Here is a 57,671-nt window from a genome sequence, read left to right as displayed (position 1 = left end):
TAAAGAGGTGCTGTCAGCTAATTTTGGTGTCTCCAAAAAGGAATTTAAGTGTATTCCAAATCACCAAGTGTATATTTTCCAAGATGAAATTCCAGGTTCATTGGAAAGTCAAAAAGTGGACTCACCTTATGGAACGGTTCCCCTAAGTTTTAAACATGAATTAATGGCGCAAGAACCAATCGTTACTTCAGGTGGCACAGTAAGAATCGTCGATTCTACTAATTTTCCCATTTCGAAAACAATAGCTGCGGCATTAGTCGAAATTAAACCTGGAGGGATGAGGGAACTGCATTGGCATCCCACTAATGATGAATGGCAGTATTATTTGACAGGGAAAGGTCGAATGACTGTTTTTGCCGGGAATGGAGCGGCTAGAACCTTTGATTACCGTGCAGGAGATGTGGGGTATGTACCTTTTGCTTTTGGTCATTATATTCAAAACACCGGAAAAGATAGTTTATGGTTTTTAGAAATGTTTAAGAGTAATCGATTTGAAGATGTTTCGTTAAATCAATGGATGGCACTAACTCCGCGTGAACTAGTAGAGGATAATTTGAATGTTGGTCCTGATGTAATAAATGCTCTTCATGAAGAGAAATACCCAGTAGTTAAATATCCACCTTATGTTTACTATCCGAGAAATAATGAATAAACAGGAGGAAGGTAGCATTCTATATAGAGCAAATCCTTTTGTGGTAACGTTTCATCTGACCTTAAATGGATTTGTTCAAGTAATAGAAACAATTATTGAGCTTCTTGTAGCAGAGAAGCTAATTTTTGTTGTTCTGTATGACCAAAAGGTGAGATGGCAATTTTGCAGCCTTTATCCAATCGGTCTTGAATTTCAGGCCATGTAAGATCATTAATTGGTGTAATGTAGTTTTTCATGTATACATTGTATTAAGATTGTATCTTTGATGACAAGGTAATACTTGATATTAATTTTGTTACACATTTGAGAATATATATTCGCATATAGTTGATCGTTTGATAAAATAAAACTAGTATTTATTCATTTGTTTAATAGAGGAGCACATATGATGAAACTGGTATCCTGGAATGTAAATGGCCTGCGTTCCGTTATGAAAAAAGAGGATTTTCAACATTATTTAGGAGAGACAGATCCAGATATTGTTTGTTTGCAGGAAACCAAAATACAAGCAGGACAAGTAGAGCTTGATTTAAAGGGCTATCATACATATTGGAATTATGCGGAGAAAAAAGGATACTCGGGTACTGCTATTTTCACTAAACAAGAACCACTCGCTGTTACCTATGGACTAGACCTAGAAGAGTATGACCAAGAAGGCAGAGTCATCACCGTGGTCTTTGAAGATTTTTATTTGCTCACTGTATATACACCAAACTCCAAACGTGAATTACTTCGGCTGGATTATCGGATGAAGTGGGAAGAAGTATTTTTGGATTACATCAAGCGGTTAGACAAACATAAACCTGTTATATTTTGTGGTGATCTTAATGTAGCCCATCAGGAAATTGATATCAAAAACCCAAAAAACCATCGCAAAAGTGCAGGTTTCTCTGATCAAGAAAGAGAGAAATTCAGTATTTTATTGAGGGAAGGATTTATCGATACCTATCGACACCTCTATCCAGATCAAGAGGGTGCCTATACATGGTGGTCACATTTTTCCAATGCACGAGCAAAAAATAGTGGATGGCGTCTTGATTATTTTGTTGTCTCAGAAAGACTCAAAGATAAGATCAAAGAGGCGAGAATCTGTAATCAAGTCATGGGTTCGGATCACTGTCCGATAGAGTTGGAGATTGGTCTAACAACATCCATAAGTTAAGAAGTCTACATGCTCAGATTTTGTTTAAAAGTCTGAGCTTTTCTATCTTTTAGAGGAGCTTACCATCTATTTAGGTGCCTGAGCTTGTCCAGCAATTGGCAAATCCATGATTAGACAATTCTCATATTTAAAGAGATAATAGAAGAGATAGAATTGACAAAATATTAAAATGGAGTTGTTTTAATGAAAAGAAATCTCGTTTTGTTATCTATGTTTTGTTGTGCGGTTGCGGTGGCCGGATGGGTGCCTCTTGGACAGGTGTTAGGGCTTTAATACAATAGATAACGCTTGATTCTATATGCTTCACGGATCAAATGTTTTTTTATTGCCAGTAACACTTACTCTGGATTTCTGTTCCACTGATCCCTAATGAACATTTTTGGGGGATATGTAAATAACCTCAAATAGTAATGACATTATATCTTGACACGAGACAGAACTGTTCTGTATTATTAGTAGACAGAACAGTTCTGTTCCTATTATACATCAAAGGGGATTCGATAATGAGCAAAGTCTGGTTTATTACAGGAACTTCTACAGGTTTTGGTAGAGAGTTTGTAGAACAATTGCTGGAGACAGAGGACAAAGTTATTGTTACAGCACGTAATGTGGATTCGATTATACATTTTAAAGAAAAATCACCCGATAATGTCCATATTGCTGCTTTAGACGTGAAAAATAAGGAACAGATCAAGCAAGCTGTTGAAGAAGGAGTAAAAGCATTTGGTAAGATTGATATTGTTGTAAATAATGCCGGCTATGGGCTTGGTGGAATGCTCGAAGAATATACCGATGGTGAAATGAGAGAACAGTTTGATGTCAATTTTTTTGGCGTTTTAAATGTTATTCGAGCTACGCTTCCTGTGTTTAAGAAACAGGGGTCTGGGCATTATCTCAACTTTTCTTCCATTTTAGGTGTAATGACTATGCCAACTTTGAGTCTTTACTCTGCTTCTAAGTTTGCGATTGAAGGCATATCGGATGCGATGAGTTTGGAGTTAGCTCATTTTGGTATTAAAACGACAGTTGTTGAACCAGGTGTGTTTGCCACGGACTTTAGTGGTAGATCAATGCAAATTGCACAGAGATTAGAGGAATATGCACCTATACATGAAGCAACACAAAAAAGTTTTAGTGAACTAAAAGCTGGTGATCCAGCTAAGGCAGTAAAAGCAATCATCCAAATGGCAAAGAGTCCTAATCCTCCTGTTCATTTCCCTGTAGGAGCAGATGCTTTTTATGGTATTCGTGAAACACTATCAAACCGGATAAAAGAAATAGAAGAATGGGAGGAACTATCCCTTCATACCAAGTTCGATGGAGAATAACATATTTCGATCCTCTCAAATAGGTAGTTTCCGTTTCGTAGATGGTAAGTTAGGCTTTATTTTTATTTTTGTGGCGAAAACACCTGTGAATTCAATCAAGGGATGAATCGCCAGGTTTTTTGATTTTCTTTTTTGACAAATCCATCCATATTTTGTATATTAGGATTCATTCCAGTCTAGAAAAGAGGTGAGAAATTCATGTATTTCACCATCAAACAACAACTTAAACATCTTTCGAAAGAAGAATATCTGCTTTTGAAAGAATTGTGCCATACTGCTAAAAACCTGTACAACCAAGGTCTATACCAAGTTCGCCAGCATTATTTTCAGGAGAAAAAATATCTGAATTACCAGAAAAACTATCATCTCTTAAAAGGTAGCGAAAATTATGAGCGGTTGAATAGTAATATGGCACAACAAATTCTAAAAGAAGTCGATGGGGTTTGGAAATCCTTTTTTGCATTGATCCGACATGCCAAACAGGGGAAGTATGACTTTCAAGCCATTCAGATGCCACGATATCTACCGAAAGATGGATTTTATCCGTTAGTAGTTGGCTTCATTCGTTTAAACGGAAATCAGTTTGTGCTGCCCTTTTCTCGTTTGGATCAGAAGAAACATCCACCACTGGTGATTCGCATTCCTCCCTTGTTGGCGGACAAAAAAATCAAAGAGATTCGCATTCTTCCCAAACACCGAGCAAGGTTCTTTGAAGTGCATTACACGTATGAAGAGCAAGCAGTTCAAAGGGATACCGATAAAAACCATACACTTGCAATCGATTTGGGAATCAGCAATCTCGCGGCATGTGTCACCTCCGAGGGAAAAAGTTTTCTGATAGATGGAAAACAACTAAAGGCAATCAACCAATGGTATAACAAACGAAATGCCCGTTTGCAGCGAATCAAAGACAAACAGAAGCAGAAAGGATGTTCGAAACAACAAGTTGCTCTGGTTGCCAAACGAAATCGTCGGGTGAACGATTACCTGAACAAGAGCTGTCGTAAGATGATCAACTACTGTTTGAAAAATCGCATTGAGACACTGGTCATCGGATATAACGAGAATCTGCAAAGAGGAAGCAACTTAGGCAAACGGAATAACCAAAATTTCGTGAATATCCCATTTGGACGGATCAAAAAGAAACTGGAATACTTGTGTCAGCGATATGGGATGACATTGGTGCAACAAGAAGAAAGCTACACATCCAAAGCGAGTTTTTGGGATCGAGATGAACTGCCAGTCTACAAGGAATCTGACCCGAAAACGTACACCTTTAGTGGGACACGTGTAAAACGTGGTTTGTATCGTACGTCTTCGGGCAGTTTGCTCAACGCGGATATCCATGGAGCATTAAATATCTTGCGAAAAAGTAACGTTGTAGCCCTTACGGGCTTATACGCTAGAGGCGAAGTGGACACGCCTGTACGAATAAGGATAGCCTAGCTGTCAACCTTCGTAGACGAAGCTTGCGACTTCAGTCGTGAGAGGTTCACGATACAATCATCTACAGAACTGTTCTGTCTCGTAAGAAAAGAATAGGAAACCAATCTTGTTGAGGTGGAAATCATGGTAACAACACGTACTCCGGCACGTCAACGTATTTTAGAAATGGCATCCAATTTATTTTATAAAGAAGGAATTCGTTCCGTTGGTGTAGATAAAATTGTAGAACAGTCAGGTGTTGGGAAGGCGACGCTTTATCGTCACTTTCCAACTAAAGATGATTTAATCGCTGCTTACTTAGTGGAACAAGATCATTTAAATTGGAAACACTTCGATGAAGCGATTGCACAACGAGGAGATTCACCAAGAGACCAGTTGTTAGGGTTAGTTGAAGCAACGATTGATTTTCTAATGGAACCCGGATATAGAGGATGCGCGTTCTTAAATGCACTTGCGGAATTTTCAGAAGAAAATCATCCTGCTCATCAGCTTGCAATTGAGTACAATCGTGCTCTGCGATTAAGAATCTCTCGTTTAAGTGAACAAGCAGGTATAAAAGATGAGGAATTAACCAATCAACTTTTACTGGTGATCAATGGTGCAATGTCATCTGTGCCCGTAATGGGATCGGAGGTTTCCGGTACGCAGTTAAGAAATATTGCTACGGAATTGATTGATAGACATCTGCAAAAAAAGCAGAAATCATAAGTTGCATAAACCTCCTAATCGGGGTTTATGCAATAATTTTTACCCATTACAGAACAGAACTGTTCCGTTCTATTCGGTTAATAAACTATATAAAAAGGTTTAAACGAGCCAAATGTATCAAAAATAAATATGTTTTCAGAGAATTTTAGGTTTTAGGAGGGTGTTGTGTGAACAGAGGGATATATATTTTAACACTTGCAACATTTGTTACAGGTACAGTGGAATTGGTTATCGCAGGGATCTTAGACATGGTTTCAACAGAATTACACGTTTCATTAGGTACAGTAGGTTTGTTGGTCTCTGTGTATTCTCTTGTTATCGCATTTGGGACACCTATTTTTAATGTTTTAACGGCAAAAATAGAGAGAAAAAGGTTATTAGTTGGGTCTATGCTTATTTTTATTCTAGGTAATATCTTTTCAGTCTTTAGTCCAAATTTTGCTGTTCTTATGATTGCTAGAGTGATTATAGCTGTAAGTTGTTCCGTTATCGTTGTAAATGCGCTGACGATAGCCTCAAAAATCGTAAAACCAGAAATAGTTGGACGTGCGATGGGACTAGTTTTTATGGGAATAAGTGCTTCTCTTGTTTTAGGGATACCCTTAGGTACATTTATCGCTGAACAATGGGGTTGGCGCATGACTTTTCTTTTAGTTGCTGCATTGAGTGCTGTCTCGACATTAGGAATACTCAAATTTCTACCCCATATTCCTCCTCAGCCAACTGTCCCAATCCGAGTGCAGTTATCAGCACTGAAGAATGCAAAAATTATTTCTGCTCAGACCATGGTTGCTTTGATGTTGATCGGGCATTTCACTATTTATACTTATTTTAGTCCATTTCTTCAGCGGACAATGGGATTATCTATCGGAATGATTAGTATTATTCTGTTAGTCTTTGGTATCTCAGGGGTTTTAGGAGGTTGGATCGGTGGTTGGTCAACTGATAAGTTCGGTGGTGCGAAAACATTTTTAATTATATTGATATTATTTAGTTTGTCTCTTTTTGTCTTACCGTTTGCTGCTGCTTCGTATTATACATTAATACCAGTTATCGTGATTTGGGGTATTTTAGCTTGGGCCCCAGCTGCACCAATACAAAATTATCTCATCCAGACCTCTCCAGAAACAGCTGACATTCAAATAAGTTTGTTTACTTCTTTTATGCATTTAGGAGTAGCTATCGGCTCTGCTTTCGGTGGATACATTGTAAACCACTATCCTGTAACAATGAATGCATGGGTAGGGGGATTGATGGGCTTGCTTTCATTTTTGATAGGTGTTTATTCAGTAATGTATAAGAAAAATCCAAATATAGAGCGATGAGCTCAATTCGTCGGCCCAGATGGCTCTGACGGCGGAGTTGGACTCCGACTGGCTGGCCGGCAAGATCGCCGAACGGATCGAGAAGGATCTCGACAACCCGGAAGGGATGATCCATTCTCGCTTCAACGAACTCATCGATGGCGTGCTCGCCAGTGCCATGGACGACAAGCACTTCGTCGACGGCATCGTCGCCAGCGCCCACAGGGAGTTCGTCGAGGAGCAGCAGTCCGTCGAGGAGGCGCCCGCGGCGCCCAGCGATCTGCTGGTGTTCCAGCTGACGTTCTTCCGCTGGTTCCCGACGGATTCGTCGGGTCGCTGCATCCGCTGCGGTAACCGCCACTTCCTCTGAGCAAGGGTTCTCCCCGTCCGCGGTTGTGCTGTTACAGTACAACCCGCGGTGCGGGGGAATGTATAATCGTATTCGTTTAAATAAAATTTTTTAGCATGTTTAAAAAACCTCTAGCCTACGGTACTAGAGGTTTTTGTCATTCACTCATGAATTATGCTCCTTTTGAGTTTTTTTCTCCAAAAAACAAAAGTAGTAATGAGATAAAAAATGCAAAAAGCTGATTCCTGATCATCAAAATCAGCTTTATTACCTATACTTTTGGTATCCTTATCTCCAAAACTCCATCATGACAGGATGTTTTTACCCCTTCATGGGATACAAGGCTAGGCAGGGAAATAGAGCGGTGAAAACGTCCTGCATAACGCTCTCGACGAAACATATTTTCTTCTCGGATATCTACCATTTTGTTGATGGAAGCCTGAATCGTTAAGACATTTTTTTCGATCTGAATGTTCACATCTTCTTTGCTTATCAGTCCTGGAATTTCGCAAGTTGCCACTATTTCTTCCTCTGTCTCCTGTATATCCACTTGCATCCTTTCAAATTTCTGTGTGTTTCCAAGAATGGATGGAAAATCAGCAAACAATCGATCAAACTTTTTGCTAAGTTGTCGAAATGGGTCATTAGGCAGCAATGACATACGTTAACCTCCTGGTCTCTTCTGTGTGGGTTTTTGTCTTTTTATATAGAGATATTCCAAAGCAAGAAAAAAGTTCAGGTTTTATTGAATGTGTATGGGTAGAACCTGCAACTCCCTCTATACTTCAACTATATAGGCTCCATTAATGTGTACAAAAAATTTTTGTTAACAATGGAAAAAGAAGCAAAGAATACAATCATAACATTTTAAACAGGATGGAATACAAGATGAGTTTTTTCAAGCGAATGGACCAAGGAACATTAGAAGTTCCGAAAGAAAGAAAAGAAATAAAGAAAGAGAAATTATGGAAAACTTTAGAGGATAATGTAAAACAGATAAAAGAAGAAATGGGGGAAAGTAAGGATATTATTTTCCGTAAAATTCAATTTGGAAAAGAAAGAAGCTTACAGGCTTGTATTGTTTACACAGAAGGACTAGTAGATAAAAAGTCTGTCCAACAACATATATTAGAACCACTTTTATTAGAAATGAAAGGAACTGAGTTAGAAGAGTTAGTGATGCTCAGTGATCAACCTCTTATTTTATTGGAAGAATCTGTATTGACAGCAGGGGATATTCAGGAAGTTTATGATTTTGAAACAGTGTATGCAGATTTGTTAGCTGGATATGCTATTTTTTTACTTGATGGAAGCAGCATTTGTTTAGCGATCGGTTTAAATGAATCAAAAGAACGTGGAGTAACAGAACCCACGACGCAAACGGTTGTTAGAGGTCCTAAGGAAGGATTTTCAGAAACATTAGGAACAAATATTGCTTTAATTCGAAGAAAAATTAAAGATCCAAAATTCAAGTTTGAAAATATGTCTGCTGGTAAAGTAACACAAACCAGTGTAGCAATTATGTATATAAATGGACTAGTGGATGAAAAGTTAGTGCAAGAAGTTCGTACACGCTTAAAAAAAGTGGATCTGGATAGTGTGTTAGAAGGAGGGATGATCGAAGAGTCCATTCAAGATAAGAAATTTACTCCCTTTCCGACTATTTTCAATACAGAACGTCCAGATGTTATTGCAGCAGGATTGCTGGAAGGGAGAATAGCAATATTAGTAGATGGAACACCTTTTGTTCTCTTAGTACCTGCCATATTTGTGCAATTTCTTCAATCACCGGAAGATTACTATCAACGGACAGATATTGGGACAATCGTTCGGATTGTTCGTTATATTGGACTTTTACTGGCACTATTCGGGCCAGCAATTTATATTTCAGTCACTACCTTTCATCAAGAAATGATACCTTATCCTCTTCTCCTCAGCATAGCTGCTCAACATGAAGGAGTACCTCTTCCTACCTTTGCTGAATCTCTTTTGATGCTGTTAATGTTTGAGATTTTAAGAGAGGCAGGAGTAAGGATGCCGAGAGTTGTCGGTCAAACGGTATCCATTGTCGGAGCAGTAGTTATTGGTCAAGCAGCTGTGTCCGCAGGTATTGTTTCGGCAGCTGTTGTTATTGTGATATCTATTACTGCGATAGCAAGTTTTGTACTGCCAGCAAATAATATGGAAATCGCCGTTCGTATCTTACGAGTAGTATTTATGCTCATCGCAGGATTATTTGGATTAGTTGGAGTGATTATTGGAATTGCGGCTCTGGCTATTCATTTGTGCAGCATACGTTCATTTGGAGTACCCTATATGAGCCCATTAGCGCCATTTGTGATGGGGGCTCAAAAAGATGCTTTGGTTCGTCTGCCGCTAACTCCGACAAATAAGGAGAGTGAGAAAGGATGATCCGGATCATTTGGATTGCCCTTCTGATGATAAGTATGATGTGTACAGGATGTTGGGATACTAGAGAAATAGATGATTTAGCACTTATTACGGCAATGGGAATTGACAAGGAGAATGGAGAGTATTTGCTGACGACTCAAGTCGTAAATCCTACTGCTGTTGCATCCCAACAAGGTGGAGGAAGCAACCAGTCTCCTGTTTTTATGTATCGAACGAAAGGAAAGACATTGACGGAAGCACTACATAAGAGAATGACATTAGGTTCTCGAGAAAACTACACTTCTCAAGTGAAAATCCTCGTATTAGGTGAAAATTTAGCAAGAGAAGGAATCAATGAGTTTACAGATTATCTGTCAAGAAGTTCTGATTTAGAACCGACGTTTTATATCGTTATTGCTAAAAAAGCAACAGCAGCACAAATATTGAATACGATGACTCCGGTAGCAAAAAGTCCTTCAGATATGATTTATTCTTCCATTCAAACACTAGTCAGGACAAAAGGAACTGTGCTTGCGACTACTACAGATGATCTATTAGCAAATATCATGAATGAAGGAGAAGAGGCCAAAATAACTGGTATCGAAGTAATAGGAGATAAAGAAGATGGGTCCGATGAAAATACAAAGAAAATAGTTCCTAAAAAATTATTGAAAACCAATACGATCTCGGCTTTCCATAATGATAAATTGGTCGGCTGGCTTTCAGATGATGCTAGCAAAGGGCTGGTGATGATCTTAAATAAAATGAAATCGACAGATATAAATGTTCCATGTCCAAAAAATTCAAAAAGGCGATTAGCGATGGAAGTTATTCACACCAAAACAAAAGTGAAAGGATTGGTAAATAATAATCATCCTAAAATCTTACTAAAAGTAGAATCAGAGTTAAATATAAATGAATCCCAATGTAGAGATCTAGAAGATATAAATACGTTAAATAAGCTTTCAAAACAAGAAATAAAACGAATTATTACCACTGCCATTTTTGCAGCACAAAAAAATATCGAACCGATATTTTAGAATTTGGACATGCTATCCATCGCTCAGATGCAGAATATTGGGCGAAAAATAAAACAAAATGGGATCGTATTTTTGTAGGGCTGCCTGTAAGTATTCAAAGTGAAGTCAACATTACTTTTACTGGAACAACCCAAGGGTCCATGACACAGCGATAAAGGAGTATCGCAAAAGTGGGAGTGATAATGCTCTGTATATTTTTTTTCTATATCGTTTCAAAAGAAGTACCCATTCTGTGGAAAAAAAAGCAAAAAAGGATAGTTGGATTATATCTTTTCCTCATTTTAATCGGATTCGGATTAAGTATATCTCTATCTTTGCATATAACTGTTCCCAATCCATCAAATATTGTTGTCTATACGATGCAACCGCTGAAAGATTATATCTACGATTTATTGGATTAAAAAGGAGTAGATTTGGTGGGAAATAAAATTCAGATAACTCCTCATCAACTTATCACATTTCTGTTGGCTTTTATGGTTGGTGATGAGATTGCGCTTTTACCCCCCATTCAAGCGGCAGATGCAAAGCAAAATGTTTGGTTTGTGGGATTGCTCAGTTTGGTAATCGGGTTGCTTATCCTTTTGTTTATTTACTATCCTGTAAGCAAGTTTTATCCGGAAAAAAACCTTGTGGAATACAGTGAAAAATTATTGGGATCTATGTTTGGAAAACTGTTTACATTCTTTTTTGTTTTATATTCTTTTTACTATGCTTGTCTCACCTTGCGGTATATAGGAGACTTCTCTACTTCGCAAATTTTGCCGAAAACACCAAAAGTAGTTATCTATATTTTATTTGCCATCATTGTTGTGATGGGGCTGCTGGAGGGAATGGAAACGATTGCACGCAGTATTGAAATCTTATATATTCCGTTGTTCGGAGCAATTACCTTGTTAGGTGTAGCATTGATTCCAGTAGTAGAAATCAAAAATCTATTACCGCTTTTCGAGGGGGGATGGAAACCAATTGTACAGGGATCTATTACTTTTGTAAGCTTACCCTTCATTGAATTAATTTTTTTTCTTATGCTGGTACCCTATGTGAAACCGCAGGAAAAAGTAAAAAAATCTTGGCTGCTCGGTGCTTTACTAGGAGGAGCTTGTCTTGTTATGTTTGCAATTATGTGCATAATGACACTAGGAGTAAATATTACTGCCGACCAACTTTATCCTGGATGGAAGATAGCTAGAAAAGTGAGTCTTGGTGAGTATTTCCAAAAAATTGAAGTAGCCATTAATTTGATGTCTTTTTTTTCCATGTATGCACGTATATCATTGTGTTTCTATTGCTCTTTGATTGGGTTGACACATTTGTTCCGTATAAAGGATTCGCGGCCTTTCATTATTCCGTTTGGTATCTTACTGGTCACTTTTACAGCCATTGTATCAACAGATACGATCTATCTTGCTAATTTACATCGATTAAAACCTTTCCTCGATTTCTTTTTGGCATTTTTGCCTATATGTCTTATGCTAGCCATCGGATTTATCCAAATGAAATGGAGAAACCGGAAAAAGGAATTATGAGGTATTGGACGTACTCTGTTTCTGTATAAAAAGGTTGTTGTATAATTGACTTATAATATCGATAAATTAAGCTATTTTCTTAGTAGGTCGTTGAAAACACCGAACTCCTTGATTATTAAGGGTTTCACAACATTGAACTAGTTAATGTGAACGAAATGCAAAGAAGGCGGGTCTTTATGGAACAAAAACAAGAAAGACGTATATTTGTTGCACTTCCATTGCCAGCTTCTCTCCGAGAGCAATTAGGAGAATGGATAAAAGAAACACAAAATGAGTTGTCTTTTCGCAAATGGATACACCCACAAGATATACATATTACGCTTCATTTTTTGGGAAGTACTTCGCAAGAACAATTAGAAGAGACGATACAGGCTCTAAGGACAGTATGTCAGCAGCAGGTTCCTTTTGAGCTTTTTATCGATGGTTTGGGAACTTTCGGTAAGTTGGATCAACCTCGTATTTTTTGGGCGGGTGTCGGGGGGCAATTAGATGAGCTTCGACAATTACAAAAAAGGGTTACAACTGCCTTAGCTCCTATTGGATTTCCTCCAGAAAGTCGTCCTTACAATCCCCATATTACCCTAGCCCGAAAATATACTTCCAGTGATTTTGATCGTAATCAATTAACTTCGTTAAATGTTGGCAATTTCAAATGGATTGCGGATCGAGTTGTACTTTATGAGACGATATTGGGGAAAGAGCCCATGTATCACGAAATAGGTACTTTTTCTTTTGTAGATTGAAGATTTAGGGAACAAGAAGAAAGAAATTAACTTCTTAGGAGTGAGGGGCAAATGAATCAGAGCAGAAGCCCTATCTTTACCCTTCAACTGAAAGGATAAAGTTTAATGTTTATGATGATCGTGATGTTATTACCATTAGCTGTTATTACATCGTTGATCGGTGTTGTATTGTATAAATTTTATATCCAACGAAGAACGATTGAAACAGTCTACACTCCATTTGATTATATAACCGGCCAAACCTCAACGGAATTTCATGAAGAAAAAGAAGAGAAGGAAGAAAATCAAGATAACGGAGATGACAGGGACAAAAGGTTATTGCGTAATTCAAAATAGTGTTTTTACTAAATAAACATTCAGAGAAAAAAGAGCTGAATTTATGTCATCAGCTCTTCTAAACCACTTCCACACTATCATTTACAAATACTTCTTGAAGAAAAGTACTGACCTCCTCTTCATATCGTTTTTTATTTCGCAGGAAGGAATCACCATGTCCAGCTCCTTCCGCGATGTATAAACGTTTCAATCCTCTTTGTTTAGCCTCATATAATTTTTTGCTCATATAGGTAGGGATGTAGTGATCGCGGTTACCATGAATAAAGAAAATAGGGACATCGCTATTGGCAACTGCTGAAATAGGGCGGACGTCTGAAAGTCGGAAACGGGCAAATATTTTCACAAGCAGACCAATCGTATGATAAAAGATAAAAGTAGGAGCTTTATAGATATGTTTTATTTGATATCGGATGAGTTCTGCGAGATCAGAGTAGGGACAGTCTGCTATGATGAATTTGGCGTGTTGGTTAATATGAAGGTATTCGAGAGCTGTTCCGCCGCCTAGGGAGATGCCATGCAGTCCGATGAGAGTATCAGCTCCGATATGCTCTCGAATCCAGTTTACCCAGCTGTCAATGTCATATTTTTCATAGTAACCATAGCTGGTGTGCGTTCCTTCACTCTCTCCATGAGCACGATGATCAATCGCAAGTAAATTAAATCCATGTTTGATATACAGATCAGTAAATTGCATAGACATTGGATATGCCCTTGTATAACCATGTAGTAAAATCATAACTTTTTTAGAAAGTGGGTTTGTTTCAATATAGTAGCTATGAAGCTTTAATCCATCTTTATTTTCAATCACAATTTCTTGTTTGGATAGTTTCTCAAACTGTGTTTTTGTATAAAGTCCCCTTTTTTCCACCACTTTAAAACATTCTTCTGGTGTGAATTTTTTCTTTTGGGTTATGTTTCGATAGCCAAACAGTGAAATACTGTATATCACGATGGAAATCAGTAAAAATATAAAAAATATAGTAGCAAGAACCCACCAGCTGATCATTCTGATGCCTCCTTCATTCGATATTATAAGATTCTAAACAATATTAAAAATGATTTTATACCAATATTAAAATATATTATAACAGACTGTTTCAAGTGTAATTTGGATAAGTTTATAAAAACTTTAAGACTAAATGGAAAGAATTATTAACTTATAATGGAAAGTGGAAAAAGAAAACAGAGGATAAAGGGAAGCAAAAATGCACATCATGAAATTATTATCCTAAAGTAAAGGAAAGTGTATAAGGTGAGATATTTTCATTTGTTTGCAGTATTTCTATTAGCTAGTGTTTCCATGCTAATAGGTTTCTCTAACTCTCCTCCATCCACAAAACGAGTTGCCATTATTATTGATGATTTGGGCAATGGCTTAAAAGGAACAGATAAAATTTTTTCTATAAATGCTCCATTAACGGTAGCAATCATGCCATTACTCCGAACTTCAAAAGAAGATGCGATTCAAGCAAGGAAGGCAGGCTTTGAGGTACTACTGCACTTACCAATGGAGTTTTATCACGGGAAAAAATCTTGGCTTGGTCCAGGTGCAATAACTACTGATATGTCTACCGAAGAAATTAGAAAGCAAGTACGGGCTGATCTCGATAGTGTGCCGTATGCTAAGGGGATCAATAATCATATGGGTTCAAAAGCAACAGCAGATGGGAGGGTTGTCCATGCAGTATTGGAGGTAGTGAAGGAAAGGAATTTGTTTTTTGTGGATAGTGGAACAAGCACAGATTCTAAGATTATTCGGGTAGCAAGGGAAATGGGAGTACCTGTAACCAAACGAAATATTTTCTTAGATAATATCAATAACAGACATGATATTGATCGCCAGTTAAACCATCTGATCAAGAGAACAGTGGAAAAAGGCGATAGTATTGCTATTGGTCATGTTGGGATACAAGGAGACAATACTTCTCGTGCGATAGAGTCTTCACTGTCTGTATTTCAGCGAGCAGGCATTCAAATTGTTCCAGTGTCTTCCCTGTTGTCCATAGAAAAAAATAAATAGAATCGAATAAGAATACGTTGTAAAATTATTCGATGTATTGATATTATAATATCAGTACAGAGGCTAACATCTGATAAAATAAGAAAAAAAGGGAGAAAAATCCAAAATGATCAACTTATTTTTTTAGATATTTAAAGGATAAATGCACATTTGTATACATTTCCCAAAAGATTACAGTTTACAGATGCTTTATCTTTATTTTAAAATAACAAATAGAGCTTTATTATATTTGTGAATGACCATTCATTCAGAAAATTTACGAGTTTAAGACCATTTGGTCTTGACTATATAATCCAGCAGTACTAATTCGAGGAGGATAAGGAATGAGCAAGAAGAAATGGTCTATATTCACTGCCATTATCTTGGTTCTTAGTATGGTATTAGCCGCTTGTGGCGGAGGTGGCGCAGATGATGCTTCCAAAAATACGTTAGTATTGACGGATAAATCGGAACCGCCAAATTTAGATAGTGCTAAATCGACCGACCAAGTATCTTTTCAAATCTTGACGAACTCACTGGAAGGATTAATGAGGCTGGATAAAGATCTAAAACCAGCACCAGGTATTGCTAAAAGTTATGATGTAAGTTCAGATAAACTAACCTATACGTTCCACCTTCGTGATGCAAAATGGAGCGATGGGAAAGCCGTAACAGCAAATGATTTTGAATATGCATGGAAACGTGCGCTAGACCCAAAAACTGCTTCTGAATATGCTTATATTCTCGAACCTGTAAAAAATGCTATGGAGTACAATGCAGGCAAAGCAAAAGCAGAAGATGTAGGGGTAAAAGCACTTGATGCGAAAACGCTTCAAGTTACATTAAAAGCGCCATCACCCTATTTCTTGGAATTAACAGCATTTTCTACCTTCATGCCACAACGTGAAGATATCGTTAAGAAATATGGCGACAAATTTGCTTTAGAAGCAAAGAACATGGTGTATGATGGACCATTTTCTATTGATAAATGGGAACACGGTGTAAGCGTTCACTTAACCAAAAACAGCAATTATTGGGATGCTAAAAATGTAAAATTGGCAAATGCAGAGGTTAAGTTCCTAAAAGAGGAATCCACTCGTGTGAACTTATATAAGACAAATAAAGTCGATTTCACCGAGATTACCAAAGATTTTGCTGATGCATACAAATCCAATCCCGAAAGATTCGTATTAAAGGAATCTTCTGCATGGTATCTTGAATTTAACCAAAGAGAAGGCTTCTTGAAAAACAAAAAACTTCGTCAAGCTATCGAACTAGCAATTGATAAGAAAACATTGACGGATGCAGTATTAAAAACTGGTTCCACTCCAGCTGGGGCTTTAGTACCACCAGATATTCATGCAACTGGAGACAAAAAATTCCGCGATATATCAAAAGAGCAAGTTTCTTATGATCCTAAAAAAGCGAAGCAACTATGGGATGAAGGATTAAAAGAAGAAGGTCTTAAAAATCCTGTGAAACTCGATGTTCTTGGTGATGATACTACAAATGCAAAAGACCAAATGGAATTCATTTCTGATCAATTGGAAAAAAATCTTGGCGTCCAAGTTACTACATCTCCTGTAACGTTTAAAGAGCGTCTCCAACGAGGAAAAGATGGTAACTTCCAATTGCTATTATCTGGTTGGGGTGCAGATTACAACGATGCAATGAGTTACTTAGACATTTTCACGACTGGTCAAAGCTATAACCGTGGAAGATGGAGTAACACAGAATACGATGCTCTCATTAAAAAGTCGAAAAATAATCCAGACTTTGAAGCTCGTATTCAAGATCTAGCTAAGGCTGAAAAGATTTTAATTGATGATCAAGGAATCGCTCCACTCTACTACCGTACTCGATTAAGCCTTCTAAAACCTTACGTAAAAGGTGCAGTTTGGAACACAACATGGGGATTCTTTGACTTAAAAGGCGCATATCTAGACGGCAAGTAAGAATGACCTAATAAGGTATATGTCATTAGGGCATATACCTTATATTTTTGTTTTGGTGGGGAGGAGTGAGGTAACTTGGTAAAATATACATTAAAAAGATTTGGTCTAATGCTTCTTACGCTGTTTATTATTGTAACTGTAACTTTTTTTCTTGTTCGGATGCTTCCGGGGACACCACTAGCAAATGAAGAAAAATTACCACCAGAGATTCGAGATCAAATCTTACAACAATACGGGTTAAAAGACCCATTATATATTCAGTATTTCAAGTTTATGGGACACCTTGTTCAAGGTGATTTAGGCATGTCACTCAGTCAAAGCGGGCGTTCTGTCAATGAATTGTTAAGTGATCGTATAGGCCCTTCAGCGACTATTGGCTTTCAAGGGATTCTCATCGGTATTGTTATCGGTTTGTTATTAGGGATTGCTGCTGCTTTAAAACGCGGGACATGGGTGGATAGCTTAGCGTCTGCTACAGCAGTATTTGGAGTTTCCATACCGAACTTCGTTTTGGCAGGATTGTTATCTTACTGGATAGGGGTTAAGTTTGGTTGGCTGCCCCCTGCTTTATGGGGTGGTTATGAGTATACCATCTTACCTTCGCTAGCTTTGTCTGTTTATGTCATTGCACAAGTATCACGGTATATTCGTACTGAAATGGTAGAAGTACTTGACCAGGATTATATTCGAACAGCGAAAGCAAAAGGCTTGGCTTGGAGAAAAATTATTACGAATCATGCATTGCGCAATGCCATGATTCCTGCTGTTACGGTATTAGGTCCGTTAACTGTTAATATTTTGACTGGATCGCTTGTCGTGGAAAATATTTTTGGGATTCCAGGGATCGGAAATCTCTTTGTAGAATCGATCATGGTCAATGACTATACCACTGTTTTAGGAACAACGATTTTCTATAGTATCTTGTTTTTAGGTGTTACTTTTATTGTTGATGTTTTATATGGGATTATTGACCCACGTATTCGGATTTCAGGTGCTAAGGAGTGATGCAACGATGAATACACCAAAAAAAGTGCAAAAAAGTTGGTTTGAGCCCCTTGCCCCATCCGAAAAAAATAGTGAGGTCTTAGCTCCGCAGACAGGTTATTGGAAGGATGCTTGGAGACGCTTCAAAGCAAATAAGGGTGCTCTTATCGGACTTGTGTTGATCATTCTTTTACTTTTGATTGCATTTATTGGTCCCGTATTTAATGGTTTTGACTATAAGACGCAAAACTTATCCATATCAAATCAAGAGCACCTATCTGGTCATTTTTTAGGGACAGATAGCCTAGGTCGAGATTTATGGCAACGTGTTTGGTATGGTGCAAAAATCTCCTTATTAATCGCCTTTATCGCTGCTTTTTTAGATGTAGTAATCGGGGTGACATTTGGAGGAATTTCGGGTTACTTTGGCGGGCGTGTGGACAACGTGATGCAACGCATATTGGAGATTATGTACTCCATTCCAAATATCGTCGTTATCATCCTTCTCATGATGTACTTGGAACCTGGAATCTTGCCTATCGCCGTTGCTTTAGCTTTTACTGGATGGGTACCGATGGCTCGAGTAGTTAGAGCACAAATTTTAAAATTAAAAACACAAGAGTACGTTTTAGCAGCTCGTACAATGGGGGCAAGTCACTTTCGTATCTTGTTTAAACATTTGATTCCAAATGTGATAGGGCCCATCATTATTGCTGTAACCTTTTCTATTCCATCCGCCATTTTCTTTGAAGCTTTTCTAAGTTTTATTGGACTAGGGCTGCGTCCACCATCGGCTAGTTTAGGGATACTGGTGAGTGATGGGTATCGAACTCTGCAACTGTTCCCTCATCAATTATTCTGGCCAGCTCTTGTTTTATGTATTATTATGCTTTCTTTTAACCTGATCGGAGATGGATTGCGAGATGCACTTGATCCAAAAATGAAAAAGTAAGGAGGGAGCAAGGATGAAACCGATATTGGAAGTGTCTGATCTACATGTCACGTTTCGCTCGGAACATCAAGAGGTAAAAGCGATACGCGGTGTGGACTTTACCGTTCAAGAAGGTGAAGTTGTCGCATTTGTTGGGGAATCCGGTAGTGGGAAAAGTGTTACGTTTCAATCCATTATGCGTCTTCTTCCCCAACCACCTGCTAATATAGATAAAGGTACGATTCTTTATAATGGTCGAGATATAACCAAGTTATCCGAAACGGAGATGCAAAAAATTCGCGGAAAAGAGATCGCGATGATTTTCCAAGATCCGATGACCTCTTTAAATCCTACTATTCGAGTTGGAAAACAAATATCGGAAAGCTTGATGAAACACCAGAAAGTAACTTATAGAGAAGCGAAAGATCGTGCAATAGAATTATTAAAAATGGTTGGAATACCTAGTCCTTCCGAACGTGTAAACCAATTTCCTCATCAGTTCAGTGGTGGGATGCGTCAAAGAGCGATGATTGCAATGGCATTGGCCTGCTCGCCGAAATTATTGATAGCAGATGAACCAACGACTGCCTTGGATGTAACCATTCAGGCGCAAATTATTGATTTGTTAAAAGATCTACAGACTAACACTGGTTCTTCTATTGTCTTTATTACGCACGACTTGGGTGTAGTTGCAGAGATTGCGGATCGTGTTGCTGTCATGTATGCAGGGAAAGTAGTGGAAACAGGAACCTTAGATGAAATTTTTTATAATCCTAGACACCCTTATACATGGGGTTTGCTGGCCTCTATGCCAAGAATAGATCAGGACCGTGAAAATGATCTTGTATCCATTCCTGGTTCTCCACCAAGTCTGGTAAACCCGCCGGTTGGTTGTCCGTTTACTGCTAGGTGTCCGTATGCGATGAAAATATGTCAAGAGCAGATGCCAGAGGCAACAAAATCATCTGATTCTCATCAAGTTGCTTGTTGGTTACAGCATCCAGATGCACCTAAAGTAGAAAATCCAGCTTTGTCAGAAGGGAGGTGAGGAGATTGACTAAACCAATTTTAGAAGTGAAAAATTTAGAGAAACACTTTCAAATAGATCGAAACAAAGTTTTAAAAGCAGTAGACGGTATTTCTTTTGAAGTTTTTCCTGGAGAAACTTTTGGTTTGGTAGGAGAATCTGGCTGTGGTAAATCTACTGCGGGAAGAACAATTATTGATCTCTATAATGCAACAAATGGAGAAGTATTGTTCGAAGGAAAAAATGTTCATAAACTAAAAGGTAAAAATCAAAAGAATTTCCGTCGTGAGATGCAAATGATTTTCCAAGACCCCTATGCAAGTCTAAATCAGCGTAAAACGATTATGGAGATTATCGCAGAAGGTTTAGATATTCATGAGTTAGCAAGTGGGAAAAAGAGAGAACAGATCGTCTATGATCTTCTAGAGACTGTTGGCTTGAATAAAAGCCATGCGAGTCGTTATCCTCACGAATTTAGTGGTGGACAACGTCAGCGGATTGGGATTGCACGAGCAATTGCGATGCAGCCGAAATTTATCATTGCGGATGAACCTATCTCAGCACTAGACGTATCGGTTCAAGCGCAAGTAGTGAACTTAATGCGTAAACTGCAAAAAGAAAATGGATTAACCTATCTCTTCATCGCTCACGATCTTTCGATGGTCAAATATATTAGTGATCGTGTTGGAGTGATGTACTTAGGCAGAATGGCGGAATTAGCAGATAGTGAAAAGCTATATGAGGAACCTCTTCATCCGTATACACAAGGGTTACTATCTACTGCGCCTATTCCAGATCCAGTTCAAGCGAGACAGAGGGAAAAAATCCGTATCAAAGGAGAACTGCCATCTCCTCTAAATCCACCAAGTGGATGTCGCTTTCGGACTCGATGTCCTCATGCGATGGCAGTTTGTGCACAAGTCGATCCGATTTGGCAAGAAGCAAAGCCGAATCATTGGGTAGCGTGTCACTTATATTCCAGTTCAAATTCAAATCCTCAGTAATGAGGATTTTTTTATAGATAAGAGTATGATTTTATCTTATCTATAAAGCGAGACAGAGGCTGACTTTTCTCTTTAGCGACCTGTACACCTGGTGTGCTTATTTCCTTGTCTGAGGTGCATAAGTGCAACTAAGCCTCTGTCTGCGCCTCGAGAGAGCAAGTTTCTTTATCATGCCCCAAAGCTTTCTTTTTTCACAAAAATTGGTATGATAGGTTAGGGTTTGATGGATATGAAGTGGGAAGGCGATCAATGTGCAATTTTTAGTAAATGCCACAGAAAGTGGGAAAATGTTAAAGCAGATATTGCAAAATAGGTTTCATTTTTCTCGTCGAATGTTTCGTCGTCTGCGAGAAGAGCAAAGAGTATGTGTAAACCAAAAGATTGTTTACTATACATCTAGACTGATAGAAGGCGATGTTGTCGAAGTTCGATTGGAAGAAACAAATGATGATTGCTTTATTCTGCCGCAAAAAGTCGATTTCACGGTCGTGTTTGAAGATGATGATATTTTAATTATAGATAAGCCAGCAGGATTAGTCGTTCATCCGACGATGGGATATAAGGATGGTACACTCGCTAATGGAATTGCTTACCATGCTAGAGAACGTGGTGAATCCTATCTTTTTCGCCCTGTAACAAGGTTAGATAAAGATACATCTGGAATCATGGTGATAGCAAAACATGCCCATGCTCACGCTATGTTATCAAAGCAAATGAAGAAAAAACGCTATCAAAGAACGTATGTGGCCATTTGTCATGGTTATATTACTCCATCAAGAGGTACCATAGATTTACCAATCGGCTTGTCCTCTTCCAGTATTATTGAACGAGTGATTGATCGAGAAAATGGAAAAGAAGCCATTACCCATTATGAGACTCTTACACGACTAGAGGATGCAACAATAGTAAAGTTATCATTGGAAACAGGGAGAACTCATCAAATACGTGTTCATCTAGCTTCCATCGGACATCCCATTATTGGAGATACTTTGTATGGGGTAAAAGAAAGACACCAGTGGATTTCGCGACAAGCTTTACATGCCAAGGAAATTGAGATTTTCCATCCAAGTCGATACGAGTGGTTTAGATGGTCCATTCCTGTGGCAGATGATATGCAAAGGTTAACAGAAAAACTAACAGTTAAGCTTTTATAAATAGTAAACAATCTTTATTAAAAAGTTGACATTTCTATTTGTTTTAGAGAGCTTTCTATTCTATAATCTTATTACTGTTTTGTATATAAATAGTTCTTAAGGGGAGTATTATGGACAAAAACCAGCCCATTCTGCCAGATACTGTGAGTGAGATCGAGTTTTTTTTACGGGAAATTAGCGTGATCATGAAGTGGAAAGGACGCGATATTCTCGCAGATTTTCCGATCACCCCTCCACAGTTCTCTGCACTAATATGGCTTTATAAGGATGGGGATATGACAATTGGTGAGCTAAGTCAAAAAATGTATATTGCATGTAGTACGATGACAGATTTGATTGATCGTATGGAGAAAAATAAGTTAGTAACACGTATTCGAGATGAACGAGATCGAAGAGTAGTACGAATTCAAATGCTGGATTACGGGAAAGGCATTATTCAAGAAGTTTTATCTGCAAGACGTGCCTATTTGGGCCGTATACTTGAAAAATTTACTCAAGAAGAAGCACAGCAGACAGAAGATGTTTTGCGGTTGATATATAAACAAATGCTAACTACAGATTAGTAATTTCCCCCTTTGGTCACCAAAGGGGTTGCTTTTTTGTACATTAGTAATATCCTCATGTATAGGTGGTAAACTGGAGGGAGCTAAAAACATTCATGAATAACCACGCAATTGGTGTTTTTGATTCAGGAGTAGGTGGCATAACGGTTGTCAAAGAAATAATGAGACAGCTTCCACACGAGACAATTTATTATTTTGGAGATACCTTACGCTGTCCATATGGAGAACGTAGCAAAGATGAAGTAAAACAGTTTACCTTAGAAGTTATTGATTTTTTGTTAAATTTTCCGTTAAAAGCAATTGTTATCGCTTGTAATACTGCAACAGCGGCAGCTTTAAATGATGTTCGAAAGCATGTATCTATTCCCGTTTTAGGTGTTATTGAACCTGGTGCTAGAGCAGCGATAAAAAGCACCACAAATGGTGAAGTAGGTATAATTGGAACCGTTCGCACAATTGATAGTGGTGCATATGAGCGTACATTAAGACGCATTCATCCCGATATTATTACTCATTCTTTGGCATGTCCCACACTGGTACCTTTGGTAGAGAGCGGATTACATCATTCTTCTGAGGCAGATGATATCGTCGCGAAAGCATTGACTCCGCTTCGCGGATTAAGTATGGATACTTTAATTTTAGGATGTACCCATTATCCACTGCTTGCTTCTTCGGTTCAAAAAGTGATGGGAGATAAGGTGAAGTTGATCAGTTCTGCTGAGGAAACAGCGTCAGAGCTGAGTACGATTTTGCAATATGGTAATATGCTTGCTACAAGACATCAGAAGCACCGCTTCTTTACCACTGGTGACACGAGCAAATTTGCAAGTTTAGCCGGTGCTTGGCTTGATCTAGACATTGAACCAGAGCAAGTATCACTAAGTTATGCAACAAAAGTGGATTGAAGATGAGATAGTCATATAGTTAAGGGAAATTTATAGTAGATTAATGCGCGGTGGTTTGGAAATAAAAGAAGGAGATTCCACTATCTCCTTCTCTTTCAAAATTCCATAATAGTTAACCGTTGGGGGGATCAGCTTCAAAGATACGTCCTGCTGTTTGAGATTGAAGTTCTTTTGTTGTCATCTTTTGATCACCTCCATTCAATAATAAACTATTCTGATAAAAAATAGTCATATATTTATAATGTTTTTCTGGATCTTTGTTTTCGTAAAACTTAGTAAGCTCCAGTGCAATATCTCGTTGCTGTGTTCGGAAGGAGTGTTTTTCTGCTAGTTGAAGTGCTTCTATAAAGTGGTCAATCGCTTCTTTTTGCAAGTTTTGTTTCGATTTGCATCGTGCAAAACCAAACTGGGATTCGCAAAGTTTGAGTAAATCATTTTCTTTTTTGCTAATTTTCATTGCCTTCTGTAGTTCCTCTTCTGCTCGTTCGATGTTTTCTTCTTCTAGATATAGCAATCCCAATTGAAAATGATTGGTAGCTGATAGGAATTTTCGCTGGATTTTTCCTTCCAAGTGGGCAGCAGTTTGGAAGCACTTCATTGCTAGGTTGAATTCTCCTAGATGATTGTAAGAGGTTCCGAGGGTTGTCCAGAGTTCAAAACAGCGGTCATAATTCTCCCCTCGTCTGGCGATTTCGATCCCTTCTGACGCGAAACGTATTGCCTTTTTATACATCTGCTGCTTGTTGTATAGCTTGGCTTGTAGGTCGTACATATTTAACTGGATCTCCGTATCAATTTCATCAAGATGAGACCACATTTCCTCTAAAATCGCCATGGCTTCACTGATTTGATCTAATCTTTCGAGATAGATGGCTTTACTCAATGACAAATGATACTTGAAATGTTTTCTCTCGCCGTCCGGTTTAAATGCGTCTAACCCATTTTCCACACACAGCAAAGCATTGTCAAGATTATTCTGTCGATAGGCAATACGAGCGAGTTCATAGAAGCTTGCGCTTTTGATATTGGTTGATTGGATTTCCGGATAATCTTCAACAATCTGAATGGCTTTTACAAAGTTGATATGGGATTTGGGCCAATTTTGATTTTTGTAATAGTATTTTCCTTTTAAATAACTGGTAACAGCAATATACGGATCATCCATTGGTAGTTTGAGCTTTTTCAATGCTTTATTTGCTTTTGTGTAGTCTCCACAATCCATTTTTGTTTCGATTGCTTTCAAATCCAATTTCAAAATAGCGAGAGTATCAATTTCTTTCTTTTTTTTCTCTTTGAGAAGACGAGGTAAGTCTTTCTTTTTTACTCCTAATTTTTCAAATAAGCGATAGACTTTTCCCTCACTTACATGTTTTCGACCCAATTCAAAGTTACTAATCGTTCCTGCGGAGATTCCTTCTTCTTCTAAGTCCCGTTGATGCAATTTTTTACTCATTCGTAAGGATTTAAAAAGCTCTCTTACCTTTGTGAGATCCAAGTCTTCCATTATCATCTTCCTTTATCCTTAGTATAGAATATTTTTTTAAAAAGAAAAATAGGATAATTCTGTATTTTATGTACCCTTTTAGTAGTGTAGATACTATTTTTAGTTGTGTAATACCATTTTAAGGCATTATGTTTTATGTTTTTGGTTATATTGAACCTAATGTAGAGGATGAATGGTTTAATTTCGCTGATTTGTCAGAAAATTTTAATTTTGTTATGCTCTATGCAGAGGATAAACAACTAGGGGATTACAGCGGATTTCTATCTAAATCAGGGGGAGTACGATGAGAGCCAATCAGGTAAATACACTATTACCATCTCTACCAAGACGGAAAGAAAAAGGGTCGAATTTTTTTCAGATTGTTGTTGCTGGAGGCTTGGAAAAAGTAAAAAGATTTTGGGAGTTTTTAAAATCTTTTACAGGGTATCGATTGTCTCATGATTATCATATGGTGTTTGGGCAATTGAATCAAAAAAAAGATCTGCATGTCGTCATGCAACTGGAAGAGACACCTTATCATTTGTCTCGTTTTCAAAGAAAAGAAAGTATCGTGCGAATTCAAACAACAGATGGAAAGAAAATTGAATTTCCTTTGCTGGATGTTCAGATCGTGGAGATGCTGAACAAAATGGTCTATATACAAGGGAAGTCGTACGATATCTTCGCCAATCCTATTTACGTTAGAAGAAATGAAATAGAAGTGGTTGCTTGCACAGTAGTGGATGGAGGGGAGAACGTCTGAAATGGAATTGAGCGAAGCAATACAAACAGGTAGAGAGTTAGCGGAATATTTCGTTTATTGCTGTGGTGAGGGAGAAGACTACGTTCCACTTATTGAAAGGTTACGGGAAGCTAAAACACGTTCCACTCTCTTGCAAGCGTTTTACATTCTTCTGCATTATGGGGAACAATATCTGAAACAAAAAATGGAGGGAATGAACCAAAAAAGAATGGAAGATCTCTTTCGGTTTTTCCTGACAGGAGATATTGAGAAAGTTAGTCGGTTTCGGTCTACCCTCATTACCAGCATCTCAACTTTTGAGTTAGAAAAGATTCACCGACAAGAGAGATATTTATTAGAGTTACTTAGTTGTTAGATCAAGAATTATTTTAACAAAAAGTCAATGGGAATTATGTCTAATATCTTTTAGGGGAGTGGGATTGTGAGGAAGTTGCCAGAAAGTGAACTTCATCAACTCTATACAGAAAGATTTTACACATACAGAGACTTAGCAAAACACTTTCGTTGTTCAAAAAGAACCATTCGATCGAATATCGAACATTATGGAATACCAAAGTTACCAAAAGGAAACAAACTAGCAAGGTCTTTAAAGATGAGTGATATCAAATTAAGAGCATTACTTTATGAACTCCACTGGATAAAAGGAATGTCTCTAAAAAAGATTGCAATCTATTTAGGAACAAAGGATGAGACTATCTCTGTGACATTCAAAAGATACAATTTGAAATACCGTTCAAACAAGAAAAAGAAACTAAGGTAGGCTCTCAAATGAATTTTGGGAGCCTTTCACAAGGGATACTAAAACGGAATAGAAAAAAATGAAACTATAAAATAAGATATAAATAACAAAAATAGTATAAATAGTAAATAAATATAAACAGTCAATTTTCTATCCATTATCATCGAGAGGAGGTGAGAGATATGTCAAATGCATTAAAACAGGTTATAGAACGTTTAAAATCAGATTTCAGTTTTGCTGAACAATATTTGAATAATCCATCGTTGGCTCTACAAAGCTATCAATTGGAAAGTAATGAATATCAAGCTTTGGTTGCTCGAAACGCAAATGATCTAGAAAGACTGGGAGTTTCTATAAGTGATATTCGTGCAGCAGAATCTGGTGGGCATAGCCAACAATGTTCGACTGATTGCTATCGATAATGCTAAGTCCCCTCAAATCATTGATATTTGAGGGGTAATTTTTTGAGTGAAAGAGGTGTACCAGAATAGAGACTAAGAAATTGGTAGAAGATACTCTACAAAAGTTTTTAGGTGAGTATGTATATGATGAAATGTACAAGGGGAATCTAACTCCTTCAAATTGGCAACATTTCTATGATTTTATTGTCATGTGTTATAAGGTCCCTCAAAGTGATAGACCTACAGTGAGTCAACTATCCACTATTTTCAAAGAAAAAAACATCCCGAATTCAGGTAGTCTTGCTATTCTTTATGCTCATGGGCTTTATATATTAGCACGATCAGAAGGGAGAAATATATTTAAAGGAGGGTTTAATTATTAAGAATTTTAGTGGTATTTACAAAGTGAATTGTAAGTTTGTGAACCGACTTGAAGAATGTCAATTAAAAATAGACGACCAAACAATTTGGGCATTTCCTATATTTGAAAATGCAATACCTATACCAGATCAAGGAATTAAACTGCATATAAGTGCAACTATCAAGAATGCAAATAAAATCGCAAAAAAAGTGATGCCGTTTTTAATGAGTAAAAGGATTCAATTTAAAATTACCAAAGGTTTATTTGAGTTGAACAATTTAAATAGAGGTTTTTATGGATACACACAAATAGGTAAATTCATTACTGTATACCCAACCACAGAAAAACAATTGATGTGGATATCCAAAGAACTTTGTCATTTAACGAGAGGATTTGATGGGCCATTTATACCTTCAGACAAGAAACTACGTGGAATTATTTATTATCGATTTGGTTCATTTAAACGAAGTGAAAAGGGGGATTCTGTTCTTAAAAAGACAACAGGAGAGATTATAAAAGATTCACGACTTCCCGGAGATGCTATTCCTGATTGGATCTCTGATCCTTTCTTTAACACAAGATGTAGATCAACTGAAGTGAATATTCCTTCACAATATATTTTGTTGGAAGTGTTAAAAAAAAGTGGAAAAGGCGGTGTTTATCGGATTTTAGATTTGTCTCATAGACCACCAGTAACTAGAATAATGAAAGAGGCAAAGAAATACGGAAACCTAGAATTTTCAAAGGTTGACGCAAGAGATCGATTACAGTGGGAGTGTACATTATTTTGTAAACTGGAGAAATTTCACATCTCGCCTAAAGTATATAATCGATTTCATCTAGATTCTAGTTCTTTTTCTGTTGTGACAGATATGGGAGATAACACATTAATCAATCTTTTGTCAAAGAAAAGGTTTGAATTGGAAGAAACCATCAATATTGGGATTCAATTATGTCAAGTAACAAAATTATATCATGATCAAGGAATAATTTTACGTGATCTTTCCTTGGATAATATCATCTGGGAAAAGAACAAAATAAAAATCATTGATTTAGAACACGCTTATCACAAAAATAGTCCTCCAGTGACAGCCATTGGAACACCTGGTTTTTCTCTTCCCAGACAAATGGACTCAAGGTATCAGCCTCTCCATCCTGTTCCAAGCCACGATATTTATTCCATTGGGGCAATTATATATACATTACTTTCCCCTGTAAGTTATCTGGAATATTTACGATTTTTCAATTCTGATAAAACCAGAAGTGTAGAAAAAGCGTGGGAAAGATCAGCTCTTTCAATCAATGCCCCTAAAGAATTAAGAATGATTTTAAATAAATGCCTTACAATCAATTTTAAAAAAAGGTATAGGTGTTTGGATACATTCATAACAGATTTAACAAATGTTATGAGCAGGGAAAAAGACTGGAAAATGGAAAATAACTGTTAACCAATTAGAAATGGAGAGTACACGATGAAGTATACTAACTCGTTAGAAAACATAACCTCACAACAATTAGATGGAGGTTTTTTTGTTGGATGGCCCAATCCTCCAGCACCTGATACGCATTTTATGCTATTAAAAAATAGTTATAAATGTATAGTAGCAATAGATGAAACAGCAGAAAGAGTAGTCGGATTTATTAATGCTGTTAGTGATGGTGTCTTATCTGCCTATATCCCCTTTTTGGAAGTTTTGCCGGAGTACCAAGGAAAAGGTATTGGAAAAAAACTTGTAAGACTGATGATAGAAGAGCTAAAGGACTTGTATATGATTGATTTGTTATGTGATGAACATTTGCAATCTTACTATGAAAAGTTAGGATTACTAAAGACTCAAGGTATGTTTATTCGGAATTATGAAAATCAATCAGGAATAAAGCAGATGATGAAAATGAATGAACACACACTAGGCTCTTAACAAAAACAAACAAGTTTTTATGGAAAAAGTTGTCCTAATTTCTTCCCAAGGCTCGTATACATGAGTTAAATAAACAGTCCAATGGGAGGACAATTATGCGAAACAAAGCAAAAGCTATGGTATGTATGTTACTTTTTCCAGCCGCACTAACTGGTTGTTTTTCCGGTCCTAATGCAAAGGCTTCCAAACCGATTGATCCACCACAAGGTGAAGCTCAAGTTGTCCATGCAAAAGTAGAACCAAAGAAAGAGACACAGGGTCATTTGACAGAGTTATATACTCTGAACCAAGATGGCTATATTATGCCATACTCTGTAAAGTTATCGGGAAAATCCCTAGCAAAAAGCTCCCTAGAGAGTCTAATAGAAGGTAATCAAACAGCTGCACTGCTTCCGAAGGGGACAAAGAGTGTACTGCCAAAAGGAACAAGAGTACTCAGTGTGAAGATCAAAAAAGGAGTAGCAACTGCAAATTTCTCCAAAGAATTTAAAAACTATAAGCAAGCAGATGAAACAAAAATTTTAAATGCTATCACTTGGACGCTTACTGGTTTTAGTAACATTAAATCTGTTAATTTGCAGATAGAAGGCAAAAAACTAGCATTGATGCCAAAAGGAAAAACGGTTGCTCAAGGTTTGACTCGTGCAGATGGTATAAACGTAGAAGTGGCTAATGGAGTGGATATAAGTGCAAGTATGCCCGTAACACTTTATTTTTTAAGTCAAGCGGATGATGATTCGATCAGTTATGTTCCAGTTACTCGACTGGTCAATCGCTCTGCCAATATTGGCGAGGCAGTTATAAAGGAATTAGTAAAAGGACCAATGGAAAACAGTCATTTAATAGGTCCGCTAGACACGACTACAACCATCAAAAGTGTCAAAATTGAAGGAAAACAGATTACAGCCAATTTTGGGAAAGAAATTTTACAGTACAATGATCAAACTGCGGCTTCCAAAAGTGCTCTGGATTCCATTGTCTTATCTTTGACACAAAACATAAACGCCAATAAAGTAAAAATTGTTGTCGATGGTAAAACGACAATTGGAGTATTAAATAATCAAGGAAAAAATGTAGATTTACCCGTTTCAAGACCGAAACAAGTTAATCCGAGTGGACTATGAATACTCCCACCATCCTAGGATGTTGAACAAAGTACGATTCACCTCATCAACATAGAGGTGGGTGTACTCTAGTGCAAAGAGGTACAGACTAAGAAGTAGAGGTTTATAAACAAGCCTCTACTTTTTTTGGGATCACTTCAAATGTATAATTGATAGGTCAATTCTAATTTTTGAAGTTTGATATGGTATACTGAGTTATCTAGAAATTGGGGGGAAAGACCTTGCGAACGGACGGAAGAAACTATGACCAATTACGTAGAGTTGAGATTGTTCGAGATTATATAAAACCAGCTGAGGGCTCCGTCCTTATTTCAATAGGGGATACACGAGTTATTTGTACGGCAACCATTGAGGAAAAAGTTCCTCCTTTTCTTCGTAATTCTGGCAAGGGATGGATCACTGCTGAATATTCCATGTTACCTAGAGCAACTGGAGTGAGAACGATCCGTGAATCGAGCAAAGGAAAAGTAACAGGCAGAACGATGGAAATCCAAAGGCTCATTGGTAGAGCTCTACGTTCCGTTGTTGATCTTAAGGCTTTAGGAGAAAGAACCATCTGGATTGACTGTGACGTAATTCAAGCAGATGGTGGTACGAGAACTACATCTATTACTGGTGCGTTTGTTGCGATGGTAGATGCTTTGATTCCGCTCTATCAAAAACAGGTTTTTAAACGTTTCCCAGTAAAAGATTTTCTTGCTGCTACAAGTGTCGGAGTAGTAGGAGATAAAATATGTTTAGATCTCTGTTATGTGGAAGATTCTACAGCTGTAGTAGATATGAATGTGATTATGACTGGAAAAGGTAGATATGTGGAGATCCAAGGTACAGGAGAAGAAAATCCATTTAGCCCAGAACAGTTACAAGAAATGCTTACATTAGCCAAAAAGGGCACAGGTGAATTGACTGTTATCCAAAAACAGCTTTTAGGGAATCATGGAGAATTTATCGGTGGGAAAAATGGATAAACGAAAATGGCCGTTTTCATCCATTATTATTGCTACAGCAAACAAACATAAACAAAAACAATTTGTGGATCTATTTGCACCATTAGGATTAAAGGTGAAAGGATTAAACGATTTACAAGATGTCCCTGAAATCGTAGAAGACCAGCCTACTTTTGAAGGGAATGCCGCTAAGAAAGCAGAAATTATTTCCAAGTGGTTGGATGGTCCAGTTATTTCGGATGATTCAGGTGTTGTTGTTCCAGACCTGGACGGGGAACCCGGCGTTTATTCCGCTCGGTATGCAGGGGAAAATGCGACAGACGAAGCAAATAATCAAAAACTTTTAAGTGAAATCCAAAGAAGAGATATAAATAAACCCCATGCTTTTTATGTATGTGTAATGGCTGTAGCTATTCCCAATCACCCAACACAGTTATTTCGTGGCGAATGTCATGGAAACATCATTACAACTCCTCAAGGTGAAAATGGTTTTGGCTATGATCCAATTTTTTATTTACCAGAAGAGAAGAGAACGATGGGACAATTATCAAGTGAACGGAAATATATGATAAGTCATCGGGCCAGAGCTACTGCAAAGTTGGTAGAATGGCTTCAAAAAACATATTTATTTTTGACTTAGGGCAATGCGTGAGAAAGGTGTGGAATGGATGAAGGTACTTGTAACAAGTGATTCGCATGGAAAAGCAACGTTGCTCGCACATATTGTGAAACGAGTTCAAGCAGATTACGTGATTCACTGTGGTGATTTTTGCACGGAAAAGAAGCAGCTACCTTCCGTTTCAATGACAGTGGTGAGAGGGAACTGTGATTTTGAAGAAGTTCCTAATGAGGAAGCAGTGACTCTAGCAGGTTATCATTTCTTTGTCACACACGGTCATCGCCACCAAGTCAAATCCGGTCTCTTACCCCTTTCGTTACTTGCGCAGGAAAGAAGAGCAGACATCATATGTTTTGGTCATTCTCATTTTCCGTTATGTGAACAAGAAGGAAATACTTTATTTATCAATCCTGGTAGTATCATCAGCCCGCGGGGATATAGTGTGCCGACCTATGCGATTGTTAACTTGGCTGAAGATCGACATGTTCAAGTAAGTTATTTTCAACCGAATGGAAGAGAAGTCCAAAATCTTGGCGGTTCGTTCGTCTTATAGTGCGAACCGTCATTTTTTTGTTGACAAATAAGATAATATGATTTATCATGATTCATGTTATGTCTCCGTAGCTCAGCTGGATAGAGCAACAGCCTTCAATTAGGAGCCTCTATAAGAAAACAAAAACTTGTAGAGTGGATGACACTATATCGGTGAAACCTTAACAGATAATGCTGATGGCAATACCGAGGAAACTTACGATCTCTGTGATGCTGTAAGAGATTAAGGAGTTTTGAAGGCTCAAGTATTCTACTTGAGGGTAAAAGCTCCAAAGGATAATCAACTGTTAAATGTTAAATTTGCGGCTGATTATCGTGAGGTTCCGTAGAGACTATACGTGTCACACCTGAAATGGTGAAGATATAGTCCAGACCACAAACAATGGATTGGTGACGAAAGTCATAGTGGTATGCTAAGCTGTGGGTCGGGGGTTCGAATCCCTCTGGGGACGCCAAATTGGTTTGAAAAAACCCAACACGTAAAAGTGTTGGGTTTTTATGAATTGTATTTTCTATAGTAGTGGCTCAAGGTAATCAGCGGCCAAACATAAGGATAACTGTGGTAATACACATAAAATTGACCTGCTAAACCACTGCCAGCGGGGTACTTCCAAGCGCTTCCTCTGTCTTCCACTAGTTGCAGTAAACAATCGATACCAGCGTGGATTTCATTTGTAGGCTCATCATGGAAAGCGATCAAAGCATCTAATGCCCAAGCTGTTTGGACAGGAGTGGAGAAAGGCAGTTGCACATATTTATTCTGCTGATCACTATAACAAGATTCCCCCCACCCGCCATCCGTATGTTGTATAGATAACAGCCATTTCAATCCTTTCTGGACGGTCCAATCATCTCTTGGTACCTGAATAGCAGCTAATCCCGTCAATGCTGCCCAAGTTCCATAAATATAGGCAACTCCCCATCTGCCAAACCATGAGCCATCCTTTTTCTGGTTTTTTTCCAGCCATCTACGGGCTTTATTTACTGCAACGGCTTGACTTGCATGTGTAGTGTAATTTCCTAAAAACTCCAATGTTCTGCCTGTGAGATCAGCCATAGAAGGATCTCCCCAAATCTTGCTGCCTAGATCAGGTAAAAAGGTTTGCCAAGCTTTTCCTGTATCTTTTTCAAATGCCGGCCATCCACCATCCCTATTTTGCATAGACAGAAGCCATGTGACACCGCGGTTCCAAGCTCTTTGGGTGGATTTATTTCGATATGAGTATGTGAGTACACGCAGTGCAACTGTAGTATCATCCACATCTGGGTTTATCGTATTACAATCAGAAAACCCCCAACCACCAGGTTTTACTCCTCGATTATGTACAGCCCAATCCCCTTGGCGAGTATGTTGCCTTGATAAAATGTAGTTTCGTCCTTTTTTTATGGTTGAATGCTCAGAGCCAATTCCAGCTTCTATTAATGCATGAAGGACCAATCCCGTATCCCAGACATTTGCATTTGCTTCTTGTATATGTACTTCGGAGTTTACTGGACATATATAATGGTTTACTAACCCGTTATATGCCTTCTCAATAGTAGGATGATTTTTTGGGTATCCGAGAGCGAGCAGAGCAAAGATGAGCAAAAATGTAGTACTCATATAGTTATATAACGTACCATCAGGTTCAATTCGATCCAATAAAAATTTTTCTCCATACTCTGTTGCGTAGTGATGAATATTTTCTCTTAATTTATCATGGGGAAGAAATGGAGCAATCTTTTTTTTCAATAGGTTGGAAAACCTTCTATGCGAATGCGTTTGTGGCATCCATTTGTTTACTTGATCATATTTAGGCAGATGGATTACCCATTGTCGATCATGAATGATCATGATTGGTGCTAAATGAGTGCGGGCATATCCGACAAAATCAAAAAAATGGACTGGTCCCCATTTAGGAAGCAGGAAAAATTCTACTGGTAACTTAGATAGATGACTCCAAGGGTAATGACCAAAAATTGCTAGGACTGTTCGTGTTAGAGGATTTGCTTGGTCAAAATGATCTTTTTCCTCTAAAAATTTTATTGCCTTATTAAGGAGAGTCAGATCGTGAAATTTATTGCTATATAAAAGAGCTAAGCAAGCTTCGACTGTTGCAGAAGGATTGCCATATTTTTCATCAGGGAAGGTAGTCCATGTACCATTTGAGGTTTGCTTAAATAATATTCGATCTACTAACATTTGCTCTAATGTATCGTTCGTTTTATCTAGAGCTTTTAGGAGTAAGAGCATATAAGCATCCGACATTATACCGCTTTCAAAACAAAACTCCCATTTTCCACTTGGTTGTTGTTTTTGTATTAATTCTTGTGAAAGACAATCCATCATCGTTTTGATCCGTTCCATATAAAAACTCCTTTAGTTTTTATAAGGAGTATTCGTAAAAGCAGAAGAACATGATTGAAAGAACAATCTTAACTTCTCATCTCTAATCGATAAACGTTATCATTCCAATTTACAAATGGAAAACATTTAGATAAAATGATATAGACTTTCTCGCACCTACAATGGAGGAAATCGTGGAACAAACTTCTGATGACAGGAAGCCTACAGAGATCCAGCAGGCACTCAGTAGAAGCAGGACAATGAAGTGGGTACTATTCCTTGTCCTGTTTGGTTCAGGGGCCGAGATGCTGATCGGTTGGACTCACGGTTCCCATAGCCTCATGTCTGATGCCATCCATCTGATTACTGACTCACTGGGTAATCTGATCGTACTGGCTGCATGTATGCTCAGTGCTGTTTATATCTGGGTATTGCACGATTTGGAGAAGGTAGATCTGCTTGAGGAAGATAGAGAGAGTAAGAACAAGAGTTGGGCCTATCGACTCTCAAAGGGACTGGTACACAAGTACTTGGATCGCATCAATCCTGCCTATCTGAAGATGTGGGCAGATTTTCTTAACGGTGCGATTATGATTGTGGTGGGAGTTGGAGTGCTTCTTACAACAATCCAGCGGGCATCGCATCCCTATGAAGTAGAGGCAAATGGATTCACGAAGTTCACCGCATGTACCTCTCTTTTTGTTTTTGGACTGTGTGCCTTTCTGATGGAGAGATCAGACGCAAAAGATGATCTTCGTAGTGTGATTGCGCATGTCAGGGCTGATTTGCTCGGTTCTCTCTGCAATGTCATCAGTATTAGCATCGTAGCTGCTAAGGGACAAGCGTATTGGCTCTCTGATGCGGTTGCGTCTGTGATGATCGCCATGATCATGATTAAGATCGGCTATTCCATCGTAAAACCGATGAAGCTATCTCTGCGACTGACGGAAAAGCGGTGATGTCTGACAGGTAGGAAAGACGAGAAATGCGGATATCTTAGAGAAAAAGGCGATATCAAACGATTCCCCACTAGCAGAAAATGCTGGTGGGGAATCTGACTATAAATGTAAGATTTTAATTACCAGATGTAATAGAGGAAACTTGGTCATTCCAGTTTGTTCCGTCAGGCATATTGTAATCAGTTAAATTTTGGAACCAGTAATTACTGCCATTATTGACTAATGTTAAATAGTAGCCTTCGTAATGCCAGTGTTGATAAAACGTTACACGAGAATAAGGATATATATGTGTGGAGGAGATGCGATCATTCCAAGTATCTCCTACATAGTAGTAACTGCTTCCAACTGAGAGAGTAATGTATGATCCGAGTCCTCTGCTGTCAAAGGAAGCATTTTCATAAAAATAGTTCGTTCCAGCAGCGTTTTGTTGCTTTAGGTATTGCTTTTGAAAAGCTTTATATTTTTCAACTGTGGAAAAACCAAAAACATGGTGTCCATTTACTGCATTGCGAAATAGAATAATAGCTGCAATTTTTTTGTGTGATTGGGGTGAATATGTTTTTCCATCAACAGTATCGACTTTCAAGTTTTTATTTACATTTGAAACAGGACTAGCCATGGCTTGAGTAGTGATCATGCCAAAGCTAAGAGAAAGGATGAAAGCAAAAATAATCATTGGACTTAAAACAGATAGAAACTTTCTTGTCATTCAAATCCCCCTAAATAGTGAATAGTAACAACATTTCATTATATAAAGATAAATTTGTAATTATTCGTTTTTTATATTTGAAACTAAAAATAAAATTGTAAACTCATATTGTTCATACTACAAGTTGTGGAATGAACATTACTTTGTCGTCTGAATATATGTATAGTTAAATACCCCAGTGTAGCTTGATAACTTGGCGGTTTTTAAGGAGATGTGGAAAAGGATGGTACATAATACAGTTGGTTTAGTCAATGTTCGCAATAGCAACTACTTATCTTCTGTATTTCTTGGAGATTCGACTTCATCCGGATGGACGGTCAATCAAAAAGAAATGCCAGGAACCGCAACCCTCAGAGGTAACGGTAATGTAGTATCTACAAACTTTAATCTTCAGACCGATATAGATGGATTAGATACACCTTGGACTATTCCTGTAGTAAGAAGTGGTTTTGGAGATGGATAAGAGAGAGTTCCAAGCGGTTGATGAACCAAATGATTTGTCAAAGAATAGAGTAGCATAGACATATATCTATGGGGAGTTGGATGAGATGCAGGAGAAAAATTTTGGGTCATTCAATAATTGGGATGAATTTATAAAATCATTTCAACAATCAGCATCAAATCCGAATAGTACATTTGAAATGGACTTTTCTAAAGTTGAGGATTTTATTAGTAATTCGATGAATGATATGTTTAAATCCAATACATCTATGGGGAAATTTACTGGTACATCTTCCAAACAGGAAGTTTTTGAGACACATGATTACATGATCGCAAAAATACCTATTCCTGAAAACGTCAATCCCAGAGATGTGAGTGTATTTTTAGATACAAATATATTGATGGTATCTGGACTTGGAAAGGACATGGAAAAGATCACCTTACCGATGAATGGAAGCTTCACAGGGTGTCAAGGATATGTCAAGAATGGGGTCATGGAGATAAGAGTTCCTAAAAACGAAAAAAAGAACTTTCGGGAAATTGTGATCAAATATCTTTGACCTTGTTTCATTGGAGGATGATAGCTCGTGCCTGTTCTAAATAATGTAGGATTTGTAAATGTAACAAATGCAAATACACTTTCATCCATTTTTTTAGGGAATACAACAGCTTCCGGTTGGAGTGCCAATCAGAAAAAAATGCCAGGAGTTGCTTTGATAAATGGTAACTGCAACCTAGTAGTTGGTAATTCTACTGTACAGTTTGATAATGATGGATTAGACACACCATGGAACAGCCCTTCAAATAGACAAGGAGTTCTATTAGGTTAAAACAGGAAGTCGGATAAAAAAGGAAGAAGATCATGTCGGAACAAAAATCGATGAACCAAATAACAGTAAATATTCATGGAATTGCTGTTAATGTTATGGATAATACTTCGGGGATTTTTGTGGGAGAAACAACAGCATCGGGATGGTCTTCTAAATATAAATCAAGTACTTTTTTTCGGATAGGTGGAAATTATAATTTCGTTTGCGGAAATAGTAATATTGGTTTTGATAATGATTTAATTGATACATATATCAGCTAGTCAACTTCGTTGCTTATTCACTAAATTTTCCACCCATTCAGGTATTGCCTCTGCTAAACTTGGTGAATCTAAGGTATCAGGGTCATGCAGCATGGAGCGAGTTCCTTCAAATTTGTTGTTGTCTCCACCAACCGTTCCAAACCCTTGGTTGTGTTTTTTATGGCTCTCAAAATGACTGGGTGTGTTGTTTCCTAAATTGATACAAGAAGCTCCTTCCACGCTTCCTACCCGAATGTTTCCGATAATAAAGTTGTTCGTTATATTTGTCATTTGGTTGTCACCACTCATTTTTTCTGTCCATATTTAATCGGAAGCCGGAAGCGGTTTTGCTAAATTTATGAATATTGGCTTTTTTGTCTGATGAAGCAGGGGTTTTTTTTGTTTTTATTGCACGATTGCTCTTATTTCTAACTTCTTTTACCCCAAAATTATTGCCTAAATTTAAAGATCCACTGATTTCCTCTACATCCAGTGAATCCATTCGAAAAATTAAATTTTCCAGCTTAGGATTATCAATCGTAAGATGCTCAATATGAATGGGTGGTGTCTGGTTATTTTTTAAACTGATTTCGAGAGTGTTTTCCAATTTTTTGAGTTGTTCCGTCAGTTTTTTGAGATCCTCCTGAACGTCCTTTTTACCTCTCCACCATGAGAATAACATTTCATTATTCCTTTTTTTTCGTATTTAAGAAGTCGAAAACATCTGGATCTTCTAAAATAGTGATGGAATGCGATAATTGATTACCATCACCCAATATAGTTCCAAATCCTTCGTTTCGTTTTGATTGATGTTTCCAATAGTGCATCGTATTTTCGCCAGAGAAAATGCCAGAGGAATTAGCTATTTCTCCCACATCTAATTTTTGTAAAGAGATATTATTCACATTAGCCCTCCTGCCGATGAGAACTTTTACCCGATTCTTTGATATTACTTACCATATGAAATAAATGTCTGGCTTATTCCAAGGTTCAATTGACTTCTTTACTTGGAAACCTCTTTTTTTCCTTTATCCATGTAATCACGTATGGTAACATTCACATGATAATGAATAGGGGCTTTGCTAAAGTGTTTATCCCAATTTTTCTCCATTTGTTTCCATTCTTTTGGATAATGGATACGCATTTGATCACCAAATCCAGCAACATCGATTTGGTATGTTTTTTGTAGTTTGGTCAGTGTTTGTTTCATTTGTCGTTGTATTTCTTCTGTGGTAGCGATTTCTGCTCGTTTGATGAATTTATTGGAAAAAGCATTACCTGCAAGAACCCAATCTTCATTCAATCGACCAACAGACTCAATGTTTACATCAAATGAAACATGATCCCCTTTTACATGGGGAATAATTTTACTTTTTACAGATGATGTATCATATAGAATAAGCCCATGTGTTTTTGAATCTCTTCCTTTCACCGCGCCACCTTTTATTTTGCCTGTAATCCAGTTTAAACCTTCTACCTCTTCTTCATTTAGAACTCCAACTAGCTTTTTGGTGTCTCCTTTTATAAGAGCACCACCATTAAACTTTATTTCTTTATTTTCAGCACGTACGGTTTGAATTACAAAACTTGTATTGGATTCTAAAAGACTCTGTATCTTACCATGTGTGATAGTAGGGAGTAATCGAGCAGTTTTATAATTATTTTCACTGATTCCCACGAGTTCAAAAGAAGGAATATCCGCTGCTATTTTTAACGTGTCCGCTGCTGAACCTTGAGAGACTAACATAATACAACTATCTCTTACTTCATATGTACGGGTATGAAAACTGAGCAAAAGAAGTAAATTCATGTCACGAAGTAATTCTTCACTCATAATGGTTACTTTTAGATGTGCTCCGATTCCAGGATGCTCTGATTCATGAGCAAACTGACGTATTATTTCTAATTTGGAGTCTCCTGTACCTGATTCGTTTTGATATTTTTTTTGTTGTGGACTATTTTGATCAGATTGAGAGCTTGGTACATGTGAGATTGTTTGCAGTGTTAATTTTACACGGTTTTTCTGACGTTGTTTTTCATCGGAAGTGTTAGAAGGAGCTTTATCAAATGCCGATCCAACGATAAAACTGATTTCTTCAATATCTTGACTATCCCAGCAAGCGGATGAAAACAGGAAAATGCAAAAGATAAGAGCAATTTTTCGCAATCGGAACATTTGTTTCACCTCCTTGTCACCGCTAATTTGCTATCTGTTATTTTGAGATTTCTTTTCTTCCTTTCACCATATAGTCACGTATTGTAATATTAATGTGAAAAGTAACCGGGACATGGCTGAATCGTTTATCCCAATCTTTCTTCATGCGTTTCCATTCTTTTGGATAATGAATATGAAGCTGCTCATTAAAACCAGCGACGTCAATTTGATACTTTCGTAGTTTGTTTAAAGATTGGTATATTTGTCTTTGTACTTCTTTTTTTGTTGCTATTTCTGCTCGGGTGATAAATTTATTGCTATAAGCATTACCGGCTAATATCCAGTCTTCATTTAAACGACCAATAGATTCAATGTTTACCTCAAAGGAAATATGATCCCCATTAAGGTGGGGGATAATTTTACTTTTAACGGATGATATTTCATACATAATCAACCCACCTGTTTTTGGATCTCTTCCTTTTACAATTCCTCCTTTTGCTCTACCCATTAACCAGTTTAGCCCTTCAATTTCTTCTTCATTTAAGAATCCAATTAGTCTATTTGTGCCTCCTTTTATAAGGGCTGCTTTGTTAAAATTAATTTTCCCTTTTTTGGTTTGAACACCTTGGACAATAAAGTCTTTATGAGCAGACATGGTGCTAATTGCTTTTCCGATTGACAGTGACGGCAGCAGTTTAGCAGTTTTGTATTGATGTCTGTCTATGTCAATAAGGGTAAAGGCAGGAACATCTGTATGAATATTTAATGTATCGGCTGCTGAACCTTCGGAGACCAGTAATATGCAACTGTCTCTTATTTCATAGGTTCGTGAATGCTGTTCGAGGACTTCTTCCAAATTCATCGTTTTTGCCAGTGCTTCGCCAATCACGATAACTTTTAAATGTTGTCCATAGGAGGGGTGTTCATTTTCTTGGGAAAATGATTGTACGATTTCAATTAACGAGTCGCCGACACCAGATATATTTATATATTTTTGTGGACCTTGATTTGGTTGATTCGATCCGGTGGGAGGTTGTTTAGTAAAAACGGATTGGGTTGTCAATTTGATCGCATTTTTTGGGTGTTTTTTTCCATTAGAAGTAGAGGGAGAGGCTGTATCAAGTGCCGTGCCGACGTGAATATTTAATTGCTCAATATCATGACTATCCCAGCATCCACTTAAAAATAAACAAAAACAGATAGTGATGATGAAATAACGAAATCGGTACATGTTTTTCTCTCCTTTCTACTTCCAATTACCCTTCCTATATTTCTATGCGATTTAATCCGATATTTCTTTTTTTCCTTTTACCATATAATCACGTATCGTAATGGAAACATGGGATTTGATTGGTACTTGACTAAACCGTTTGTCCCAATCTTTCTCTAAGTGCATCCATTCTTTTGGATATTGAATGCGTATTTGCTCATTAAAACCACCTACATCAATTTGATATTTTTTTTGTATCTTGTCTAAAGATTGATGAACAACGTGCTCTACCTCTTTTTTAATAGCCGCTTCTGCGCGCTCTATGAATTTATTGGAAAAGGCATTTCCTGCATGAATCTGATCTTCATTTAAGCGACCTTCAGATTCAATATTTACATCAAATGAGATATTTTCTCCGTCTAGGTGCGGTACGATTTGGCTTTTAACGGTTGATACTTCATAAGAGATAAGCCCATTTGTTTTTGGATCTCTTCCTTTTATGATTCCGCCTTTTAATTTGTTTGTGACAAAATTTAATCCTACAATCTCATCTTCATTGAGGAATCCTATTAATCTATTGGTATTCCCTTTGATAATCGCACCGCTATTAAATTTGATTTTTCCTTTCTTCGCGCTGGCTCCTTGTATAATAAAATTATTGTGATTTGCCATCTTGCTTGTGACTTTACCAAGTGTCATCTCAGGTAACATTTTGGATGATCGATATCGGTTTTTCTCAATGCCAATTAAAGTGAAAGCTGGGACATTTGTGGCTAATTTCAATGTATTAGCAGCGGAGCCTTTGGCGACTAGCAAAATGCAGCTGTCTCTAACTTCAAATGTACGGTCAAAAAGGCTTAGTAAGATTTGTAAGTTTTTATCTTTCATAAGTTTCTCCCCGATGACAAGTACTTTTAAATGTGCCCCATAGGGAGGAGTGTCTTTCTTTAGTGAAATCTCACGAAAGATTTCCAGCAGGGAATCTCCTGAGCCTGTTATGTTTTCATATTTTTGTTGCTGTGCACCTTTGTCCGATGGAGTAATATTTTGCAGCGTCATTTTGATCATATTTTGTTTATGATATCCTTGTTCCTGATGAGATTGAGGAGTACTCGTTTTGTCAAGTGCGGCGCCAACCTCCATTGCTAACTCTTCAATATCTTTACTATCCCAGCATCCTGAAACGATATAGATCGAACAGCAAATGAGGAATATTTTAAGAAGCTGGAACATGTTTTTTTCCTCTTACCATCGCAATAATGAGCATGACAGCAGGAACAACAATGATGAAACCAACACCCACATAACCGAGCAAGTCGCCAAGATGAAAAAAATCATTGATGTTTTTAGGAGAAAGTGCGATCACATACATAAATGGTGCTAAACAAAAAATACATGTTCTTAACTCTTGTTTGAATATCTGCGAGAATCCAAGGGCAGATACATACAAACAGGTTACAAAAGTGGTGAAAATTTGCAAAGTCCAAATTGCCAGCATAAAGGTTTCAAACCGTTCAAATAGGATTCCAGTATATTCAAACTGGCGAAATAAACTTAGTACAGGCCATGTTTTGGTCTGTACCCCTGCGGTACCTAGCGAGCCTAAGGTGAAAATGGTAGTCATAATATAAAAGAACAATGGAGTAGCAATACCAATGGTAGCTGCTTTGATACCTTTCTGTGGTTCTTTCATAAAAGAAATGACGACCAGCATCGTTTCTGGCCCTGTCAAAGCTAGAGCCGTCGGTTTCATTCCTTTGATTACTGGCAAAATCCCTTGACCCAAAACGGGTCGTAAGTTATTTAGTTCAAATGTCTTTAAACTTAATAGAATAACGATGACAAAGATAAGGATAGAAGGGGTAAACAATACTTCAAATAAACGAACAAGCGGATTGATACCACCTACGGTTAAATAAACGCCTAAACAAATAAAAGGTATAATAGTTGCCATGAATGGGGTACGAGGTAATAAGTACAAATGTGTCACTTCTGCCATTCCTCGGATTTCGAATGAACCTAGTAATACAAAATAAGCTATTAAGCTTAAACTCAGTAAAATGCCGAACCACTTTCCAACGATTTTTGGGCTGTACTGATAAAATGATTCATGAGGGAATCGCTGGCAAAGTTTTACTAATACAATAGCAAATAGATTAATAACCAATCCGGAAAGGAGGATAGAAATCCAGCCGTCAGGAGATTGTGTTGTCGCAGTTACTCCCCTTGGTAAGGTGAGGATCCCTAAAGCCGTCATATGAGTGGATACATAGATAGCCAATTGAGTAGTGGTTATTCGATCTGTTTGGTTCTGGTTCATCATGGATTGTCCCCCCTGTCTATTCAACTTCCACCTTTTTGACGCTTATCATCTAAGGTGTGCATCATTTGGGGCCTTTTTTTCATTGTTACTAATGGTAATCGAAACAGAAAATCTTTCCAATCATTCAAACGGTAAGGAGCAGCCGGGGAAATATAAGGGACTCCAAAGCTCTTTAATTTGCACATATGAATAGCGAGTAACAGAAAAAAGAGAATAACCCCATAAAGTCCCCAGATACCAGCACAAAACATCGCCCCGAAACGCAACATCCGGAGGGAAATACCAGCTCCATATTGAGGGATGGCAAAAGAGGAGATGGCAGTTATCGCAACGATAATGACCATAATTGGACTGACAATGCCAGCGTTTACTGCTGCTTCGCCTACAACCAATCCACCTACTAGCCCTACGGTTTGTCCAACAGGTCGCGGTAATCGCAATCCTGCTTCCCGTAAGACTTCAATAGCGGTCTCCATAAGTAATGCTTCTATAAGAGAAGGAAAAGGCACACCTTCACGTGTTGCAGCGATAGAGATTGCTAATTTTGTAGGAATGAGTCCTTGATGGAAAGAAATAAAAGAAATATAAATAGATGGAAGAAACACGGTGACAAATGCAGCTAAATAACGAAGGATACGGATAAGGGAACCAGGAATCCAACGCTCATAATAATCTTCTGGAGATTGTAACAGCATGGAAAAAGTAACCGGAATAATCAATGCAAACGGAGTTCCATCTAATAGAATGGCGACTCTTCCTTCTGTTAATGCTGCGATAACTCGATCTGGACGTTCTGTATTTTGAACTTGTGGAAAAATAGAGAAATGATCATCTTCGATAAATTGCTCAACATACCCAGACTCTAAGGCAATATCGAGATTAAATTTTTCTAATCTTTTTTTGGCGATAGTCAGTAAATCGGGATTGGTGATTCCCTCCATATAAACAAGCAACAATTTTTTTTTCGATCGCTGTCCCATTTCATATTCCAGCATGGTGAGAGCAGGGTCCGGCAATCCCCGTCGCAGTAATGCTCGATTATCTGCTATGTTCTCATTAAAGCCTTCTCTTGGTCCCCTTACTAATGCTTCTGTAATTGGTTCTTCAATGGGACGTGATTTATAAGCAATAGTTCCTAAAAGAAAAATTGTATTGATGCTGTTTATTAATAAGGCGGTAGAGCCACTAAGAATCGAAGTGATGACGTTATCGAAGCAGTTTTCTTCTTTTACCTCACTTAGAGAGATAACATTATTATTTATCCACTTTTTTAAATGATCGTGGTCATCAAGCTGTTCTTCTGAATAAATGGTAGATAAATCATAAATCATGGATTTTAAAATTTGATCTTGGATCAAGTCTTTATCTACTAAACCGTCAACATAGACAATAGCTGCTTGTAATTTTGTCGTACCGAGTTGAAACGAACGAAAGATTACATCTGTATTATGGCCAATGCTTTGTTTTATTTGTTCTATATTTGCTTGGATATCCTCAGATACGTGGTGAGATTTCACTTGTTGCGGTTTCTCTTCGGTCCTGTTGGTGTCTTTGTCTTTATTTCTAGAACTTTTTTGCCGGTCTTTCATCGTAATCCCCCTTTCGTTTCAAAAAGTAAACATTTATTCCGAAGTAGAATTCTTCAAACTAGCATGCAACCAATCGTATAACTTTTGTATTCCTACTGGGATGATAAAAGTAACCAAAGCACCAACCCAAATATTCCACTTGAGTAGATTTGAAAAAAAACTCTCAAACATGTTTTTTTGCACCTTTTTCTTTCTTTGTAAGATATATATAATATTTTTTATCTTGCGCTAGTAATGAATGCTTTATGTAAAAAGGATAAAAAATTCTAAGAAGACTAGGGAAAACCATAGCATAAGGTGATCATTTATCTGAATAGTATGTTTCCCCTAAAAGAGCAGGGAATCTGAGTTCATCAATGAGTTAAATTTTTCCAAAAATGGACTTTGGAAGGAAAGTTAAGCTCGGGTACAACATAGCCTGTAGTGAATACAATGGGGTTAAGGCAAAATTTATGTTACGAGTTATGCTGGATACGAAGGTTTTTTTGCTGCTTTTATCGGCATAAACGAAATAATAGGAGGCAGAAAATTGTTCCATCTTCTCACTTTCCTATATTTGTTGTAAAATAAACGTTATCTGGCCATATACATACTGCTAAAAAATACCCATTGAGGTTAATTTATTGCGCTTACCCATGAACGTGTTTATAATGGAATGGTTGTAAGTGCTGATACGGCAAAGATTTTATGGACTTGTAGGAGGTTCTTTCGATGACAGCTAGTTTTGTAAAGAGTGATAATAACCAAGTGGTTTTAACGGTAGAAGCACCAGAAGAAAAGGTGTCTCAAGCCCTAGACCAAGCATTTAAGAAAGTTGTAAAGAAAGTAAATGTACCAGGATTTCGTAAAGGAAAAATCCCACGTCAAATATTCGAAAAACGATTTGGTATAGAGTCTTTGTATCAAGATGCATTGGATATACTTTTGCCTGAGGCATACGAAGATGCGATTAAAGAAACCGGGATTGAACCCGTTGATCGTCCAGAAGTAGATGTGGAACAATTGGAAAAAGGAAAATCCCTTATTTTCACAGCGACTGTTACAGTTAAACCAGAAGTAAAATTAGGGGAATATAAAGGGATTGAAATTGAAGAGAAAGATTTCTCCGTGACAAAAGAAGCAGTGAACGAAGAACTGGAAAAAATGCAAAAGCAACAAGGAACATTGGAGCCTGTTGAATCCGGGGCAGTAGAAAATGGCGATACTGTTGTCATCGATTTCGAAGGATTTGTTGATGGAGTTGCTTTTGAAGGTGGTAAAGGGGAGAATTATTCTCTAGAAATTGGTTCTAATACTTTTATTCCTGGCTTCGAAGAGCAACTCATCGATCTGGAGCTCGGAGAAGAAAAAGACGTAGATGTTACTTTCCCAGAAGATTATCGTGCGACAGACCTTGCTGGAAAAGTTGCTACTTTCCGAGTGAAACTGCATGAAATTAAGCGTTTAAATCTTCCAGTACTAGATGATGAGTTTGCTCAAGATGTTAGCGAAAAAGAAACATTAGCAGAACTAAAACAAGATTTGGAGCATAAACTAGAAGAGCGACTCAATAAAGAAGAAGAAGAGTACATTCGCAATCAAGTGGTGGAAGTTGCTTCAAACAATGCAGAGATAGATATTCCAGAAGCGATGATTGATCATGAAGTAGAGCACATGTATGGTCACTTTGTACAAAATCTAGGATACCAAGGTCTAAACATCGAATTGTATACGCAGCTTACTGGTCAATCCGAAAGTGACATTAAGGCTCAAATGAATGAAGATGCGAGCAAAAAAGTACGTGCTGATCTCGTAATTGAAGCTATTTCTCATGCAGAAAACGTAGAAGTATCCGAAGAAGAAGTAGAGGAAGAAATCGTCCAAACCGCTAAAGAAATGAATCGTGATGTGGAAGAGGTAAAAGATATTATCAATAAACAAGGTAATATTGAATCATTACGTGAATCTCTAAAGCGTAAGAAAACTATCGATCTACTTGTATTGAACCGTAAAAATACGGCATAATGGAATAAGGAGATTGTTCATTTCAAGGCACGGTTCTCACGTGCCTTGTTCTGTAGCATTGTCGCATTTCTTAAAAATGAGGTGTTAACCTGTGCCTTTGGTTCCAATGGTAGTGGAGCAATCTAACCGTGGCGAACGAGCTTACGACATTTATTCCCGTTTGCTTAAAGATAGGATTATTTTTATCGGTAGTCCGATTGATGACAACATAGCAAACCTAATAGTCGCGCAACTCCTGTTTTTAGCAGCAGAAGATCCAGAAAAAGATATCCACATGTACATAAACTCTCCAGGGGGAAGCGTAACAGCAGGGATGGCTATTTTTGATACGATGCAGTTTATTGCACCGGCAGTATCCACTATGTGTATTGGTCTTGCAGCAAGTATGGGAGCATTTTTGCTTGCAGCGGGCGAAAAAGGAAAGCGATTTGCATTGCCAAACAGTGAAATTATGATTCACCAACCACTTGGTGGCGCAAGAGGACAGGCATCAGATATTAAAATTCATGCAGATTGGATTCTTCGTACGAAAGACCAATTAAATCGTATTCTCTCGGAGCGCACAGGACAATCATTAGAACAGATTGCCAAGGATACGGATCGAGACAATTTTATGAGTGCAGAAGAAGCAAAAAAATATGGACTAGTAGATGACGTACTAGTACGTATCTAACATCGAAAGGGGTGAACCGATCTTGTTCAAATTTAATGAAGAAAAAGGTCAATTAAAGTGCTCTTTCTGTGGAAAGTCCCAAGATCAAGTGCGAAAATTAGTAGCTGGACCTGGTGTCTATATTTGTGATGAATGTATCGAGCTTTGTAATGAGATTGTGGAAGAGGAACTAGGTAGTGAAGAAGAATTAGATCTTAAAAATTTACCTAAACCTCAAGAAATCAGAGATATTCTAGATCAGTATGTCATTGGTCAAGAATTAGCGAAAAAGTCGCTCTCTGTAGCTGTATACAACCATTACAAGCGAGTAAACTCTACATCAAAAACAGATGATGTGGAACTATCCAAAAGTAATATTTTATTACTTGGACCAACAGGTAGCGGGAAGACCTTGCTAGCGCAGACCATGGCTCGAATTTTGAATGTGCCATTTGCCATAGCAGATGCCACTTCTCTTACTGAAGCAGGGTATGTAGGAGAAGACGTAGAGAATATTTTGTTAAAATTAATCCAAGCTGCTGATTTCGATGTGGAAAAAGCAGAACGTGGAATCATTTACATTGATGAAATCGATAAAGTTGCTCGTAAATCGGAAAATCCTTCTATTACTCGGGATGTTTCCGGTGAAGGGGTACAACAGGCACTTCTAAAAATTTTAGAAGGAACCGTTGCAAGTGTTCCACCTCAAGGTGGTCGTAAGCATCCACACCAAGAATTTATCCAAATTGACACCAGTAATATTTTGTTTATCTGTGGTGGTGCATTTGATGGATTGGAAACATTGATCAAACGCCGCATTGGTAAAAAAGTTATTGGTTTTGGATCAGATATGCAAAATGCGAGCCTAAAACCTGGAGAATACCTCAAATTGGTTCTTCCAGAAGATCTTTTAAAGTTTGGGTTAATTCCAGAGTTTGTAGGCCGACTGCCAGTTGTGTCTACTTTGGAACCCTTGGATGAACATGCGCTCATTCAAATTTTGACAGAACCGAAAAATGCTTTGGTCAAACAGTACAGTAAATTGTTAGAGATGGACAGCGTAGAACTTCATTTTGAAGGGGAAGCTCTAGAAGCTATTGCTGCGGAGGCAATTAAACGAAAAACGGGTGCTCGTGGATTACGTGCGATTATCGAATCCATTATGCTTGATGTCATGTTTGATTTGCCATCGCGTGACGACGTGACCAAGTGCTCCATCACAAAAGAATCTGTTATAAACAAAGAAGCACCAAAATTAACTACCCGAGAAGGAAGAGTTGTTAATAAAAAGAAAGAAGAGTCCGCTTAAATTGTTTCTGAGTGATCCTATTTAAGGATCGCTTTTTTTTCGTTCCTATGGTCAGATTTTTTTGACATTATTTCCGCAGGGGATTAAAATGAATCACTAATAGAGGCGATAATGATCAAACTAAAAATAGCTAAATAATGTAAATTTGATCATATTTTAGTGAATATTGGATCATATTAGAAATTATGAAAATATTATAATATCATTCATTTTGTATAGGAAAAGAAAGAATATTCGTCTATTTGTAGCTGGATTTGTATGTTGTGTGTAGGGTGCTGTTCATTTTTTGTGTCCAATTTGTGTATGATGTGCTAAAATGAAATAGCTATTTACAGACAAGTACAAATAGCAGTTCTACCTAATAATCGGGTGAACTGTTTTTTAATGGTATTAGGGGATAGAAGCAACTGCATCAGAGAAAGGCGTGAAATCGTTGTTAAAATTAGTGGTGGTAGACCGAAACAGTTATATGAATTTCGTAGAAAATCACCCATTGCGAAACTTTTTACAGTATCCTTCATGGTCTGATTTAAAATCAGAGTGGAGTTGGTCAAGTGAGTTTTTAGGTTGGATGACCAAGGACGGAAAAATGGTTGGTGGAACGAATGTACTATATCGCAAAGTGCCTGGGTTAAATAAATTTTTAGCGTACATACCACGTGGTCCTTTGATTGACTGGTTTTCAACTGAATATAGTTTGAAAGATTGGTTTCACATCTTGTTCCGTCATTTGAAACAACGAAATGTTTTTAGTGTGAAAATTGACCCGCCTCTTGTTAGAAAAAAATGGTCCAGTGATAGTATTACTAATGGAATGCTTCAATTTCAAACGCATGGTTTAAAAAATAAAAAGATAACCGATTTGCCTCCCACTCAGGTTTTTCGTGAGGTTGAGTTTATTCAACAAGAATTAAATGAGATGGGTTGGCGCCAGAAGATCGCTCAAGATAGTTTTGATACCGTACAACCTAACTTTGTTTATCGTTTGGATTTAGCAAACAAAGGACTAGATCAAATATTTGCATCATTTCACCCCATTTGGCAGAAGAAAATTAACCAAGCAGAATGGGAAGGTGTGGAGGTAAGTGTGGGGAATTTGCAGGATATTCGCGAATTTCATGCTCTTCTGGCACAAGAAGCAAAACATGATCAAAAAGAATCCCGAGATATCGAATATTTCCAAAAAATGGTAGATAAATTATCAAAAGAAGACCCTACTCGAATTCGTATTTATTATGCTCGACAAAATGATCAGTTACTAAGTGCATCTTTGGCGATCCGTGTGAGTGGACAAGTTTGGGATCTGTATAGCGCTCATCTTAGGAAGACAGATCATGCTGCGAGCTATTTGCTCCGCTGGAAAATGATTCAAGATGCACATTCCAAGGGAGATCATACTTTTGACTTTCGAGGAGTCAGTATCTGGCTTGATGAAAAACACCACGAATTTGAACTGCTCAAGTTCAGAGTAGGATTTAATGGTGATGTCTGTGAATTAATTGGAGAGTGGGACTATCCTGTTATTCCAATGTTGCACTGGGCGTTTGATATGTATATGAAAAAACGGTAATCCATAGCAAAGAATCATTTATCTTAAGGAAATATTCTTTCCCTTTTCGGTGATACTAAAGGAAGAGAAGGACTTTAGGGGGAAAGGATGTCCTATATGAATTGGACTACCATTGTGATGGTTTTACAAGTATTCTTTTCAATTGTAATTGGGTTGTATTTCTTCAATCTCTTAAAAACACAGCAATCAAGCAAAAGTGCAGTTGATAAAGAATCCAAAAAAGAAATTGAAAAATGGACGAAAATGCGGAACATCTCGCTTACGGAACCACTCGCAGAGAGGACTAGGCCTGTAGGTTTAACCGATATTGTCGGACAAGAAGAAGGGCTTCGAGCATTAAAAGCGGCTCTTTGCGGACCTAATCCACAACATGTTATTATTTATGGACCACCTGGGGTCGGAAAAACTGCTGCAGCTCGTGTGATTTTAGAAGAAGCGAAGAAAAATGACCATTCGCCTTTTAACGAGAGTTCAAAATTCGTGGAACTAGATGCTACCACTGCTAGATTTGATGAACGTGGGATAGCAGACCCGTTGATTGGTTCTGTGCATGATCCTATTTATCAAGGTGCAGGAGCAATGGGAATGGCTGGAATCCCGCAACCAAAGCCAGGTGCAGTTACAAAAGCACATGGTGGTATTTTATTTATCGATGAAATTGGCGAACTGCACTCCATTCAGATGAATAAGCTTTTAAAAGTATTAGAGGATCGCAAGGTGTTTTTGGAAAGCGCTTATTATAGCCGTGAAGATAAGAACACTCCTCATCACATTCATGATATCTTTCAAAATGGTTTACCAGCTGATTTTCGTCTTATTGGCGCTACTACACGAGTACCAGATGAGATACCAGCTGCAATTCGTTCGAGATGTATGGAAATTTATTTTCGTCCATTATTAGCTAGTGAAATTCGAAAAATAGCTGAACAGGCATTAGAACGCATCTCGTTTGCTTATGATCCTGATGCAATACGAGTTTTAGAGAGATACGCTAGTAGTGGACGTGATGCTGTAAATATGGTGCAAACTGCTGTAGGATTAGCGATGACAGATGGACGGAAACGGATCGAAACATCTGATCTTGAATGGGTAGTGCATGTTAGTCAATTAAGTCCGCGACCAGATTTAAAAATGCCAGCCAAAGCTCACATTGGACTTGCCACTGGGCTAGGTGTGTTTGGTCATCATACTGGTATGATTCTGGAGGTGGAAGTGACAGCCACCAGAGCTAAAAGTGGTACTGGATCGCTCCAAATAACCGGGGTAGTAGATGAGGAAGAGCTCGGAGGCAATAGGAGAACATTGCGGCGAAAAAGTATGGCACGTGGTTCCATTGAAAATGTACTTACTGTACTCCGGAGAACAGATATTAACCCAGAATCATACCATCTGCATGTTAATTTTCCCGGGGGTATACCACTTGATGGTCCTTCGGCAGGTATTACAATAGCTACTGCTATTTACTCTGCTGTACAAGGAATTCCGATTGATAATGATTTAGCGATGACAGGTGAACTGAGTATTCATGGAAATGTGAAACCAGTAGGTGGTGTCATTGCCAAGGTAGATGCTGCAAGGCAAGCAGGCGCAAAGCGTGTTTTTATTCCAAGTGATAATATGCAATCACTTTTTGAAGAACTAGATGATGTCAAAGTAATTCCTGTCAAAACTTTGGAACAAGTGATTGAGCTTGCTTTTTCATCCCCGCAAAAAGAGGTCGAAGATATTACCACTTTAGGGAATGCTTGGGCAGCAGATAGTATTATTCCTTCTATGGAATCTACCTTTGATTGGACAAACAAAAACGAATAAGATAAAATTCTTCAAGATAAAGCTGGCAGCATGGAGGTGCAGAAATGGCTCAACAAGAACAAGAAAAAACCTATCCACTTCTCCCATTACGTGGACTATTGGTTTTTCCCAGTATGGTACTCCACCTAGATGTAGGTAGAGAAAAGTCAATAAGCGCGCTGGACCAAGCAATGGTTGAGGAGAACCACATCTTGTTAGTAACTCAGCAAGATGCTCAGATAGAAGAGCCAGCTCAAGATGATTTGTTTGCTGTCGGAACGATTGCAAAAGTAAGGCAAATGTTAAAATTGCCTAATGGTACGGTTCGAGTGTTGGTAGAAGGTATAACCCGTGCTTCTATCCAATCACTAACCAATAACGAATCCTATCACGAAGCGAATGTGGTAGAAATCTCCGATGATGTTGAAGTTGATCAAGATATGGAAGCATTAATGCGTTCTGTACTCGATCATTTTGAACAGTATTTGCGTTATTCTAAAAAGTTATCTGCAGATACTTATCAGACTGTGGAAGACATAGAAGAACCAGGGAGATTAGCTGATACAATTGCATCCCACCTTCCACTCAAATTGACAGATAAGCAAGCGATTTTAGAATTACCAACCGTAAAAGAACGTTTGGAGAAGTTGCTTGGTCTTCTTCATAATGAGAAGGAAATTTTGCAACTAGAGCGTAAAATACATGCGCAAGTAAAGAAACAAATGGAACAAGCGCAAAAAGAATACTATCTTCGAGAACAGATGAAAGCCATCCAAAAGGAATTGGGTGATAGAGAAGGTCGTTCTGGTGAAGCAGAAGAACTTCGCGAACAATTATCCAAATTGATGGCACCAGATATTGTAAAAGAAAGAGTGTCCAAAGAAATTGATAGACTTGAGAAAACCCCCACAACTTCAGCTGAAGGGGGAGTAATTCGCAACTACATCGATTGGCTTTTGGATCTTCCTTGGGAATATCAAACAGAAGATCGACTAGATATCAATGAAGCAGAAAAAATACTAGATGAAGATCACTATGGTTTGGAAAAACCAAAAGAGCGAATTCTGGAATATTTGGCTGTTCAACAGATGGTGAAGAAGCTAAAAGGGCCTATTTTATGCCTGGTTGGTCCTCCTGGAGTAGGGAAAACCTCTTTAGCAAAATCAATAGCTCGATCCTTGAATCGTAAGTTTGTTCGTATTTCCCTTGGTGGTGTACATGATGAAGCGGAAATTCGCGGACATCGACGAACTTACATTGGTTCATTACCTGGACGTATTATCCAAGGAATGAAAACAGCAGGTTCTGCTAATCCAGTATTCTTACTAGATGAGATTGACAAAATGTCCAATGATTTTCGTGGAGACCCAGCTTCTGCATTGTTAGAAGTATTAGACCCAAATCAAAACTCTACTTATAGTGATCACTATATTGAAATTCCATATGATCTATCAAAAGTAATGTTTATTACTACTGCAAATACAATGTATAGTATCCCACGTCCTTTGTTGGATCGGATGGAAGTCATCAATCTTTCTGGTTATACGGAATTAGAAAAGGAACAAATTGCCAAAACCTATTTGATCCCAAAACAACTAGAAGAGCATGGATTAACAGAAGAAATGCTGACGATTGATCCGGAAACCCTTTTAGCTATTATTCGCTACTATACCCGTGAAGCAGGGGTTCGTAGTTTAGAGCGAGTTATTGGTACACTATGCCGAAAAGTAGCTAGAGATATTGTTTCAGGTAAAACGGATCAAATCGTGGTAGATGAAGAAAAATTACAAGATTTGCTTGGACCCCATAAATTCCGTTATGGTCGAAGAGAATCAAAAGATCAAGTTGGAATGGCTACAGGTTTAGCATGGACGGAAGTTGGTGGTGATACGCTGGCAATCGAAGTCACACTGCTTCCTGGTAAAGGTAAATTGACCTTGACTGGTCAACTTGGAGACGTGATGAAAGAATCGGCTCAAGCTGCATTTAGTTATATACGTTCACGTGCCAAAGAGTTGCAGATCCCTGAAAACTTTCATGAAGAAAACGATATCCATATCCACGTACCAGAAGGAGCAATCCCAAAGGATGGTCCATCTGCGGGGATTACGATGGCAACAGCTCTCGTTTCTGCACTTACTAATACTCCTGTATCTAGTAAAGTGGCGATGACAGGGGAAATAACACTTCGTGGACGTGTACTTCCAATTGGTGGTTTAAAAGAAAAATCTTTGGCCGCACACCGTGCAGGGATAGAGCATGTTATCTTCCCAGAAGAGAATCAAAAAGATTTAGTGGATATCCCAGAGAGTGTACAAAAAGATCTTGTCTTTACACCAGTGTCTCATTTAGATGAAGTATTACAGATTGCATTAATGAGGGAATACGATGAAAATCACACAGGTTGAATTTATGACCAGTGCAGTGCTACCGGAACAATATCCAACGGAGAATAGGCCAGAGATTGCACTCTCTGGCCGTTCCAATGTTGGTAAATCTTCTTTGATTAACTGCTTGGTCAATCGGAAAAATATTGCTCGAATTAGCTCCAGACCGGGGAAAACGCAAACGATTAATTTCTTTTTAATCAATGAAGAGATCGTTTTTGCAGATGTTCCTGGATATGGATTTGCGAAGGTGTCCAAAAAGGTTCGGGAGTCTTGGGGTAAAATGATGGAAACTTATTTTACCAATCGGGACAATCTTATGAGTGTTATCCAAATTGTTGATCTGCGTCACCCCCCGACAAAAGACGATCAGAGTATGTATCAATTTTTAAAACATTATCAAATCCCAGTGATTATTGCAGCTACAAAGGCAGATAAATTGCCGCGGAGTAAATGGCACAAACATCTAAAACAAGTAAAAGAAGTTTTGCAGATGGATTCATCCGATACTTTAATCCTATTTTCATCCGAGACAAAAATGGGTAGAGATGAACTATTGGCGGAAATAGAAAAGCGAATAGTTGGATCGATAGCAGAATAACATTAAATATTAGTAGGAGAAAGTTGGGGGATCATGAGCAAAAAAAAATGTGTGGCAATTGTTTTTGGGGGCAAATCTGGGGAACATGACGTGAGTCTATTGTCTGCTTCTTCTGTGCTCCAAGCGCTTGATCGATCCAAATATGTACCATTACTAGTAGGTATCAGTCAAACTGGTGAATGGCTTACTGGAGAAGAAGTATCTACTTATTTGAGTAACCATTTAGATACAGTGTTTTTGGACCAATTAAGGCTGGAACTACCAGGTGTAGAAAGTTATCGAGGTAACACTTTTCCATCCGTAACTTTTGAATTAGCTGATGTTGTATTTCCAGTATTACATGGAACTTTTGGAGAAGATGGCACGATACAAGGAATGCTTGAGATGTTAAATTTCCCTTATGCCGGAGCAGGGGTACTTGCATCCGCAACTGGGATGGATAAAGCAATCAGCAAAGTGCTCTTCAAAGATGCAGGTTTAGTACAAGCGAAATATCTCGTAGCCCAATTTTCTGAGTCATCCGAAGCAATTATTCAAAAAGTGGAACAGCTGCTAGGGTATCCATGTTTTGTGAAACCAGCAAATTTAGGCTCAAGTGTTGGTATTTCCAAAGCCGAGAATAGAGATTCTTTGGAGATTGCGATCTCTACTGCTCGAGAGTATGATCGGAAAATCGTGATTGAAGAATTTGTTCCAGCACGTGAAATTGAAGTAGCAATATTGGGAAATGAGAATCCAAAAGCATCCAATCCGGGTGAAATCATTTCTTCCAATGACTATTATGACTATGAAGCCAAATACATAAGTGGTACTTCACAGATGCAGATACCTGCTGTCTTACCTGAGTCTACATTGGAACAAATAAAAGAAATGGCAATTACCGCATATCAGGCAATAAACGGAAGTGGGCTGGCCCGAGTAGACTTTTTCGTTCATAAAAATAGCGGTCAAATTTATATTAATGAAATCAACACGATGCCAGGTTTTACTGCATATAGTATGTATCCGAAAATGTGGGAGGAATCTGGTTTAGCCTATACAGACCTTATTACGGAACTGATTGAATTAGGGATACAACGCCATCGTTTAAAAGTAGCTCTAAATACTAGTAGATGATGATATAAGCATGTGTCTAGGACATAAAGAGGGTTCCATTTGGAGCCCATTTTTAATAGGATGTAAAAAAGGGGACAGAGGGGTTTTTGGATGACAAAGCAACCTGTTGTGCAATTAGAAAATATTTCAAAAGTAATTGGAAATAAAATGATCATTGATCAGCTGTCATTTGAATTATATCCAGGAGAAGTAGTTGGTTTTTTGGGTCCAAATGGAGCAGGAAAAACAACTACCATCCGTATGATAGTAGGGTTGATGACTCCGACATCAGGGAAAATATTGATCGAAGGGATTGATATTGACCGAGAGTTTGAAAAAGCAATCCGTCATGTGGGAGCGATTGTAGAAAATCCAGAGCTATATAAATATATGTCTGGTTACAATAATTTGGTGCACTATGCAAGAATGGTAGATGGAGTTACAGAAGAGAGAATAGAAGAAGTCATCGAGCTAGTAGGCTTACAAAGTAGAATTGAACAGAAAGTAAAAACATATTCTTTAGGTATGCGCCAGCGTTTAGGACTAGCACAAGCCCTTTTACATAAACCGAGACTGCTCATATTGGATGAGCCGACAAACGGGCTTGACCCTGCGGGGATACGTGAATTTCGAGACTATTTGCGGCAGGTCGCAGATCAAGAGGGAGTTTGTGTACTTGTTTCCAGCCATTTGTTGTCCGAAATTGAATTGATGTGTGATCGTACACTCATCATACAATCAGGAAAATTAATTGGAGAAAAACAAATACATGTAAAACAAGAAAAATCATCTGAACGACAGATTGTTCGGTTTGAAGTTTCTCCTGTGGATCAAGCTATTCCCTTGTTGGATTCTACCTATCAAACTGTTGTTGGCGGTTTTGAAGTGGAGATTGATCACGATGCCGTTCCAGTTCTAGTACAAAAGTTGGTGGCAGCGAATATCCAGATATTTGCGATAGAGACAAGAGTAAAATCACTAGAAGATGAGTTTTTGGAGATCACAGGGGGGAAATCGGTTGATTAAATTTATTCGTCTCATTCAAAATGAAAACATGAAAATGTTT

General features: G+C 37.9%; 62 protein-coding genes (2 of these 62 running past the window's edge). 47 read left to right on the top strand and 15 right to left on the bottom strand.

Annotation, left to right across the window (positions count from 1 at the left end; all coding sequences use genetic code 11):
• A protein-coding gene (locus tag AC5WOF_RS07205) for an oxalate decarboxylase family bicupin (RefSeq protein WP_496049265.1) crosses the window boundary here: on the top strand, positions 1-652 show its 3' portion. 527 nt of this gene lie to the left of the window's left edge; 652 of the gene's 1,179 nt are visible here — the last part of the coding sequence; its start codon lies off the left edge, out of view; it ends in the stop codon at positions 650-652.
• Positions 653-744: 92 nt separating this feature from the next.
• Here AC5WOF_RS07205 and AC5WOF_RS07200 read toward each other — a convergent pair whose 3' ends face one another.
• Positions 745-888 carry a hypothetical protein gene (locus tag AC5WOF_RS07200; protein WP_496049264.1) on the bottom strand — a complete coding sequence of 48 codons (144 nt, stop codon included), beginning with the start codon at positions 886-888 and terminating at the stop codon, positions 745-747.
• Between the two features lie 152 nt (positions 889-1,040).
• Between AC5WOF_RS07200 and AC5WOF_RS07195 the strand changes: the two genes are divergently transcribed.
• The 6 genes from AC5WOF_RS07195 (at position 1,041) to AC5WOF_RS07170 (ending at position 6,970) form a co-directional block, all read left to right on the top strand.
• Complete coding sequence (locus AC5WOF_RS07195) at positions 1,041-1,814, top strand: exodeoxyribonuclease III (protein ID WP_496049263.1); 774 nt, start codon at positions 1,041-1,043, stop codon at positions 1,812-1,814.
• Positions 1,815-2,317: 503 nt separating this feature from the next.
• Positions 2,318-3,142, top strand: a complete 825-nt coding sequence (locus tag AC5WOF_RS07190) for an oxidoreductase (protein ID WP_496049262.1) — start codon at positions 2,318-2,320, stop codon at positions 3,140-3,142.
• A gap of 198 nt (positions 3,143-3,340) precedes the next feature.
• Positions 3,341-4,588, top strand: a complete 1,248-nt coding sequence (locus tag AC5WOF_RS07185; RefSeq protein WP_496049261.1) for an RNA-guided endonuclease InsQ/TnpB family protein — start codon at positions 3,341-3,343, stop codon at positions 4,586-4,588.
• A 123-nt stretch (positions 4,589-4,711) separates the two neighbouring features.
• Positions 4,712-5,296, top strand: a complete 585-nt coding sequence (locus AC5WOF_RS07180; RefSeq protein ID WP_496049260.1) for a TetR/AcrR family transcriptional regulator — start codon at positions 4,712-4,714, stop codon at positions 5,294-5,296.
• A 167-nt stretch (positions 5,297-5,463) separates the two neighbouring features.
• Positions 5,464-6,621, top strand: a complete 1,158-nt coding sequence (locus tag AC5WOF_RS07175; RefSeq protein WP_496049259.1) for an MFS transporter — start codon at positions 5,464-5,466, stop codon at positions 6,619-6,621.
• A gap of 37 nt (positions 6,622-6,658) precedes the next feature.
• Positions 6,659-6,970, top strand: coding sequence for a hypothetical protein (locus AC5WOF_RS07170; protein WP_496049258.1), 312 nt, complete (start codon positions 6,659-6,661; stop codon positions 6,968-6,970).
• Between the two features lie 250 nt (positions 6,971-7,220).
• Here the strand turns inward: AC5WOF_RS07170 and AC5WOF_RS07165 are convergent, their stop codons facing one another.
• A complete protein-coding gene (locus tag AC5WOF_RS07165; RefSeq protein ID WP_496049257.1) occupies positions 7,221-7,610 on the bottom strand; it encodes an Hsp20/alpha crystallin family protein in 390 nt (129 codons plus the stop codon).
• A 227-nt stretch (positions 7,611-7,837) separates the two neighbouring features.
• On the opposite strand from AC5WOF_RS07165, the gene AC5WOF_RS07160 reads away from it, so the two are divergent.
• The 6 genes from AC5WOF_RS07160 (at position 7,838) to AC5WOF_RS07135 (ending at position 12,985) form a co-directional block, all read left to right on the top strand.
• Entirely contained in the window at positions 7,838-9,361 is a 1,524-nt protein-coding gene (locus tag AC5WOF_RS07160) for a spore germination protein (RefSeq protein ID WP_496049256.1), read from the top strand.
• A complete protein-coding gene (locus AC5WOF_RS07155; protein WP_496049255.1) occupies positions 9,358-10,380 on the top strand; it encodes a Ger(x)C family spore germination protein in 1,023 nt (340 codons plus the stop codon). The genes AC5WOF_RS07160 and AC5WOF_RS07155 overlap by 4 nt, the downstream gene beginning before the upstream one ends.
• Positions 10,374-10,535, top strand: coding sequence for a Ger(x)C family spore germination C-terminal domain-containing protein (locus AC5WOF_RS07150; protein ID WP_496049443.1), 162 nt, complete (start codon positions 10,374-10,376; stop codon positions 10,533-10,535). Before AC5WOF_RS07155 ends, AC5WOF_RS07150 begins: the two co-directional genes overlap by 7 nt.
• A gap of 261 nt (positions 10,536-10,796) precedes the next feature.
• Complete coding sequence (locus tag AC5WOF_RS07145; protein ID WP_496049254.1) at positions 10,797-11,906, top strand: GerAB/ArcD/ProY family transporter; 1,110 nt, start codon at positions 10,797-10,799, stop codon at positions 11,904-11,906.
• A gap of 176 nt (positions 11,907-12,082) precedes the next feature.
• Entirely contained in the window at positions 12,083-12,649 is a 567-nt protein-coding gene (gene thpR / locus AC5WOF_RS07140) for an RNA 2',3'-cyclic phosphodiesterase (RefSeq protein WP_496049253.1), read from the top strand.
• 105 nt (positions 12,650-12,754) lie between these two features.
• Positions 12,755-12,985, top strand: coding sequence for a DUF3951 domain-containing protein (locus AC5WOF_RS07135; protein ID WP_496049252.1), 231 nt, complete (start codon positions 12,755-12,757; stop codon positions 12,983-12,985).
• A gap of 58 nt (positions 12,986-13,043) precedes the next feature.
• Here the strand turns inward: AC5WOF_RS07135 and AC5WOF_RS07130 are convergent, their stop codons facing one another.
• On the bottom strand, positions 13,044-13,991 hold the full coding sequence (locus AC5WOF_RS07130; RefSeq protein WP_496049251.1) for an alpha/beta hydrolase: 948 nt from the start codon (positions 13,989-13,991) through the stop codon (positions 13,044-13,046).
• A gap of 246 nt (positions 13,992-14,237) precedes the next feature.
• On the opposite strand from AC5WOF_RS07130, the gene AC5WOF_RS07125 reads away from it, so the two are divergent.
• The 9 genes from AC5WOF_RS07125 to racE all read left to right on the top strand — a co-directional run bounded on the left by AC5WOF_RS07125 (position 14,238) and on the right by racE (position 23,507).
• Positions 14,238-15,005, top strand: a complete 768-nt coding sequence (locus AC5WOF_RS07125; protein ID WP_496049250.1) for a divergent polysaccharide deacetylase family protein — start codon at positions 14,238-14,240, stop codon at positions 15,003-15,005.
• Between the two features lie 323 nt (positions 15,006-15,328).
• On the top strand, positions 15,329-16,939 hold the full coding sequence (locus AC5WOF_RS07120; RefSeq protein ID WP_496049249.1) for a peptide ABC transporter substrate-binding protein: 1,611 nt from the start codon (positions 15,329-15,331) through the stop codon (positions 16,937-16,939).
• Between the two features lie 75 nt (positions 16,940-17,014).
• Complete coding sequence (locus tag AC5WOF_RS07115; protein ID WP_496049248.1) at positions 17,015-17,944, top strand: ABC transporter permease; 930 nt, start codon at positions 17,015-17,017, stop codon at positions 17,942-17,944.
• 7 nt (positions 17,945-17,951) lie between these two features.
• A complete protein-coding gene (locus AC5WOF_RS07110) occupies positions 17,952-18,875 on the top strand; it encodes an ABC transporter permease (protein ID WP_496049247.1) in 924 nt (307 codons plus the stop codon).
• A gap of 13 nt (positions 18,876-18,888) precedes the next feature.
• Positions 18,889-19,902 carry an ABC transporter ATP-binding protein gene (locus AC5WOF_RS07105; RefSeq protein ID WP_496049246.1) on the top strand — a complete coding sequence of 338 codons (1,014 nt, stop codon included), beginning with the start codon at positions 18,889-18,891 and terminating at the stop codon, positions 19,900-19,902.
• 5 nt (positions 19,903-19,907) lie between these two features.
• Positions 19,908-20,885 carry an ABC transporter ATP-binding protein gene (locus AC5WOF_RS07100; RefSeq protein WP_496049245.1) on the top strand — a complete coding sequence of 326 codons (978 nt, stop codon included), beginning with the start codon at positions 19,908-19,910 and terminating at the stop codon, positions 20,883-20,885.
• A gap of 251 nt (positions 20,886-21,136) precedes the next feature.
• Positions 21,137-22,039, top strand: a complete 903-nt coding sequence (locus tag AC5WOF_RS07095) for an RluA family pseudouridine synthase (protein WP_496049244.1) — start codon at positions 21,137-21,139, stop codon at positions 22,037-22,039.
• Between the two features lie 110 nt (positions 22,040-22,149).
• The gene (locus AC5WOF_RS07090) at positions 22,150-22,602 is read left to right on the top strand and encodes a MarR family winged helix-turn-helix transcriptional regulator (protein WP_496049243.1); all 453 of its coding nucleotides are present in this window, start codon (positions 22,150-22,152) and stop codon (positions 22,600-22,602) included.
• A gap of 95 nt (positions 22,603-22,697) precedes the next feature.
• Positions 22,698-23,507 (top strand): glutamate racemase, encoded by an 810-nt coding sequence (racE, locus tag AC5WOF_RS07085; protein ID WP_496049242.1) that lies wholly within the window; start codon positions 22,698-22,700, stop codon positions 23,505-23,507.
• A 112-nt stretch (positions 23,508-23,619) separates the two neighbouring features.
• Here racE and AC5WOF_RS07080 read toward each other — a convergent pair whose 3' ends face one another.
• Positions 23,620-25,011 carry a tetratricopeptide repeat protein gene (locus tag AC5WOF_RS07080; RefSeq protein ID WP_496049241.1) on the bottom strand — a complete coding sequence of 464 codons (1,392 nt, stop codon included), beginning with the start codon at positions 25,009-25,011 and terminating at the stop codon, positions 23,620-23,622.
• A gap of 283 nt (positions 25,012-25,294) precedes the next feature.
• Here AC5WOF_RS07080 and AC5WOF_RS07075 point away from each other — a divergent pair, with 283 nt between their 5' ends.
• The 10 genes from AC5WOF_RS07075 to AC5WOF_RS07030 all read left to right on the top strand — a co-directional run bounded on the left by AC5WOF_RS07075 (position 25,295) and on the right by AC5WOF_RS07030 (position 32,416).
• Positions 25,295-25,753, top strand: a complete 459-nt coding sequence (locus AC5WOF_RS07075; protein ID WP_496049240.1) for a hypothetical protein — start codon at positions 25,295-25,297, stop codon at positions 25,751-25,753.
• A 1-nt stretch (position 25,754) separates the two neighbouring features.
• Positions 25,755-26,108, top strand: a complete 354-nt coding sequence (locus AC5WOF_RS07070; protein ID WP_496049239.1) for a hypothetical protein — start codon at positions 25,755-25,757, stop codon at positions 26,106-26,108.
• 566 nt (positions 26,109-26,674) lie between these two features.
• The gene (locus AC5WOF_RS07065; protein WP_496049238.1) at positions 26,675-26,914 is read left to right on the top strand and encodes a hypothetical protein; all 240 of its coding nucleotides are present in this window, start codon (positions 26,675-26,677) and stop codon (positions 26,912-26,914) included.
• Positions 26,915-26,994: 80 nt separating this feature from the next.
• A complete protein-coding gene (locus AC5WOF_RS07060; protein WP_496049237.1) occupies positions 26,995-27,276 on the top strand; it encodes a hypothetical protein in 282 nt (93 codons plus the stop codon).
• Positions 27,277-27,313: 37 nt separating this feature from the next.
• Positions 27,314-28,702, top strand: coding sequence for a class III lanthionine synthetase LanKC N-terminal domain-containing protein (locus AC5WOF_RS07055; protein ID WP_496049236.1), 1,389 nt, complete (start codon positions 27,314-27,316; stop codon positions 28,700-28,702).
• Positions 28,703-28,726: 24 nt separating this feature from the next.
• A complete protein-coding gene (locus tag AC5WOF_RS07050) occupies positions 28,727-29,173 on the top strand; it encodes a GNAT family N-acetyltransferase (protein ID WP_496049235.1) in 447 nt (148 codons plus the stop codon).
• Positions 29,174-29,268: 95 nt separating this feature from the next.
• Positions 29,269-30,297, top strand: a complete 1,029-nt coding sequence (locus tag AC5WOF_RS07045) for a GerMN domain-containing protein (RefSeq protein WP_496049234.1) — start codon at positions 29,269-29,271, stop codon at positions 30,295-30,297.
• A gap of 221 nt (positions 30,298-30,518) precedes the next feature.
• A complete protein-coding gene (gene rph / locus AC5WOF_RS07040; RefSeq protein ID WP_496049233.1) occupies positions 30,519-31,265 on the top strand; it encodes a ribonuclease PH in 747 nt (248 codons plus the stop codon).
• Positions 31,258-31,884, top strand: a complete 627-nt coding sequence (locus AC5WOF_RS07035) for an XTP/dITP diphosphatase (protein WP_496049442.1) — start codon at positions 31,258-31,260, stop codon at positions 31,882-31,884. Before rph ends, AC5WOF_RS07035 begins: the two co-directional genes overlap by 8 nt.
• Positions 31,885-31,912: 28 nt before the next feature.
• Positions 31,913-32,416: a metallophosphoesterase gene (locus AC5WOF_RS07030; RefSeq protein WP_496049232.1), complete on the top strand. Its 504-nt coding sequence runs from the start codon at positions 31,913-31,915 to the stop codon at positions 32,414-32,416.
• Between the two features lie 495 nt (positions 32,417-32,911).
• Here the strand turns inward: AC5WOF_RS07030 and AC5WOF_RS07025 are convergent, their stop codons facing one another.
• Entirely contained in the window at positions 32,912-34,762 is a 1,851-nt protein-coding gene (locus tag AC5WOF_RS07025; protein WP_496049231.1) for a terpene cyclase/mutase family protein, read from the bottom strand.
• A 173-nt stretch (positions 34,763-34,935) separates the two neighbouring features.
• On the opposite strand from AC5WOF_RS07025, the gene AC5WOF_RS07020 reads away from it, so the two are divergent.
• The gene (locus AC5WOF_RS07020) at positions 34,936-35,700 is read left to right on the top strand and encodes a cation efflux transmembrane domain-containing protein (RefSeq protein WP_496049230.1); all 765 of its coding nucleotides are present in this window, start codon (positions 34,936-34,938) and stop codon (positions 35,698-35,700) included.
• Positions 35,701-35,815: 115 nt separating this feature from the next.
• Here AC5WOF_RS07020 and AC5WOF_RS07015 read toward each other — a convergent pair whose 3' ends face one another.
• Entirely contained in the window at positions 35,816-36,409 is a 594-nt protein-coding gene (locus tag AC5WOF_RS07015; RefSeq protein WP_496049229.1) for a hypothetical protein, read from the bottom strand.
• 223 nt (positions 36,410-36,632) lie between these two features.
• On the opposite strand from AC5WOF_RS07015, the gene AC5WOF_RS07010 reads away from it, so the two are divergent.
• From AC5WOF_RS07010 to AC5WOF_RS06995, 4 genes are all read left to right on the top strand, one after another.
• Positions 36,633-36,872 (top strand): hypothetical protein, encoded by a 240-nt coding sequence (locus AC5WOF_RS07010; protein ID WP_496049228.1) that lies wholly within the window; start codon positions 36,633-36,635, stop codon positions 36,870-36,872.
• An 85-nt stretch (positions 36,873-36,957) separates the two neighbouring features.
• Positions 36,958-37,410: an Hsp20/alpha crystallin family protein gene (locus AC5WOF_RS07005; RefSeq protein ID WP_496049227.1), complete on the top strand. Its 453-nt coding sequence runs from the start codon at positions 36,958-36,960 to the stop codon at positions 37,408-37,410.
• Between the two features lie 27 nt (positions 37,411-37,437).
• Positions 37,438-37,680 (top strand): hypothetical protein, encoded by a 243-nt coding sequence (locus tag AC5WOF_RS07000; RefSeq protein ID WP_496049226.1) that lies wholly within the window; start codon positions 37,438-37,440, stop codon positions 37,678-37,680.
• Positions 37,681-37,712: 32 nt separating this feature from the next.
• Entirely contained in the window at positions 37,713-37,940 is a 228-nt protein-coding gene (locus AC5WOF_RS06995) for a hypothetical protein (protein ID WP_496049225.1), read from the top strand.
• Here the strand turns inward: AC5WOF_RS06995 and AC5WOF_RS06990 are convergent, their stop codons facing one another.
• From AC5WOF_RS06990 to AC5WOF_RS06950, 9 genes are all read right to left on the bottom strand, one after another.
• Positions 37,941-38,210, bottom strand: a complete 270-nt coding sequence (locus tag AC5WOF_RS06990; protein ID WP_496049224.1) for a hypothetical protein — start codon at positions 38,208-38,210, stop codon at positions 37,941-37,943. It abuts the gene before it with no gap.
• Between the two features lie 7 nt (positions 38,211-38,217).
• Positions 38,218-38,601 (bottom strand): hypothetical protein, encoded by a 384-nt coding sequence (locus AC5WOF_RS06985; protein WP_496049223.1) that lies wholly within the window; start codon positions 38,599-38,601, stop codon positions 38,218-38,220.
• A 4-nt stretch (positions 38,602-38,605) separates the two neighbouring features.
• Positions 38,606-38,824: a hypothetical protein gene (locus AC5WOF_RS06980; protein WP_496049222.1), complete on the bottom strand. Its 219-nt coding sequence runs from the start codon at positions 38,822-38,824 to the stop codon at positions 38,606-38,608.
• A gap of 98 nt (positions 38,825-38,922) precedes the next feature.
• Positions 38,923-40,095: a Ger(x)C family spore germination protein gene (locus AC5WOF_RS06975; protein ID WP_496049221.1), complete on the bottom strand. Its 1,173-nt coding sequence runs from the start codon at positions 40,093-40,095 to the stop codon at positions 38,923-38,925.
• A 37-nt stretch (positions 40,096-40,132) separates the two neighbouring features.
• Positions 40,133-41,305: a Ger(x)C family spore germination protein gene (locus AC5WOF_RS06970; protein WP_496049220.1), complete on the bottom strand. Its 1,173-nt coding sequence runs from the start codon at positions 41,303-41,305 to the stop codon at positions 40,133-40,135.
• 51 nt (positions 41,306-41,356) lie between these two features.
• A complete protein-coding gene (locus AC5WOF_RS06965; protein WP_496049219.1) occupies positions 41,357-42,517 on the bottom strand; it encodes a Ger(x)C family spore germination protein in 1,161 nt (386 codons plus the stop codon).
• Positions 42,501-43,607 carry a GerAB/ArcD/ProY family transporter gene (locus AC5WOF_RS06960; RefSeq protein WP_496049218.1) on the bottom strand — a complete coding sequence of 369 codons (1,107 nt, stop codon included), beginning with the start codon at positions 43,605-43,607 and terminating at the stop codon, positions 42,501-42,503. Before AC5WOF_RS06960 ends, AC5WOF_RS06965 begins: the two co-directional genes overlap by 17 nt.
• Before the next feature lie 20 nt (positions 43,608-43,627).
• The gene (locus tag AC5WOF_RS06955) at positions 43,628-45,196 is read right to left on the bottom strand and encodes a spore germination protein (RefSeq protein ID WP_496049217.1); all 1,569 of its coding nucleotides are present in this window, start codon (positions 45,194-45,196) and stop codon (positions 43,628-43,630) included.
• A gap of 33 nt (positions 45,197-45,229) precedes the next feature.
• The gene (locus AC5WOF_RS06950; protein WP_496049216.1) at positions 45,230-45,367 is read right to left on the bottom strand and encodes a hypothetical protein; all 138 of its coding nucleotides are present in this window, start codon (positions 45,365-45,367) and stop codon (positions 45,230-45,232) included.
• Positions 45,368-45,907: 540 nt separating this feature from the next.
• Between AC5WOF_RS06950 and tig the strand changes: the two genes are divergently transcribed.
• The 10 genes from tig to AC5WOF_RS06900 form a co-directional block, all read left to right on the top strand.
• The gene (tig, locus tag AC5WOF_RS06945) at positions 45,908-47,200 is read left to right on the top strand and encodes a trigger factor (RefSeq protein WP_496049215.1); all 1,293 of its coding nucleotides are present in this window, start codon (positions 45,908-45,910) and stop codon (positions 47,198-47,200) included.
• A 106-nt stretch (positions 47,201-47,306) separates the two neighbouring features.
• Positions 47,307-47,873: an ATP-dependent Clp endopeptidase proteolytic subunit ClpP gene (clpP, locus tag AC5WOF_RS06940; protein ID WP_496049441.1), complete on the top strand. Its 567-nt coding sequence runs from the start codon at positions 47,307-47,309 to the stop codon at positions 47,871-47,873.
• Between the two features lie 22 nt (positions 47,874-47,895).
• The gene (clpX, locus tag AC5WOF_RS06935; protein WP_496049214.1) at positions 47,896-49,161 is read left to right on the top strand and encodes an ATP-dependent protease ATP-binding subunit ClpX; all 1,266 of its coding nucleotides are present in this window, start codon (positions 47,896-47,898) and stop codon (positions 49,159-49,161) included.
• Between the two features lie 433 nt (positions 49,162-49,594).
• On the top strand, positions 49,595-50,731 hold the full coding sequence (locus tag AC5WOF_RS06930) for a lipid II:glycine glycyltransferase FemX (RefSeq protein ID WP_496049213.1): 1,137 nt from the start codon (positions 49,595-49,597) through the stop codon (positions 50,729-50,731).
• A gap of 96 nt (positions 50,732-50,827) precedes the next feature.
• Positions 50,828-52,543: an ATP-dependent protease LonB gene (lonB, locus tag AC5WOF_RS06925; protein ID WP_496049440.1), complete on the top strand. Its 1,716-nt coding sequence runs from the start codon at positions 50,828-50,830 to the stop codon at positions 52,541-52,543.
• Between the two features lie 44 nt (positions 52,544-52,587).
• Entirely contained in the window at positions 52,588-54,930 is a 2,343-nt protein-coding gene (gene lon / locus AC5WOF_RS06920) for an endopeptidase La (RefSeq protein ID WP_496049212.1), read from the top strand.
• The gene (gene yihA, locus AC5WOF_RS06915) at positions 54,911-55,510 is read left to right on the top strand and encodes a ribosome biogenesis GTP-binding protein YihA/YsxC (RefSeq protein WP_496049211.1); all 600 of its coding nucleotides are present in this window, start codon (positions 54,911-54,913) and stop codon (positions 55,508-55,510) included. Before lon ends, yihA begins: the two co-directional genes overlap by 20 nt.
• A gap of 33 nt (positions 55,511-55,543) precedes the next feature.
• Entirely contained in the window at positions 55,544-56,626 is a 1,083-nt protein-coding gene (locus AC5WOF_RS06910) for a D-alanine--D-alanine ligase family protein (RefSeq protein WP_496049210.1), read from the top strand.
• A 90-nt stretch (positions 56,627-56,716) separates the two neighbouring features.
• Positions 56,717-57,631 (top strand): ABC transporter ATP-binding protein, encoded by a 915-nt coding sequence (locus AC5WOF_RS06905; protein ID WP_496049209.1) that lies wholly within the window; start codon positions 56,717-56,719, stop codon positions 57,629-57,631.
• Positions 57,624-57,671 carry the beginning of a DUF2705 family protein gene (locus AC5WOF_RS06900; RefSeq protein ID WP_496049208.1) on the top strand. 717 nt of this gene lie beyond the right edge of the window, so 48 of the gene's 765 nt are visible here — the first part of the coding sequence; its start codon is at positions 57,624-57,626; the stop codon falls past the right edge of the window. The genes AC5WOF_RS06905 and AC5WOF_RS06900 overlap by 8 nt, the downstream gene beginning before the upstream one ends.

The sequence above is a fragment of the Shimazuella sp. NTD250 genome, from assembly GCF_059510375.1.
Note: the sequence above shows the minus strand (reverse complement) of the source record. Positions and strands in the feature narration are given on the sequence as shown.

Bases quoted from the DNA above. Each gene is read 5' to 3' on its own strand.
- AC5WOF_RS07200 (WP_496049264.1), bottom strand. From the start codon at position 888: ATGAAAAACTACATTACACCAATTAATGATCTTACATGGCCTGAAATT.
- AC5WOF_RS07195 (WP_496049263.1), top strand. From the start codon at position 1,041: ATGAAACTGGTATCCTGGAATGTAAATGGCCTGCGTTCCGTTATGAAA.
- AC5WOF_RS07190 (WP_496049262.1), top strand. From the start codon at position 2,318: ATGAGCAAAGTCTGGTTTATTACAGGAACTTCTACAGGTTTTGGTAGA.
- AC5WOF_RS07185 (WP_496049261.1), top strand. From the start codon at position 3,341: ATGTATTTCACCATCAAACAACAACTTAAACATCTTTCGAAAGAAGAA.
- AC5WOF_RS07180 (WP_496049260.1), top strand. From the start codon at position 4,712: ATGGTAACAACACGTACTCCGGCACGTCAACGTATTTTAGAAATGGCA.
- AC5WOF_RS07165 (WP_496049257.1), bottom strand. From the start codon at position 7,610: ATGTCATTGCTGCCTAATGACCCATTTCGACAACTTAGCAAAAAGTTT.
- AC5WOF_RS07160 (WP_496049256.1), top strand. From the start codon at position 7,838: ATGAGTTTTTTCAAGCGAATGGACCAAGGAACATTAGAAGTTCCGAAA.
- AC5WOF_RS07155 (WP_496049255.1), top strand. From the start codon at position 9,358: ATGATCCGGATCATTTGGATTGCCCTTCTGATGATAAGTATGATGTGT.
- thpR (WP_496049253.1), top strand. From the start codon at position 12,083: ATGGAACAAAAACAAGAAAGACGTATATTTGTTGCACTTCCATTGCCA.
- AC5WOF_RS07135 (WP_496049252.1), top strand. From the start codon at position 12,755: ATGTTTATGATGATCGTGATGTTATTACCATTAGCTGTTATTACATCG.
- AC5WOF_RS07130 (WP_496049251.1), bottom strand. From the start codon at position 13,991: ATGATCAGCTGGTGGGTTCTTGCTACTATATTTTTTATATTTTTACTG.
- AC5WOF_RS07120 (WP_496049249.1), top strand. From the start codon at position 15,329: ATGAGCAAGAAGAAATGGTCTATATTCACTGCCATTATCTTGGTTCTT.
- AC5WOF_RS07110 (WP_496049247.1), top strand. From the start codon at position 17,952: ATGAATACACCAAAAAAAGTGCAAAAAAGTTGGTTTGAGCCCCTTGCC.
- AC5WOF_RS07105 (WP_496049246.1), top strand. From the start codon at position 18,889: ATGAAACCGATATTGGAAGTGTCTGATCTACATGTCACGTTTCGCTCG.
- AC5WOF_RS07090 (WP_496049243.1), top strand. From the start codon at position 22,150: ATGGACAAAAACCAGCCCATTCTGCCAGATACTGTGAGTGAGATCGAG.
- racE (WP_496049242.1), top strand. From the start codon at position 22,698: ATGAATAACCACGCAATTGGTGTTTTTGATTCAGGAGTAGGTGGCATA.
- AC5WOF_RS07080 (WP_496049241.1), bottom strand. From the start codon at position 25,011: ATGGAAGACTTGGATCTCACAAAGGTAAGAGAGCTTTTTAAATCCTTA.
- AC5WOF_RS07075 (WP_496049240.1), top strand. From the start codon at position 25,295: ATGAGAGCCAATCAGGTAAATACACTATTACCATCTCTACCAAGACGG.
- AC5WOF_RS07070 (WP_496049239.1), top strand. From the start codon at position 25,755: ATGGAATTGAGCGAAGCAATACAAACAGGTAGAGAGTTAGCGGAATAT.
- AC5WOF_RS07065 (WP_496049238.1), top strand. From the start codon at position 26,675: ATGTCAAATGCATTAAAACAGGTTATAGAACGTTTAAAATCAGATTTC.
- AC5WOF_RS07050 (WP_496049235.1), top strand. From the start codon at position 28,727: ATGAAGTATACTAACTCGTTAGAAAACATAACCTCACAACAATTAGAT.
- AC5WOF_RS07045 (WP_496049234.1), top strand. From the start codon at position 29,269: ATGCGAAACAAAGCAAAAGCTATGGTATGTATGTTACTTTTTCCAGCC.
- AC5WOF_RS07035 (WP_496049442.1), top strand. From the start codon at position 31,258: ATGGATAAACGAAAATGGCCGTTTTCATCCATTATTATTGCTACAGCA.
- AC5WOF_RS07030 (WP_496049232.1), top strand. From the start codon at position 31,913: ATGAAGGTACTTGTAACAAGTGATTCGCATGGAAAAGCAACGTTGCTC.
- AC5WOF_RS07025 (WP_496049231.1), bottom strand. From the start codon at position 34,762: ATGGAACGGATCAAAACGATGATGGATTGTCTTTCACAAGAATTAATA.
- AC5WOF_RS07015 (WP_496049229.1), bottom strand. From the start codon at position 36,409: ATGACAAGAAAGTTTCTATCTGTTTTAAGTCCAATGATTATTTTTGCT.
- AC5WOF_RS07010 (WP_496049228.1), top strand. From the start codon at position 36,633: ATGGTACATAATACAGTTGGTTTAGTCAATGTTCGCAATAGCAACTAC.
- AC5WOF_RS07005 (WP_496049227.1), top strand. From the start codon at position 36,958: ATGCAGGAGAAAAATTTTGGGTCATTCAATAATTGGGATGAATTTATA.
- AC5WOF_RS06995 (WP_496049225.1), top strand. From the start codon at position 37,713: ATGTCGGAACAAAAATCGATGAACCAAATAACAGTAAATATTCATGGA.
- AC5WOF_RS06990 (WP_496049224.1), bottom strand. From the start codon at position 38,210: ATGACAAATATAACGAACAACTTTATTATCGGAAACATTCGGGTAGGA.
- AC5WOF_RS06985 (WP_496049223.1), bottom strand. From the start codon at position 38,601: ATGTTATTCTCATGGTGGAGAGGTAAAAAGGACGTTCAGGAGGATCTC.
- AC5WOF_RS06975 (WP_496049221.1), bottom strand. From the start codon at position 40,095: ATGTTCCGATTGCGAAAAATTGCTCTTATCTTTTGCATTTTCCTGTTT.
- AC5WOF_RS06970 (WP_496049220.1), bottom strand. From the start codon at position 41,305: ATGTACCGATTTCGTTATTTCATCATCACTATCTGTTTTTGTTTATTT.
- AC5WOF_RS06965 (WP_496049219.1), bottom strand. From the start codon at position 42,517: ATGTTCCAGCTTCTTAAAATATTCCTCATTTGCTGTTCGATCTATATC.
- AC5WOF_RS06960 (WP_496049218.1), bottom strand. From the start codon at position 43,607: ATGATGAACCAGAACCAAACAGATCGAATAACCACTACTCAATTGGCT.
- AC5WOF_RS06955 (WP_496049217.1), bottom strand. From the start codon at position 45,196: ATGAAAGACCGGCAAAAAAGTTCTAGAAATAAAGACAAAGACACCAAC.
- AC5WOF_RS06950 (WP_496049216.1), bottom strand. From the start codon at position 45,367: ATGTTTGAGAGTTTTTTTTCAAATCTACTCAAGTGGAATATTTGGGTT.
- tig (WP_496049215.1), top strand. From the start codon at position 45,908: ATGACAGCTAGTTTTGTAAAGAGTGATAATAACCAAGTGGTTTTAACG.
- clpP (WP_496049441.1), top strand. From the start codon at position 47,307: ATGGTAGTGGAGCAATCTAACCGTGGCGAACGAGCTTACGACATTTAT.
- lonB (WP_496049440.1), top strand. From the start codon at position 50,828: ATGAATTGGACTACCATTGTGATGGTTTTACAAGTATTCTTTTCAATT.
- lon (WP_496049212.1), top strand. From the start codon at position 52,588: ATGGCTCAACAAGAACAAGAAAAAACCTATCCACTTCTCCCATTACGT.
- yihA (WP_496049211.1), top strand. From the start codon at position 54,911: ATGAAAATCACACAGGTTGAATTTATGACCAGTGCAGTGCTACCGGAA.
- AC5WOF_RS06910 (WP_496049210.1), top strand. From the start codon at position 55,544: ATGAGCAAAAAAAAATGTGTGGCAATTGTTTTTGGGGGCAAATCTGGG.
- AC5WOF_RS06905 (WP_496049209.1), top strand. From the start codon at position 56,717: ATGACAAAGCAACCTGTTGTGCAATTAGAAAATATTTCAAAAGTAATT.